The following is a 54665-nucleotide window of genomic DNA, read 5'->3' as shown; positions in this document are numbered from 1 at the left end:
GGCTACAACGCCACGATCGCCTACATCGCGGTCCTGCCCGCCCACCGCGGCAACGGCTACATCGACGACATCCTCGCCGAAGGCACCCGCGTACTCGTAGAGCAGGACGTCCCCCGCATCCGGGCGGCCACGGATCTCGGCAACACGCCGATGGCGAAGGCCTTCCACCGCGCCGGGTACGTCAACTTCCAGTGCGAGCTCAAGATGACCTGGAACTGACCAGCTTCGGCACACCGGCGAACAGGTCGTCCTCGGGGATGGTGGTGGACAGCTCGGCCCTGGCGAGGTGATAGTCCTCGGTCGGCCAGACCTCGCGCTACGCCTCCCCGGCATCCGGGTATCGCTGCGCCGCACCTACTTCGAGGACCTGGCGCAGCGCGATGCGATGCTCGGCTTCTCCAGCCGGAAGTTCGCCCGGCTGATCGCCGAGAGCCCCACCCTGCTGGCCCGGCTGCGGGAGATCCACGAGGAGCAGGAAACCGCTCTGGCGGCCGTGCTGGCGCACGAGTTCGACGAGTTCACCGCCGAGCTCACCGCCGCGCACGCCATCGCCGCGCACCGGACGTTGTTCCGCGAAGTGCAGCGGCGCACGCTCGCCGGGCAGTCCGCCGAGGAGACCGCCGCAGCGCTCGAACCCCTTGCCGCTCAGGCATTCGACGCGCTGCAGCGGTTGGTCGACGCGGGCTAGGCGGGGTCCGGCGCTGGTGCGGTGTCGAGGTGTTCGGCGATCAGGTCGAGCAGCAGATCGACCTCGTCCGGCTCGTAGCCGCCCGCTTCGACCTCGCGCAGCTCCGCGAAGCGCACATCGGTGGCAGTGATCGCATCAGCGCCGCGCAGGGTTGCCGCCACGCGGTCGAGCAGGTCGTCGACCTGGTCGACGTCGTAGCCGAGCTCCCCCTGCGGTACTTCGTTGAGCACCACGCCGCTGATCGCTTCCGCGGTCAGCTGGGGGGTGTCGCGCACCCTGCCGAAGGCTTGGGCTATCGGCATGCGCTGCGCCGGGATGACGCGGTTGCGCGGCGACAGGTGCTTGATGCTGGTCGAGACCATGACCAGGAACGCCGTCACGCTGGCCTCCTGGTATCCGGGGTGGCCCGGCTTCGGCGGGTTGAACCGGGCGGTCAGCAGGTCCTGCGCGGTCAAGGTGTCGTCTCCGCGCAAGGTCGCCGAGACGCGATCCACGAACGCGTCCACCTCGGCCTTGTCCAGCGCTGCCTGCTGCGGTCCGGCCTGGTCGAAGCCCGCGTGCGGCACCAAGTCGGTCGGCTTCGGCTCGGCCGACGCCTCGCTCCGCCGCACGACCTCGGTCTTCGGCGGTACCGGCGCGCTCCGCCGCACGACCTCGGTCTTCGGCGGTACCAACTCGGCGCGCCGCACGATCTCGGGCTCCGGTGATTCTGCGAGCTCGGTGCGGCGCGTCCGCACAGCGGTTCGCTCCGCGCGCTGGGACGCTCGGACCTCGCGCTTCATCAGCGTCAGCGCCACCTTGTCCAAGAACGCGTCGACCTGCGTCCTCTTGTAGGCGCGTCCACCGCGCTTGCGCGGGCTGAACTCGACGGTCAGCACGTCGCGCGCGGTCACCGCCCGCTTGCCGCGCAACGTCGCCACGATTCGTTTCAGGAAGGCATCGACCTCTGCTTCGTCGTAGCCACGTTCGCGTCGCCATGCCCTGGCGAAGACAACGTCGAGCACGTCGTCGGGGGTGAGCATTGGTGCGCCTCCAGGCGAGCTGGTTTCCACCGGACGCATTCCGGCCACCACGCCGGACCCCGACTCGCCCGTTCTGCGCCGCACAGCTTGCCCAAGTCGGCGCGCGAGATCAAGCCCCAATCCACCCGCAATGGGCCGAATGGCACACGTCACGCTGCATGGCGACTGACAGGACGCAAGTGGTGACGCTCCGATTCGTCATCTTGGTCCGGCGGCTCGGCCGCCCCACCGGTGCTCGCGCGCTGACCTGGCGACTCGGCAGTGCCGGGCCTCGGAGCGTTGCGGTGGTCGTGGCGCACCACGATCAGCAGCACCAACCCCGCGACCAGGAAGCCGTGCGAGAGCAGTCGCGCCGCGGGGACCGAATCGTTGAGCAGGTCCACCACGCTGAAGCCGGTCAGCACCACCAGGAAGGCCGAAAGCACTGGCAGCAGGCCCGAGGCCGTCCGCGGCCGGACCGCGCTCAACAGCAGGCCGACGCCCAGCGCCATGTTCCAGGCCGTGCTCTCGTTGAACAGGTGCGCGCTCATCGACGCGCCATGATCATCGTGGCCGAAGGCGACCAGGCCGGTCGCCTGCACCAATCCGAGCAGCAGCTGGCACACCGCCACGCATCCGAGCAGCAGCCGCGGCCAGCGCCGTCGGGTCGGCTGCGCCGCCAACACCCCACTGACCAGGTCCGGCACCGGTTCGGCCGGGCGGATGCGCAGCCGCCTGGTCAGCTCGACGGCACCACGCTGCCACTCCCGGCATTCCGCGCAGCACGCCAGGTGCTCGTCGAGCTCCGCCGCGGGGATCTGCGGCTCCTCGGCGTCCACCCGCGCTGAGATCCCCTCGCGAAAGTGCGAACAGTCCACGTCCATCCAGTCGTCGCCCGCGTTCCCGTAGTTCCCGGTCTCACCCGATTTCTTCGGACCGTCGACGGCGATCCCCCAGCAAGTCCTCCCGCGCCCGCGCGATCCTGGAGCGCACGGTACCGATCGGGCAGCCGCACACCTCGGCGGTCTCCTGGTAGGAAAGTCCCAGCACCTGGGTGAGCAGCAGCGCTTCCCGGCGTTCCGGGTCCAGGCCGTCGAGCATGACGTTGAGCTCGACGATTTCCTCGAATCTGCCCCGCTGCGGACGTTCCACCGTCGAAGCGTCGACCGGGGACACCGGCCGCGCGCGCTCGTAGCGCACCTGATCGACCGCTACCCGGCGGGCGATCGCGAGCAACCAGGTCCGCGCTGAGGAACGTCCTTCGAAGCGGGGCAGGCTGCGAAGAGCGCGCAAGTAGGTCTCCTGGGCCAGGTCGTCGGCGCTGCTGGGGGCGGCGAGGTGCGCCAGGAAGCGCCACACGTCTCGTTGCGTGGCACGCACGAACGCCTCCAGCGCGGCCCGGTCACCGCGCCCCGCTGCCAGGGCGAGATCGGTCAGTGGAGCGTCCTCGACCGCGGGGTGGCTCATGATCATGCAGGTTACCGGCGGATCATCCCAGCGAGAATGCTTGCGCAGCAGGCTTTCCTGTCCGGTAACGCACACCCGTTCGGACGCTTCGCCAAATCGCTGGGAACCGCGGTGCCCTCCGGCACGACTGCTAATCCGACGATGCCGATCAGGGCGAGGAGCAGCATGTCAGTCGAGGAGTCCACCGTCCGGGAAACGGCGGAACCACCGCAGCGAGCAGACGAGTCGTGGTGGCCCGCTCTGCGACCACTGGTGCGGCGTCTGCACTTCTACGCCGGGGTCTTCGTCGGACCGTTCCTGGTGGTGGCCGCGCTCACCGGGCTGCTCTACATCTTCACCCCGCAGCTGGAGCGGGTCATCTACGACCACGAACTGCACGTGCCACCGGGCCCGACCACGCAGTCGCTGGCAACCCAGATCGACGCCGCGCGCTACGCGCTGCCCGGCGCAGAGCTCAACGCCGTGCGCCCGGCACCGACGCCCACCGACACCACTCAGGTGATCTTCAACGACCCCGACGCGTCGTCCGATAGCGACCGGCGCACGGTGTTCGTCGACCCGCACACCGCCGAGGTTCGCGGGGTGCTGGAGACCTACGGCAACAGCCAGGCGCTGCCGGTGCGCACCTGGATCGACCAGCTGCACCGCAACCTGCACCTCGGTGACTTCGGCCGGCTCTACAGCGAGCTGGCCGCCAGCTGGCTGTGGGTGGTGGCGCTCGGTGGGCTGCTGATGTGGGTGCGGCGCAAGCGGAACAACGCCCGCTCGCTGGTCGCTCCTCGACTCCGCGGTGAAGGACGGCGGCGGGTCTTGTCCTGGCACGGTTCGGTAGGCCTGTGGGCATGCACGGGTCTGCTGTTCCTGTCCGCGACCGGTTTGACCTGGTCGCTTTTCGCAGGTGAGAACGTCAGTCAGGTGCGCTCCGCACTGTCGTGGGAGACGCCGACCGTGTCCACCGAGCTGCCGCATCCCGCCGTCGGCGATGTCGGCTTCGACCGGGTGCACGCTGCTGCGATCGAGCGGGGCGTTGCCGGGCCGGTGGAGATCACCGCGCCCAGCGATGGCGCCTACACGGTCACGCAGACCGAGCGGCACTGGCCGACGCAGCTGGACTCGGTCGCGGTGGATCCGGGAACCGGGCAGGTCGTGTCGGAGCAGCGCTTCGCCGACTTCTCGCTGATGGCCAAGCTCGCCCGGTGGGGCGTCGACGCGCACATGGGGCTGTTGTTCGGCCTGCCGAACCAGCTCGTGCTCGCCGCGCTGGCGATCGGGCTGATCAGCATGGTGGCCTGGGGTTACCGGATGTGGTGGCTGCGCAGGCCGACCCGCGGTTTCGGCTCCCCACCGGAACGCGGGGTGTGGCGACGCGTGCCCGGCCGGGTGCTGGCGCCGATCATCCTCGCCACCGCGTTCATCGCGTACGCGCTGCCGCTGCTTGGCGCTTCGCTGCTGCTGTTCCTGGCCGTCGACGTCGCACTCGGCGCCCGCCGCACGACGGGAGTCTGACCGTGGTCGAATCTCTGCTGCTCCGCTGGATCCTGACCGTCCTGTTCACCGCCTCCGCTCTCTGGGGCCTGCACCGGATCGTCCGGGCGGAACCGATCTCACCCATGTCCGGCCGGCTCACCGAGCAGGACCGGGAGATCCCTGGTGGCCCGGCAGTGCGGATCAGCACTGCCTGGCACGTCGTCATGAGCGCGGCGATGGTGGCGATGTGCTGGCCGTGGGGCATGACGATCCCCGTGGCTCCGCAACTGGTGCTGTTCGCGCTCATGGCCGTGTGGTTCCTGGCGCTGACCGCCAACATCGGCTGGTGCACCGGGCACCGCCGCTGGCAGCACGCGCACCACGCGGTGATGGCGGCAGGGATGTGCTGGATGCTGGCCGCGATGCCGTCGCTTATGTCGCACGGGGAAAGCGATTCCGGGCACGTCCACCACCACTCGATGGGCTCCGGGATCCTGGCTTCGGCACCGGATCCGACGCCGGCGAACTGGGTTGCCGTGGTGTTCCTGCTGCTCGGCGGCTACTTCGTCCTGACCGCGCTGCCATGGCTGTCCGCTGCGGTGGACATCGGCAGAAAGGCGCAGACCCGGCCGCAGCGCGAAGCCGCCTACGAAGCGACCTGCCACGCCGCGATGACCGCGGGGATGGGCGTGATGTTCCTGGCCGTGGTCTGACGATTTGTGAGTGCTCCGGGGTGCTGCTCCGAAGCACTCAAAAATCCACAGTGGACGATCAGGCTGCACGCAGGACCGCGACCGGACAGGGCGCGCGGTTGACCATCGCATGGCTCACCGAACCGAGGAGACTGCGACGGACGCGACCGCGACCGTGGCTGCCCACGACCAGCAGCGCCGCTTCCTCCGCTTCGCGCAGCAGCGCCTGCCTGGGCTTCTCCGGGGTGACCACGCGCCGGACCTTGACGTCCGGGTACTGCTCGGTCCAGCCCGCCAGCGATTCCGCGATCAGCCCTTCGGCCTCCTCGCGTACCTCCGACCACGGCAGTTCCCATTTGCCCACCCACGAGAACGGATCCAGCGGCAGATCGCTCCAAGCGTGCACGCCCACCAAATCGCAGTGGTTGCGGGAAGCGAAGTCGAAGGCGAAGCCGATCGCGGCGCGGCTGGTGGCCGAACCGTCCACGCCCACCACCACCGGCGCCGATTCCGCGAGGTCGCGGCCGTCGCGGACCACCACGACCGGGGAACCACCACGCGTGGCCAGCAGTTCCGCCGAGGTTGCACCCAAGCCGATCGCCGCTTCCAACTGCGGCCCGCCGAGCACCAGCAGCTCGGCATCGACGGCCATCGCGGCGAGCACCTGGACCGGATCGCCGAACGGCAGTTCGCTGCGCACCTCCATCCCGGGGTCGATCTCGTGGCACTTCTCGACGAGCTCGGCGAGCTCGCGCCGCAGCGCCTGCTGGAGGGGCTCCACCACGTTGCCCTCCCCCGGCACCCTGATCGCAGCGTGCTCCTCGAACGGCCAGGTCAGCACGTGGACCAGCAGCAGCGATCGGCCTCGGCCGGCGGATTCCCGGGCCGCCCACCGCACTGCCCGCCGCGACGACTCCGACAGGTCGAACCCCACCACCACAGCGCCGCTGCTGGTCACGGACATAACAAGTCCCCCTCAAGCTTGACCTCCAGATTGCGCCACCGCCGCATCCGGACGTCAGAGCACTTCGTCACCGACGGGCTGGTGACCATCGGCTCTACCTGATCCGCCGGTGTGCCGACAGGCTGGAAGAGCATCGGGGCGACGGAGGGGTCACGATGAACACGAGCATCACACCAGTGGGCAGCCTGACCGCCGACGAGGTCCGTGAGGTCCTGATCGCGGCCACCGCCGCCCCATCTCTGCACAACACCCAGCCCTGGCGGTTCCACTGCACGCCGACCGCGATCGAGCTGCACGCCGATCCCTCCCGCGCGCTGAAGGCCGCCGATCCCGAGCACCGCGAGCTCGTGCTGGCCTGCGGAGCGGCATTGCTGAACCTGAGGCTGGCGATCCGCACTCTCGGAGCAGCGCCGGACGTCCGACAGTTCCCCGAGCACGAGCGACCCACGCTGCTGGCGACCGTGCGCACGTGCGCGCAACGACCTGCGACTCCGGCGGAGCGCGAGCTCGCGGCGGCGATTCCGAAACGCCGGACCAATCGCAAGCCGTTCCACGAAGATCCGGTTCCGACCGTGCTGCAGGAGCAGCTCCGCCAGGCGGCCGAGGCCGAGCGCGGCTGGTTGGCCGTCCTAGACCACTCGCAACGGCACAAGCTGGGCGAGTTGAGCCGGCAGGCGCACCAGATACAGCTCGACGACCCGGACTTCGCCGCCGAGTGGGCGCGCTGGACCGGCCGAGCCGACGACGCGCGCGAAGGCGTTCCGGCACGCAAGAGCGGACCGACTCCGGAGCCCCAGGACGAGTTCGTGCTGCGGGACTTCAGCGGTGGCAATGCGCGCACCCGCGTGGCGGGCAAGGACTTCGAGCCCGATCCGTTGATCTGCGTCCTCGGCTCGTTCCAGGATTCGCGGCATGCGCAGTTGCAGGCGGGGATGGCCATGCAGCGGGTTCTGCTGACCGCGACGGCAAACGGGCTGGCCAGCTCGTTCCTCTCGCAGGTCGTGGAGATCCCGGACACCCGCCGGGAACTGCGCGAACTCCTCGGCCGCGGTCTGTGGCCGCAGATCGTGCTGCGCATCGGCTACGGCTCCCCCGTGCCAGCCACCCCGCGGCGTCCGCTGGAGGACGTCGTTACCGGCGAACTCGCGCCAAACCACCGCAGCTGACCCGCGCTGCCGCCATGAGTCCGAAGTGGACTTCCGGCGAGCGGCGACCGCACGAGCGGCACCTGCGTAGACGGGCGTCCGGCCATCGCTGGTAGCGTTTTAAATCAGTCAGTTGATTTAAAACGCGCCGAAGCGCTGTGGCCTGCGGCACTTCGCCACCGATGCGAGAAGGGCCAGCATGTCGATGCTCCCGCCGCAGGTCCCCGACGAACTCGACTTCGACACCGACGCCCTGCGCGAGCGGTACCGCGCGGAACGCCAGCGCCGGGATCCCCGGCATCGAGACCTTCACCGGGCATACCTTCCACACCAGCCGCTGGGACTACGGCCACACCGGGGGGACCGGACGGCGGCCTCACCGGCCTGGCCAACAAGCGGATCGCGGTGATCGGCGCCGGCGCCACGGCCGTCCAGGTCGTCCCGCACGTGGGCCGCGACGCCGAGCACCTCTACGTCTTCCAGCGCAAACCGTCCTCAGTGGACGTGCGAACAACCGGCGCACCGACCCGCAGTGGGCAGCTTCCCTGGAACCTGGCTGGCACACCCGGCGCCGGAAGAACTTCCAGGCAGCGGTCACCGGGCACGAGGTGGCCGGTGACCTGGTGGCCGACGCCTGGACCAGCAGCGGGCACGTGCTGGGCAAGATCATCGCCACCGACGCCCACGCGCACCTGCCGCGCGACGAGTGGAAGCGGATCGAGGAGGTCCTCGACTTCCAGAAGATGAACCAGCTGCGCAGCCGCGTCGACGCGATCGTCTGCGACCCGGCGACCGCCGAGCGCGCCAACGGCGAAGGCAGCGTGCTTCACCTGCGACGCCGGTCGCGCGAATAACGCCTTCTGGAGCGCATTTCGGCCAGGGCCAGTTCGTCCGTCATCGTCCGCTTTCCGCGCTGATCGTCTTCTCGCGCTGTTCGGATCTTGCACACCGGTTGTTCATCACCGAGTGGTTCGATGATCGAAACCGGAGTTCCGGGATCCGAGGAAGGCGGTCGATGATGGCCCTCGCCGAGCTTGGGCGCCGGAAGGCGTTGAGCACCGTGGTCGCGGTCGGCGCGTTACTGCTTTCGACACCAGCGGCAACAGCCACCGAATCGCTGCGCATCGAGACGCAATTGGCACCGGGTGTCACGTACCGGTCGTTCGAGATGTCCACAGTGCACGGTCCGGTCGTGACCTACCTGCTCACCGCCGATCTGCGCGTCCCGACCGTCAAACTCGATCTACTGCACCCGGATTCGGTCGCCGCGCGCGACGAAATCCCCGACATGACCAACGCCGGCGGTGCGGTCGCCGGGGTCAACGGCGACTTCTTCCACATCAGCGAGTCGCACGAAGGAATCCCGGCCACCGGATCATCGGTGGGACCGGAGATCGCCGACGGCGAGGATCTCAAGGCCGCGGTGCCCAACGGCCAGCGGTTCGGTCCCGCCCTGCCTGCCGGGACTTCCACCGAGGACGTCTTCGGGGTCGGCGTCGACCGGCGGGCGCGGGTGTCCAGCCTCGAACTCGACGGGTTGCTGCGCAGCCGCGGCCGGACCGCCGAGATCTCCGGGTTGAACCAGTACGCGCTTCCAGTGGACGGCATCGGCGTCTACAACTCGGACTGGGGCGAGGTTTCGCGCGCGAGAGCGGTGTGCGGGACCGACACCGACCGCTCGGCGCCGTGCAGCGATCAGACCGAAGAAGTCGTCGTCCGCGACGGCGTGGTCGCCTCCGCGCAGGACAAGCCCGGCGCTGGGGACATCCCGGCCGGAACGGTGGTCCTGGTGGGACGCGAGGGTGGTGCTGCCGAGCTGGAGAAGCTCGACGTCGGCGATCGCGTCGTGGTCGAGACGCACCTTTCGGCAGCCGAGGCGCCGCCGCTGGACTTCGCGGTCGGCGGTTTCCCGATCCTGCGCGACGGACATCCGCTGCCCGATCTCGACACCAAAGAACTGGCCCCGCGAACGGCGGCTGGCGTCAGTGCGGACGGCCGCACGGCTTACCTGCTGACCGTGGACGGGCGTTCGGCGGCCAGCACCGGGCTGAGCGTGCGCGAGACGGCTGAGCTCCTGCAGTCCTTCGGCGCGGTCGACGGGATGAACCTCGACGGCGGCGGTTCCTCGACCATGGCGGTGCGCGAACCGGGTCAAGACGCGGCGACGGTGCGCAACGTGCCTTCCGACGGCGTGCCACGACCGGTCGCCAACGGAGTCGGCGTCTTCTCCCACTGAAATCACATACCCTAAGGGGGTATGTGAAGCGGGACAGAGGAACCGATGCGCACACTCCTGCACCTGCAACGGACGCACGAACGGCGCCAGGTGCACACCCGGCTGGAAGCCGTCGTGCACCTGTGCTGCCACCGCCTCGTCCCCGCCATCACCGCCGAGTTGCGCCGTGGCGGCACCGTCGGCGCGCGGATCACAGCCCGTGCCGCGTCTCCCTGCTGGACGCCAGGAAACCGCTGATCGCGCTTACCGGAACGTGCGCTTGGCGAACTCGGCAACCGTCTTGCCGGCGTTGGCCTTGCGGGCGATCTTGTGGTTGGCGCCGAGCAGGAGGCGGAGCTGGTAGACGCTCTCCCAGCGGAACGCCTGCCACGGGGAAACGTGCCAAGCCCGCTGGAACAGGCGCTTGGTCGCCGCCACCGAGTCCGGGGACCGGGTCGCGAGCTGCTCGGCCAGCTCCACCGCCGCCGCGTGCGGATCGTCGCCGACCTCGGTGACCAGACCGAGCTCGTGCGCCTTGGTCCCGTCGAAGACCTCCGCGGTCATGGCCAGGCGCTTGGCGACGTCCATCGGCAGCAGCTCGCGCAGCGTCGCGGTGCCGCTCATATCCGGCACCAGCCCCCACTTCGCCTCCATCACGGAGAACTGCGCGTCGGGCGTGGCGAACCGGAAGTCTGCGCCCAGGGCGAGCTGGAGCGCGCCGCCGAAGCAGTGGCCGCGGATCACCGCCAGCACCGGGACCGGCAACCGCCGCCAGGCCCAGCACGCCTCCTGGTAGAGGTTGGTCGAGCGCCACGGGGGCCGCAGGAAGTTGAGCATCATCTGCCCTTGCTTCTTGCCCACCGAGGCGAAGTCGAGCCCGGCCGAGAACGAGCGCCCCGCGCCGCTGAGGACGACCGCCCGCACCGACCGGTCGGCGCGCACCTTCGCGGCGGCGTCGATCAGGGCGTGCAGCATGTCCAGGTCGAGCCCGTTGAGCCGGTCCTCCCGGGTCATGGTGACGCGGGCCAGTGGCCCGTCGATCTCGACCGACACGCGATCCGGCATCTGCGACTCCTCGGGTTCAACAGTGAACCACCCGATCCTACTGGTCGGTAACATCGCTGGCCAGAACCCCTCGATCATCAACCCGCGGTCACGCGACGTGTTTTGCATCGCCCTTCCGGCCCAGCGCCACCGAACTGTTGACAACGGAACGTGTTCGATTCACGCTTCGTGTTGTGAACCTGTCTGACAGCCGGACAGCTGGCCTCCAGCGGGTCAGCGCGATGGAGGCCGTGCTGGCCCACCTCCGCGACGCCATCGTGCGCGGTGAGTACGCGGTCGGCGCCAAGCTGCCGTCCGAGGCCGCGCTCGGCAGGGAGTTCGAGGTGAGCCGGTCGGTCGTGCGGGAGGCGCTGCGCGGCCTGCAGGCCCTCGGGCTCACCGTGTCGCGGACCGGCACGGGCACCTTCGTCGTCGCCGACGAACCCGTCGACAACCCCAGGTTCGGCTCGTACTCGGCGCGGGACCTGTTCGAAGTGCGCCGCCACGTGGAGATACCGGCCGCCGGTTACGCCGCCCTGCGGCACACCACCGACGACCTGGGCCTGCTCACCGACCTGCTGGAGCGGATGACCCGCGAGACCGACGACACCGCGTGGGTCGCGCTGGACTCGCTGTTCCACATCACCGTCGCCCAGGCTTCGGGCAATCCCGTGTTCGGCAAGGTCATCGAGGAGATCCGGGACGCCTTGGCCAAGCAGTCCGCCTTCCTGAACCAGCGCGGCGACCGCCGCGCGGAATCCGACGCCGAGCACCGCGAGCTCGTCGACGCCATCGCCGGCGGCCGGGAGAGCGCCGCAACCGAGGCGATGGCCCACCACCTGACGAACGTCGAGCACGCGCTCAGCGACATCGTCGGCCGCCCCTGAACGACCCGCGGCTGCGCGACCCGCAGCCGAATCCGACCACGCCCCACGAGGAGGTACCACGAATGAACCCCGCTCCCCCGACCGGGGTGCCCGCGCACGAGCCGCTGGTGCACGTCCTGCGCGACGGCCTGGTCGAAAGCGTCCACCACGGCTCGGTCGTGGTGCTGGGGCCGGACGGCTCGACGCTGTTCCAGGCCGGTGACGTCGACAGCGCCTTCTACCCGCGTTCGGCGGCCAAGCCGGTGCAGGCGGTGGCCATGACCCGGCTCGGCCTGTCGCTGCCACCGGACCTGCTCGCGCTGACCGCCGCCAGCCACTCCGGCGAGCAGTTCCACATCGACGGAGCCCGGCGCGTGCTGGCGGCCAGCGGATCCACCGAGGACGACCTCGGCAACCCGGCAGACCTGCCGTTCGACCCGGTCGAGCGGGACCGCTGGATCGCGGCGGACCGACCGGCGCGCAAACTGGCGCACAACTGCTCGGGCAAGCACGCGTCCATGCTGTGGACCGCGCAGGAGAACGGTTGGTCCACATCGGACTACCTGAATCCCGCCCACCCCCTGCAGCACGAGATCGCCGCCACCGTCGAGGAACTCACCGGGCAGCGGATCGCGCACGTGGCCGCGGATGGTTGCGGCGCGCCGTTGTTCGCCGTTTCGCTGCGCGGCCTGGCCACAGCGGCCGGGCGGATCGCCAGTGCACCGGACGGGACGCCGGAAAGCGCTGTCGCGCAGGCGATCCGGTCGCACCCCGAGATGGTCGGCGGAACTCGGCGCGATGCCACCACGCTGATGCGAACGGTGCCGGGGTTGATCGCCAAGGACGGTTTCGAGGCGGTGCAGATCGCCGCGCTTCCTGACGGCACGGCGATCGCCGTGAAAATCGCCGACGGCACCGACCGCGCACGGCTTCCGGTGACGCTGGTGGCGTTGGTGTTGGCGGGCGTCGACCCGAAGGCGCTGAAACCGTTCGCCGACCCGCGGTTCGCCGTGGTCGACGAGTTGGCGCCGGACCTGCGCGCCGCCTGATCCTTTCCACGGCTCGGAGTCGCCCGGGAGTGGCTCCGAGCCGTTGTCTTGAATCCCCTCTGGCTCCACGAACTTCGTCCACATCAGACGCTGTTCGTGATGCACCTCGCCGCGCTGTCGGTTAATTCGGTGGCGTCGCGCTGGGAAACGCGTGATCATTGGTGAGTCCCAAGAGTTCAGAGGAAGGACGATCATGCATACGGCAGTCGACGGCGCCAGGGTGCCGATCCGGATGTGGGCGGATCCGCAGTCCGTGGAGGACGCCGCGATGCGCCAACTGCACAACGTCGCCAACCTGCCGTGGGTGCACGGCCTGGCCGTGATGCCCGACGTGCACTACGGCAAGGGCGCCACCATCGGCAGCGTCATCGCCATGCGCGACGCGGTGTCCCCGGCCGCGGTGGGCGTCGACATCGGCTGTGGGATGAGCGCGGTGCGCACCTCGCTGACCGCTAGCGACCTGCCCGACGATCTCGGCGTGCTGCGGCGGCGGATCGAGTCGGCCGTGCCGGTCGGCTTCGCCATGCACCGCACCCCGGTCAACCCCGCCCGCGTGCCCGGCACCGGCGGCTGGCAGCAGTTCTGGTCCGGTTTCGGCGACCTGCACCCGGGTGTACAGGGCATTCAGGACCGGGCGCGGGCGCAGGTGGGCACGCTCGGTGGGGGAAACCACTTCATCGAGGTCTGCCTGGAGCAGGGCGGCCCGGACGCCGGCCGCGTGTGGCTGATGCTGCACTCCGGTTCCCGAGGCATCGGCAACGAGCTGGCCAAGCGGCACATCGACATCGCCCGCAAGCTCCCGCACAACGCCGACCTGCCGGACCCCGATCTCGCGGTGTTCGTGGCCGGAACCCCGCAGATGCAGGCGTACCGGCGAGACCTGTTCTGGGCCCAGGACTACGCAGCGCGCAACCGCGCGACGATGCTGTCCCTGGTGCAGCTGGCACTGGCCGACACGGTGCCCGGAACCCGCTTCGACACGCCGACCAGCTGCCACCACAACTACGTGGCGGAGGAGGTCCACGACGGGGTCGAGGTGCTGGTGACCCGCAAGGGCGCGATCCGCGCCGGCTCGGGCGACCTGGGCATCATCCCGGGGAGCATGGGAACCGGTTCGTTCATCGTGCGCGGCCTGGGCAACGCCCGGTCCTTCGAATCGGCCTCGCACGGTGCGGGGCGTCGGATGTCGCGGACGAAGGCTCGCAAGACCTTCACCGAGGCAGACCTGGCGGCGCAGACTGCAGGCGTGGAGTGCCGCAAGGACGGCGGAGTGGTCGACGAAATCCCGGCCGCCTACAAGGACATCGAGTCCGTGATCGCAGCCCAGACCGACCTCGTCGAGGTCGTCACGCACCTCAAGCAGGTCGTCTGCGTCAAGGGCTGATGAAACCTCGTAACGCGCGAATGCGCCGCGGCTCGGGCCGCGGCGCATTCGCACATCGCTCACCTCCGCGCGCGCTCGTCAGCGTCTGCGGGATCGACAGTAGCCTAATTGAAAATGATTATCGTTACTGTCTATGCTTGGGGTGGGTCCGCCGCCGCTGGGCCCGGGAAGGAATGAGCGTGAAGGTCCGAGCATCGATCAAATCCCTGAAGGACAAGGAGGGCTCTCAGGTGGTCCGCCGCAGGGGCAAGGTTTACGTCATCAACAAGCGGAATCCGCGTTGGAAGGCCCGACAGGGCTGAGCGCAGGTGGCGCGGAGACGCCTGCGTCTCCGCGCCACCTGGGACGCTGCGCTAGTTCCGGACCTTCGGGGAGTTGGCCTTGGTCAGTGCCGGGTCGTTGATCACGACAGGGTCCAGGACCTCGTCGATCTTGGCCAGCAGGTCTTCGCCGAGCTGCACGCCGGCGGCCTTGACGTTCTCGGTGACCTGTTCCGGACGGGAGGCGCCCATGATTGCCGCGGAGACGTTGGAGTTCTGCAGCACCCAGGCCACCGCCAGCTGGGCCATCGACAGCCCCGCCTGCGCGGCTAGGGGTTCGAGCTGCTGGACCCGCGTCAGGACGTCGTCGTGCAGCCAGCGGGCGACGAAGTTCGCGCCGGTCTCGTCGGTGGCCCTGCTGCCCGCGGGCGGCGGCGTTCCCGGCCGGTACTTCCCGGTCAGCACGCCCTGCGCGATCGGGGACCACACGATCTGACCGAGCCCGAGTTCCGCGCTGGTGGGCACCACTTCGTCCTCGATGATCCGCCAGAGCATCGAGTACTGCGGCTGGTTCGACACCAGCGGGATCCGCAGTTCGCGGGCGAGCCCGTGCGCGGCGCGGATCTGCTCGGCGGTCCACTCCGACACCCCGATGTAGAGCGCCTTGCCCGCCCGGACCACGTCGGCGAACGCCTCCATGGTCTCCTCCAGCGGCGTTTCCGGGTCGTAGCGGTGCGCCTGGTAGAGGTCGACGTAGTCGGTCTGCAGGCGGAGCAGCGACGCATCGATCGATTCCGCGATGTGCTTGCGCGAGAGCCCGCGGTCGTTGCGGCCCGGCCCGACCGGGAAGTACACCTTCGTGAAGATCTCCAGCCCGGCTCGGCGTTCACCCCGCAGCGCCCGGCCGAGCACCTCCTCGGCACGTCCTTCCGCATAGACGTCGGCCGTGTCGAAGGTGGTGATCCCGGCGTCCAGCGCGGCGCGAATGCACGCGACCGCGGCCTGCTCCTCGACTTGGGAGCCGTGCGTCAGCCAGTTCCCGTAGGCGATCTCGCTGATCACCAGACCGCTGCGGCCGAGGTGGCGGAATTCCATGACTTCTCCCCGCTCGTCGACTGATCAAGCCCGGAGCCGCACGGCTCCGGGGGCGAGTATGGCCCGCAACGGGAAACCCGACCGGCCCACGGCGGCGGTCAGGAACTGGAGTCGCGGGCGAAGGTGGCGACGAGGAGTTCGTTGAGCCGTTCCGCATCCGCGTACAGCGCAACGTGCGCGTTCCGTTCGGACTTCGAGTCGGGGCGCGTGTCGATGACGGTCCGCCCCACGGTGAGCGGGCTGGCGGTCTCCACCTCGACGGGGAAGTGCTGGGTGGAGATCACCTCGGGTTCGACGAGGTAGGCGGTGCACACCACGTCGTGCACCGGCGCCGCGTTCCCGGCCACCGCCATCTGCTCGTAGGCGGCGATTCGGCGCGAGATGAACCGGGCAGCGGCCGTACCTGCCTGGGTTCCCAGCCCTTCGAGCGCATCGCAGGTCTTCTGCGGGACCAGCGCCTGGTGGGTCGCGTCGAGCGTCACCAAGGTGAGCGGGTCGAAACCGGCGGACAGCACCACGTTCGCGGCTTCCGGGTCGGCCCAGATGTTGAACTCGGCGGACGCGGTCACGTTGGCGACGGCGTGGCCACCGCCCATCACGACCAGTTGTTCCACCGCGCTGGCCAGCGACGGATCGATCGTGAGCGCGGTGGCGACGTTGCTCAGCGGCCCGACGGCCACCAGCGTGATCTGCTCCGTGGTCGCGCGCAGGGTCTCCACCAGGTACTCCACCGCTCCGGTGTCCTGCGCCGTGATGCGCGGGGCCGGGATCGGCAGGGCGGTGCCGTGCGGGTCGTGGTCGTCGTCCTGCTCGAAGTGCCGGCCGCCGGGGAAGCCGCGCCGGGCGATCGGGCGCGGCACGCCCGGGTGCACCGGGATGTCCGGGCAGCCGATCCAGTCCAGCACGCGCAGCGTGTTGTCCGTGGTGTTCTCCAGCGGCACGTTGCCGTTGACCGTGGTGACGCCGAGCAGGTCGAGATCGGGGTGCAGCGCGGCGAACATGATCGCCACGGCGTCATCGGTGCCGGTGTCGACGTCGAGGATGACCTTGCGGCCCATGGGGTTCCCCTCCTCGGTATGGACGAGTCACGCGGTGTACTTGGCGACGTATCGCTTCTGCCAAGGGGTTTCGACCGCGCGGTGGTCGAAGTGGGCGCGGACGTAAGCGACCGCTTCAGCCGCTGGGACTCCGTCGATGACCGCGAGGCAGGCCAGTGCTGTGCCGGTTCTGCCCTTGCCACCAGCGCAGGCGAGCTCCACCCGCTCGTGCTCGGCCCGCCCCCAGGCTTCGCGCAGCACCTGGCGGGCATGGCTCCGGTCGGCGGGCAGCCGGAAGTCCGGCCAGCGCAGCCACCGGCTCTCCCACTCGACCAGAGGTGGCTGCTTTCCGAGCAGGTACACGGCGAAATCCGGTTGTGGCCCGGCGGGAAGCGGCTTGCTCAGAGCGCGTCCTCGAACCGAACGACCGGATGGCAGTTGAAGCACGCCGCCCCCGGTCGGCTCCCACAACTCGATCACGCCGCCAGCCTACGCGCGCCGCGATGGCGGTGGAACCCGGTTCAGCGGCGTCGAACGGCCGTGCGGCACCCTGGTGTCCGACTCCTACGACGAAGGGACGGCGGCATGAACCAGGTGCCGGGTGCGGATGGCCTCGCGGGCAAGGTCGCGCTGGTGACCGGCGCGAGCGGGGGCATCGGCAGCGGGATCGCGCGCCGGTTCGCGCAGGCCGGAGCTCGGGTGGTGGTCCAGTACCACCGCGACGAAGCGGGCGCGGGCGAGGTCGTTCGCGACGTCGAATCGATCGGTGGCAGCGCCGTCGCGGTTCAGGCCGACCTCCGCTCCCCCGACGGTGCCGACCGTGTCGTGCAGGTCGCGCTCGACGGCTTCGGGAGCCTCGACGCCGCGGTGCTCAACGCCGGCATCCAACCGCTCCAGCCGCTGGCCGAGATGTCGCTCGCCGACTTCCGCGCGGTGCAGGAATCCAATGTGGACGCCACGTTCCTGGTGCTGCAAGCCGCCCACCGCGCGATGTCCGCGCAGGCCGAAGGTGGCGCCGTGGTCGCCATCGGGTCGATCGTCGGTTCCCAGCCCAAGCCTGGATCGGCGCACTACGCGGTGTCCAAGGCGGCCGTCGACATGCTGGTGCGCTCGGCTGCGCTGGAGTACGCGCGCGACGGGGTCCGCATCAACCTGGTCTCCCCCGGCCTGATGGACCGCCCGGCCATCCGGACGGACTGGCCGGAGGGTGTGGCGCAGTGGGAGGCCGGCAACCCCATCGGCCGGCTCGGGCAGCCGGCCGACATCGCTGATGCGTGCCTGTTCCTGTGCGGCCCGGGCAGCAGCTGGGTGACCGGGCAGGAGCTGGTCGTCGACGGTGGCGCCTCGGTGCGCCCCACCTGGTGAGCAGGAGGAACAGCATGCACATCGGTCTGCCCGGTGGGGACGATCCGGCTGTCGGCCAGGCTCTGATCGAGCGGCTCGGCTTGGAGCCGCTCGAAGGCGAAGGCGGTCACGTTCGCAAGATGTACGCCGACGAGAACATGTCGTCGGCGATCTACCTGATGATCGCGCCGGACTTCTCCGCCCTGCACAAGCTGGACTCGCCTGAGGTCTACCACTGGCAGGGTGGCGCGCCGGTCCGGATGCTGGTGCTGGATCCCGACGGCACCAGCCGCCGGGTGACGCTCGGCCCGGACCTCGATGCCGGTCAGGTGTTGCAGATCGTCATCCCGGCCGGTGCCTGGCAGGGCTCTCGCCCGGACGGCGCGTGGTCGATGGTGGGGCTCACGCTCGCCCCGCCGTTCCGGTTCGAAGGATTCGCCCTGGGTGACAGCGCCGACCTCAGCCAGGGATGGCCGGAGGCCGCTGACGAGATCGACGCCCTGACCCGCTGACCAGTCACAACTCGGCTTCGCCCTGGATGCAGGTGATCGCGGCTCCTCCGACCCAAATGGTGCCGAGTTCGTCGCGGTCGATCGAAATCCGGCCGTCGGCGCCGACCGCAGTGCCCTGGTGCGCGGTGTAGTGCTCGGGGGCTCGTCCGGTTCCGATGAGCCACTGCGCGATGCCTGCGTTGAGGCTGCCGGTGACCGGGTCTTCGACCACCTGGTTGCCCTCCGGGAAGAACGCGCGCACCTCGAACTGGTGCGCCGCGCCCGGCGGGTGCGGGCCCACCACGCCCAGCGGCGGAAGCGTCGCCGGTGGGGCGGGCACGCGCAGCACCTCGTCCGCGCTGTCGAGCAGGATTCCCACCCAGCCCGGCCCGTTGTCCACCCACTGGGCGTCTCGAAGCTGCCCCAGCCAGTTCGAGAGCTCGTCGTGCAGCTGGTCGTCGACCGGTCCCTGGCGAATCAGCGGCGGCGCGGCGAAGGCGTATCGACCGTTGTCGCCGCGCAACTCGATCAGACCTGCGGTGCACTCCTGGACGATCCGCTCCCCGACCGGGTTCGGTTGCTGGGAAAGCCAGGCGTGGCAGCTCCCGAGCGTGGGGTGCCCCGCGAACGGCAGCTCACCGGACGGGGTGAAGATCCTGACCCGGTAGTCGGCTTCCGGTGTGGTCGGCGGCAGCAGGAAAGTCGTCTCGGAGAGGTTCGTCCAGCGCGCGAACCGCTGCATCGCCTCATCGGACAGCCCGTCGGCGTCGAGCACCACGGCAAGCGCGTTGCCGGTGCAGGGAGCCGCGCCGAACACGTCGACCTGGGCGAAGGGACGGCGAATACCATCAGATGAAGTCACCGCACCATGCTCTCAAGCACCCCCGGCCACCGAGCAAGGTCCAATCGCGACTCACCTGGATCGGTACGTCCAGGCCGGGTACGGGACCGACCACAGTGGACACCCGGGCGGCCCTGCGTTTGGTGATCAGTGTTGCGGGCCAACCACGTGCTGTGGGTGATTCCGGCGCGAGCGGGGTTCCCCGCAGTCTGCGCGTCGCGGCTGCGGTGGGTTGGCGGTTGCTCGTGCTGGTCGCCGTGGTGTGGGTGCTGTGGAAGGTCTTCGACGCGCTCTACGGCGAGGTCATGTCGGTCGCGGTGGCCGGCCTGCTCGCCGCGCTGATGGCCCCCGTGGTGAACTGGCTGGTGCGCAGAGGGGTGCACCGCACGCTGGCCGCCTTGCTCGTGCTCGTCGGTGGGCTCTGCGCGCTCGGCGCGGTGCTGGCGGTAGTGATCAACACGCTCGTGGCCGGGCTGGCCGGGCTGAGCGAGCAGCTGGTCGCCAGCTTCGAGCAGATCCGCAGCTGGCTCATCCGCGGCCCGCTGAGCCTGAACCAGCAGCAGCTCAACGAGGTGTTCCAGCAGCTCACGCAGGCGCTGCGGATCGACCAGGGCGGGTTGCCGACAACGGCGCTGGCCACCACCGGCACACTGCTGCGGTTCCTGGCCGGGATGCTGCTCGGGCTGTTCACTCTGTTCTTCTTCCTCCGCGACGGCGGCCGGATCTGGTCGTTCGTCGTGCAGGTGACGGTGCCGCGAACAGTCCGCGAGCACGTGCACGTCGCCGGGAAGCGCGGCTTCGCGACACTCGTGGCCTACGTTCGCGCGACGGCGGCGGTGGCGTTCATCGACGCGGCGTTGATCGGCATCGGAGCCGCTGTGCTCGGGGTTCCGCTGCCGTTCGTGCTGGCCGTGGTGATCTTCCTCGGCGCCTTCGTGCCCTACGTCGGCGCAGTGGTCACCGGCGGGCTGGCCGTGCTCGTCGCGCTGGCCGCCAACGGGTTCGTCACGGCGTTGATCCTGCTGGCCGTGGTGGTGTGCGTGATGCAGCTGGAAGGCCACGTGCTGCAGCCGTTCCTGCTGGGGCACGCCGTGCGGCTGCACCCGTTGGCGGTGGTGCTCAGCGTGACCTCGGGCTTCACCATCGCCGGAGTGGGCGGGGCCGTCCTGGCCGTACCGCTGGTCGCGACCGCGAACACAGTCGTGCGATCACTGGTGACCGATTCGCACGCCTCCCCTGGCCCCAGCTCCAACGGACAGGGCCCTTGACGACTCAAAACCCAGCTCTTCGCAGGCACACCCGCAGTTCAGGCTGGCGCTGAGGTTCCGCCACCCGCACCGATGAGCAAGATGGACCTGGTTCAGGCCCGGAAGTGCGCCAGGCGGTGCTCCAGCTCGTCACCGGCGTTCGGCATGCGGAACGCCGGCGGTAGCACCAGGCCGGGACTGCGGCCGCGGACCGCGTCGCCGAGGAACTTCCGCACCGCGCTCGGGTGCGGAAGGATGTCACCGCCCAGGAACTGCAGTGCGGTCGTGTCCCCCGTGCCGTCGGTCTCCACGCGCAGCGCCCAGCCACTGACCTCGTCCCAGGTCAGCAGCAGCGGGTAGTCCAGCAGCGTCGGCACGCGCGAGCACACCAGGATGATCGCGGTGGCCAGGCCGTCATCGAAGTCGACGTCTACCTCCGCCACATCGTCCCCCAGCACGTCCGCCACGGACCGGATGTAGTCGACCAGACCGCTGGCCGCCGGGCTCCTCGTGTCCATCGCCGTCCCCCCTCGGTTCTCGGACATCGCTCCCCACGGGTATCCACGCCGAACGCAGCGCAGACGTACCGATGGCGTGAACCGTCCGCTGTGGACCTTTCGGTGCACGCAGCACCCCACACGCAACACAAGAATCCCAGTCGCAACACCAGCACCGGCGGACCTCACCCGCCACCACCCCGACCAGCCGGGAATGCACCGAGCGAACCGCGGGTAGTCGTGGGGTCACCGTTCGGAGGAAGGAGTACCACCATGGGGATCCTCAGCTGGATACTGTTCGGGCTGATCGCCGGGGCGATCGCCAAGTTCATCCTTCCCGGCCGCGATCCCGGCGGGATCATCGTGACCATCCTGATCGGCATCGTCGGCGGGTTCCTCGGCGGCTGGATCGGCTCCCACCTCACCGGCAGCGGCGGGGTCACCGGCTTCAACCTGATGAGCTTCGTGTGGGCAGTGATCGGCTCGCTGCTCCTGCTGGTGATCTACCGCCTGATCTTCCACCGAAGTCACGCTTGACCAGCACCCACCGGGCGAACCGCCGAGCGGGTCGTTAACCCTTTAGCGGGAAGCGAAAACCTGCACCGCTGCCCGGGGTCTGCCAGTGTTGGGCACCGCGATCAGTCCTCCGGTCGCGACCCGGCCGGAGCGATGCGCGATGCTCACTACCGTGTCGCTCCAGCCAGGTCAATGCTTCCCGGAGGCTCTCATGGCATTGCCGTCCCCCATCTCCGACTCCCGACGGCGCGTGCACCTGGTCGGCTCGTTGCCTCCCGACATCGCCCCGGATGCCGTTTCGGGCATGCGCTGGGTGCTCGAGCACACCGGAAACGCCGAGCTCACCGCACTGCCCTGCGATGTGGACCCGAACTGGATCATCGACTACCTGGTGGCGCGCGCCGAAGTTCCCGGGCTCGAGACCGCGAAGTCCGGTGATGGAAGCAGCTACGCCACGATGCCGGTCTACCGGGTTCGCTCCGGACACCGGCTGACCCCCGACGACATCGCGCTGGGCCGCCCGTCCGAGGTGGCCGCAGCGGTCGCCGCACGCCGTCAGCTCGGCGCCGCACCACCCGTCCAGGTCAGCGTTCCGTCCTCTTTGGACCTATCGATCTTCACCCTGGGCGTGGGTCAGATACCGCGGTTCCACGCTGTTTTCGAACAGATGATCATCTCGGAGGTCACCCGGATCGCGCAATCCCACGGCACCGAAGTGACGTTCCAACTGGAATCACCGGCAGTCCTCTACGTCATGCACCGAGCGCCGGCTGCGGCCCGCCGTGCGGCCGCACGACTGCTCACCCGCCAGCTGGCCAGGCTGATCACCTCCGTCCCGCGATCCGCGCGGTGGACGCTGCACCTGTGCTACGGGGACCTCGGGCACCGCGCGCTGTTCCGACCGGCAGGCCTGCGGTCCGCCGTGCAGGTGATCAACTCGTTGGCGACACGACTGCGGCACGTCGGACATCCGCTGCCCGCCATGCACATCCCCCTGGCCCACGGCGACCAACCGCCGCCCAGCTCCGCCTCGACCTACGCGCCGCTGCGCGACCTCACCCGAGGCGTCGAGGTGATCGCGGGCTGCGTCGACGAACACCACCCGGAGCTGTCCGCAAGCGCGCTCCGGCACACCGAAGCCGCCCTGGGACAACCCGTCGCCGCTGTCGCTGCCGCCTGCGGGCACGGCCGTCGGACGCCGGACGAAGCGCGGCTCAACCTCGAACTCGCCGAACAACTCGCGCAGTCGGTTCCTGCCCGACGACCTGTTGGAATCACGTGATCTCGTCGAGCAAGGCCGCGGCGATCGAGACGTCGTCGGACAACGGGCGGTCCTGCGTCTCCGGGTCGAGTTGACAGCACGCCTGTTCGTAGAGCTCCCGGACGGGCGTGCCGAGCCTCGAGTCGAGCATCCGGTGCGCGCGCACTGCGGCGACGAGCTCGCACGCCAGCACCAGTCGGTATGCGTCGGCCACCTGCTTGGTCTGCCGCGCCGCCTGGGAGGCGAAGCCCGCGTGGTCTTCAGTTCCCCTGGACAGCACCGCGTGCCCGAAGGTCACCGGGAAGGCAGCGGCGCGCAGTTCGGCCAACGCCGATCCCGCGCTGTATTCGAGCAGCATGATTCCCGAGCTTCCCGGCGGACCGGCGGTGAGGAACGGCCGAAGTCCGGTGAGGTCCGGTTCCGTGAGCATCGAGAGCCTGGCGGTCGACAGCTGAGCGGTGGCCAGCACGGCCAGGCGCAGTCGGTCCAGTGCGAGGGCCAGCTGTGCGGTGTGGGAACCACCGTGGTGGATGGCTCCGGCGGATGTGATCAGCGGGTTTTCCGCAGCCGCGTTGATCTCTACGGACAGCACCGACTCGGCGTCGGCCACTGCCTCCAGCGCAGGTCCGTGCACTTGCGGGAAGCAGCGCAGTCCGAACGGGTCTTGGATGCGCTGACCCGGGGTTACCGCGCCACCCAGCTGCGCGAGCACGTCGACGGCCACCCGCTTCGCTCCAGCGTGTGGACGGTTGCGGTGCACTTCCAGCGCGAATGGTTCGGTCGAACCACCGACCGCGCACAGCGTCAACGCGGTGACTCGCGTTGCGGCGTGCAAGAGCGTTCGAATCGTCGCGACGGCCAAGGCTGCTTGGCCGATCGTGAGCGCGTTGCTGCTGATCAAGGCCAGGGCGTCGCCCGCCTGGAAGGTCACCTGCCTCGGCGGCTGCCCGCTCCACCGGCCGTCACCGGCGAGCGCCAGGCCGAGTTCGGCGAGGGGTCCGAGGTCGCCGGTGCCGACCGAGCCGTGCTCGTGCACCTGCGGGTGGGTTCCGCTGTTGAGCGCGGTTACGATCGCCTCGGCGATGGCCGGTTGCAGCCCCGCACCGCCGCGCAACACCTGGTTCACCCGCACCGCCAGCATCGCCCGAACCTCACGCTCCGGCACTGGATCCCCGATCGCGCTCGCATGACTGCGCAACAGCCGCATCCCGTGTTCGGCGGGGTCGGACACGACCTCACCGCAGTTGCCGCCGACACCGGTAGTTCTGCCGTACACCGGTTGCGTCAGCTCCCGAGCCACGAGCCAGCTCCGCCGCAGGCGTTCCGCCCCGCTGGCCGCAATCGCAACCCGTGCCGCGCCCTCCGCTATCCGCCGGAGGTCCGCAATGGACAGTTCGATGCCGTCGAGGACCACGACGCCCGAAGCCATCGCTCCTCCCGAAACAACTCAGTGCGAGGAGTTCGCGAAGTCACCGACCGGGCGCAGTTCGTCGGCATAGGAGACCGCGATGCGCCGGAGCACGCCGTCGACCAGCGCGTACTGCCCCATCCGCCACAGCGGTGGCGAGTAGGCGTGGATGGAGACGCTCTCGTGCGCCTTTCCGGTCAGCCGGTGGATGTGCTCCGGACCGGATCCGTAGACGTGCCCAGCAGTGACCTCGGTCCGCAGGCTGCGCCCGCCCAAGGTCGGGTTGTGCTCGACCAGCGCACCCCGAACCACTGCGACGGCGAACGAGGAAACGTCGTGGTCGTGCCAGCCGGTGTCGTTCGTCGGAGTCCAGCACAGCAGCCACACGTCGACGTGATCGTCGCGGTGCAGCGAGGCGTAGTGCCGCTTCTCATCGCTGAACGCGACGTGCCGCTCCCACAACTCCGGTCGACGCACCAGGTCCGCGACCAAACCGCGCAGCTCACCCAAGTCCAGGAAGCGGCCGGGCAGAACACCCAGCGTCCGCACTTGGTCGACGGGGAGCGCGCGCCGCGCGGGCACCGCGACAGATTCACCGAACACCCGCTGCCTCCTCCCGGAGCGACGGCCGAACCGGCACACCGCACGAAGGCCGTCGCCCTTGTGAAGCGTTTCAGTGAATGGTTTCAGTGAAGCGCATCACCTAACCCCTGGTCAAGCTGTTCGACCGGCCGGAGTCGGCTTGCGCGCTAGGCTTTTCGGGTGCCACGCCGCAAGCGCCCCACGATCAAGGACATCGCCGCGGAAACGGGCCTTTCCCCGGCGGCTGTCTCCTACGCGCTGCGCGGTCTGCAGGTGCCCCCGGAAACCCAGCAGCGCGTGCGGGAGGCCGCCGACCGCCTCGGCTACGAGGCCGACCCGGTCGCCCGCGCGCTGGCCAGCGGACGCACCGGCATGATCGGCGTCCTGTGCAGTTCGCTGGAAGACCTGTGGCAGCAGAAGTTCGCCACCACCCTCGGTCGCAGTTTCCTCGCCGCGGACCGGAACACGCTGTTCATGGACTCCGCCGCCGATCCGGAGCGCGAAGCCCTGCTGGCCAAGAACCTGCTGGACCAGCGGGTCGACGCACTGGTCACCATCCCGGTCGACCCGACGTCCCAGTATTGGGCGCAGGCCGCCGAGCGGACCATGCTCGTGGCGATCGGCGACCCGCTGCCCGGCGCCCCCACCGCCGCCGAGGTCGTGTTCGACAACGCCCTGGGCGTCACCCACGCGCTGAACACGCTCAGCGAGGCGGGCCACCGCGACGTCCTGGTGCTGACACCCAGTCCTCGACTGCTGCGGCAGCGGCCCGCAGAGAAGATCGTCCAAGATGTCGCACACGACCTCGGTATGGACCAGCGCGTGGTGGCGTGCCCGAACGATTTGACCGAAGCAGCCGAAACGGCACGCGCCGCGCTGGCCGATGCGCCTCGGCCGACCGCGGTCTTCTGCCTGACCGACTCGATGGCTTACGGCGTCTACGAAGCCGCGCGCGATCTCGGCCTGAACATCCCGGCCGACCTCTCGGTGCTCGGCTACGACGACCATCCGGTATCCCGCCTGCTGACCCCGGCCCTGTCCACCTACCGCTGGGACGTCCAAGCCGTGGTGGACGCGGTGGTGCAGCGCGTGATCAAGGCGGTCGACGAGAACCGCCGCAGCCGCCGAAAACTGATCGCCCCCGAACCGAAGCCGCGAGACTCGGTAGCCCGCCCGGTCAACCCCGCAAGCCGGACAGGTCCTCGTCACTGAGCCTGAGATCGTTCGCCGCGAGGTTCTCCTCCAGGTGGTCGAGTGACCCGGTGCCCGGAATCGCCAGCAGCGACGGCGAATTCGCCAACAGCGAGGCGAAGTGCACCTGCGTGGCGGTCGCGCCTAAGCGAGCTGCAACCTCATCCAGCCGTTTCGGCGCCAACGGGACTGACACCACCGCCGAGCGGGAAGTACGGCACGTACGCGATGTCCACTTCCTCGCATTCCGCCAGCAGTCCCATATCACCTGCGTACCGGTTCTGCACCGCTGCGACGGGCGCGATCTCCCGGGCCTCTGCGAGCTGCACGGCATCGACGTTGCTGACGCCCAGGTGCCGGATCAGCCCCTCCGCGCGGAGTTCCGCCAGCACGGCGAAGCGTTCGCCGATCGACTCGCCGCCTGGCTCAGTCATCCCGCCCGCAGGTAGACCAGGTCGAGCCGGTCCAGTCCGAGGGAGCGCAGATCCGCCTCGACCAGACCGCCGCGCACTCTCCGGGCTTCGTCCCCCGCAAGCTGTTCAGCCCAGTCGCGCTCGCTGACGAAGAGGCCCGCACGCATCTGCGGCTGGTGCAGAACCAGGGGGCTCTCGTCCGGATCAGCGGCTCGCGGCTGCCGCACGAGACCATCATCATCGACAGGCGGGTGATGATCCTCGCTGGCGCGGAGACGCCTATCGGCCGCGAATACACCGTGACGACATCGCAGATCCTGGTCGATGGCGTCCACTCGCTGTTCGAGGCCATCTGGGACACCGCCGTCGACCTGGACACCTATCTGCGGAAGAACATCCCCAATCTCGACGCTGACGGCCGTGTGATCCTCAACGCTCTCGGTTCTGGACTCACCGACGAATCAGCGGCCAAGCAGATCGGTCTTTCGCTGCGCACCTACCGGCGGCGCGTGGCCGAACTGATGGTCAAGCTCGAGGCCAACTCCCGCTTCCAAGCCGGGCTGCGGGCGGGCGAGCTGGGGCTGCCTCGCTGAGGCACCCCTCGAATCACGCTGCCAGATCACGCGACTGCTTCGCGCTGCTCCTTCTCGGAGCGCGCTCCGATGCCGATCAACGGGGGGATCAGCGCTGCGACCACCATCGACGAGTCCATCATGACAAACGAGGCCGCCGTCGAGCCGGTGGTGTCGTTGAGCCAGCCGACCAGGTAAGTCCCGAAGAAGCCGCCGATCGAGCCGGCCGTGTTGACGCAGCCCACGCCCGCTCCGGCGAAGTTGCGCGGCAGGATCTCCGAGACGTGCGCGAAGTACGGACCGTAGGGCGCGTACATGGCGCCTCCGGCCACGATCAGCAGCGCGAACGCCCACCAGAAGTGGTCCGGTCCGACCAGGCAGGACAGCGGGAACCCGATGCCGCCGAACTGGAGCTGCCGTTGTTCGGGCTCAAGTCGATCATCGACCGGGACCAGTTGGCGCGCGAGATCGAGAGGGTCCGCCAGCAGGGTTAGGCGACCGCCGACGAGGAGCACTAAGCCGGCATCCTCGCCATCGGCGTCCCCGTGCTCAACCCGGCCGGGGGCGCGGTCGCGACGCTGACCGTCCGGTGTGGACTGGCGAGTTCGAGTCGAGCAGTGGCCCGGAGCGGGTTCGGTGCGGTCGAATGTGTTCTTCGCACCAACCGCACCAAGGAGGGCTCACGTGCGTCCACCGGTCCGCCGCAGCATCGCGTGCACGATTGCCTCAGCAACCCTGGCGCTGCTCGCACCTGTCGCTTCGCAGGCCGCACCCGACTGCTCCGACCCGTCACGTCCGCTGACCGTCGAGGAGCAACGACTCCCCCGACCCGAACCGCAGGAAGTGCTGGCTCGCAGCGGGTTCGACGACATCGGCCCGAAGTTCGCGGCGGCGTTGTGCCGTGCTGGTGACCTCGCCGCCGCCGAGCGGCTGATCGGCACCAGCGGCGATCGGGTCTGGGACCGGGCCACGGCTCGCGCCCAGGGCCGCGGCAGCGGTGACCTGCCGACCGTCGACGACCGCCCGCTGTACTGGGCGCGGTTGAGCATGACCAAGGCGCTGCGCCAGTGGACGCCGTCGTTCTCGCTCGACGACTCCGAGCGCGATCAGCTGTTGTGGAGCTTGGAGCGCCATTCGCGCGGGCAGACTTCGGTGGACTTCCCACACGAGAAGGGCATCAAGCGGGTGCTGATCAGCGGTTTCGACCCGTTCCAGCTGGATGGCGACATCCGCCGCAGCAACCCGTCCGGTGCGTCCGCGCTCGCTCTCGACGGGAAGGTGCTGAACACCGAATCTGGGCCGGTCCGCGTCGAGGCCGCGATGTTCCCGGTGTTGTGGAAGCCCTTCGAGCAGGGCATGGTCGAGCAGACCTTCCTACCGCACCTGCAGCCCGGCGTGGACCAGGTCGACCTGTTCGCCACTGTCAGCCAGGGCCGCCCCGAGCAGTTCGACATCGAGCACTGGAACGGGCGCTGGCACACCGGGATGGACAACAACAACGAGCAGCGCGACGGCGTCGCCGAGATCCCGCCGGGCATCCCGACCGTCGAGCCGCCGCAGGAGTTCGTGCCGACGACGCAGCCCTACGCCGACATCGTGCGCGCCAACACCGGCCGCTACCCGGTGTTCCACAACACCGAGGTCACCGAGATCCCGGCCGGGGAGACCGAACCCGTGGTCCGGCCGGACGGCCCGACGCCCGGTTCAGCCGCACGTGCGGGTGGTGGCGGCAGCTACCTGTCCAACGAGATCGCCTACCGGACGACGCTGCTGCGCGACGCCGTCGGCGCGGATCTGCGCGGCGGGCACGTCCACACCCCGGTGCTCACCTTCGCTCCGGGCAACGAGGACGCGATCGTCGATCCGGTCTTCGCCCAGAACCTGCAGGACATCGTCGCGCAGGTCGGCGCGATCGTCGAAGTCGCTGCCACGGCACGCGGCGACGAAACCACCGCTGACGTGGCGAAGACGCCGCGCGACCGGACTGGACTCGTTCCCGCACCGTCCATGTGATTCCCGGGAGGGGTGGTGATCTCCCACCACCCCTCCTTTCGACCGGAGCCGATCAGCAGATAGCCGTTGGTCCGTTCGGATGTTCCGGGTTCCCCGTTCAAACTTCCTACTGGTTCCCGTGTTTCGCGTTCACCAGCGCAGAACACGTGTCCTCGCGGCGGGTTCCCGAATGCAGAACCTGATCTCGCTGGAGTACGAGCGCGACGGGAACCCGGACTCCCACCGCTGCGGCGGCGCACTGATCAACCCCAAGTGGATCGTGACGGCGGCGCACTGCATCGCCGACGACAGCCCCGACGGCACACCCGTCCTGGACGACCCGGCGATGTTCCACGCGCGGATCGGCTCCACCGACCGCACCACCGGCGGCAGCATTTCCAAGATCAAGGAAATCGTGTTGCACCCGGACTACAAGGCGTTCCCCGAGCGCGCCGAGGGCAGCGACGTCGCGCTGCTGCACCTGGACGCGCCGAGCGACCAGGCGCCCGCGCCGATGGCCGACGAGCTGACCGAGCCCGGCACCGCAGTCCGCCAGATCGGTTGGGGTTACGTCTCCAACGACGACAAGGGCGACCCGAACAAGCTCCCGACGCAGCTCCAGCAGCTGGACACCACGATCATCCCGCCCACCACGCCGAAGTGCGTGGCGGACGCGGGCGACATCTCGTGGGGCATCCGCGAGGGCGACGTCTGCACCGACAACCCCGACGGCGTCCGCGGCCCGTGCGGCGGTGACTCGGGTTCGCCGCTGCGGGCCCGCGAGGGCGACGGCTGGCAGGTCATCGGCGTGGACAGCCGTGGTGTCGGATCCGTTTGCGGTGAGTCCCCCGACATCTACACCAGCGTCGGGAACTACCGCGGCTGGATCGACAGCGTGATCTCCTGATCCAGGGGTGGGCCCTGTCCACGATTCTTCGCGGGCGGGGCCCTGCTGTCCCCGATCCAGCGGATTCGTACCATTTGTGTCCTTTTTGGACACCGTGTGCCCTGCTCAGATCACAGAAACACTTCCGCCAATCCACCGAAATGGCTCGACCGGTTGCCCTAGGCTCCGAAGTCTCACGATCGGGGGTTTCTGGTGGTTTTTTTCGGCAGGGACGAATCGCTGCGGCAGCTTCGCCAGGCTGCGGTAGCAGCGCAGGACGGGCGCGGCAGCCTGTTCGTGGTGCGCGCGAATCCCGGCCTCGGCCTGTCCACCCTGCTCGACGCCCACCTCTACGAGATGCGGTCCGCAGGTGTGCCGACGCAGCGGATCGTGGTGTTGGCCCCGCACGGCAGAACTGCATTGTCCGATGGTGCGCCCGAATGGCCGGAGCGCGGCGTGGTCGTCATCGACGACCTGCACCGCGCCGACGATGCGACGCTGCTCGCCCTGCACGATCTCGCTGACGAGTTGAGCGAGAGGTCGTTGCTGGTGGTCGCCGGTAGACATCCCACTGCCGTTCCTGCGCGATTCGCCCATCTCGACCGGATCGCCATAGTGCACGACCTGGCCCCGCTGGACGACGGCGCTGCACACGCCCTCCTGACCGAGCTGACAGGATTGGAACCGACGCAGTCCTCGCTGCAGCTCGCCGCAGGCAACCCGTGGCTCTTGTCCCAGCTCAGCGCTGACGACCGAGCCGCCAAGGTGACCACGTGGGCAACCGAACTGGCGGGGGCGGATACCGCGCTGTTGCGCTACGCCGCGATCCTGGCCGAGCCCGCGTCCATCGAAGACCTGGCCGCTGTGCTCGATTCCAACCCGGTGGACGTGCTGGCCGGTGCCGAGCGGCTGACGGGGCTCGGCTTGGTCGACGCGGTGAATGGCGGGGTACGGCTTCGCCACCCGGTGGTGCGCCACGACCTGGCCTTGACTTCAGCAGGGCTGCGCAGCACCGCGGCGAAGGCATTGATCAACCGAAACGCCCCAGCGGCAACAATCGCCGAGCACCTCGTCCGCGCCCCCGTGTGCGCCTGGACCACAGCTTGGCTGAGCGAGCACGCCGATCAGCTCTCTCCTGAACCGACGCCGGCCGTGGTGGATCTGCTCGAACGCACTGTCTCCAGCCTCGTACCGGGCGACCCGGACCTGCTCCCGCTGCAAGCGGCGATGGCCGAGGCCCAGCTGTGGTCGGGCCGGGCCGAACAGGCCCGCCGCACCGCCACCACGATCTTGGCGGCTCGGCCGGAACCACCGGTCAGACAGCGGCTGCGGGCGACGCTCGCCCTGGTCCACATCGTCGAGATGGATCCCGAAAAAGCAGCACAGGCCCTGGACCCGGAACGCGAACACGGCGAGCTACCACCGCGTTTGGCCGTGCTCGACGCCACCGCCCGGCTGCTCGCCGGGGACCTGACCGGGGTGGAGCGCGCGCTGGAGATCGCCGAGCCGCACGCCGCGCACGATCCGGTCGTTGCGCTGTACCTGCTCAACATCCACGCCACCGGCCGGCTCGTGTTCCGCGACCTGAGCGGGGCCCTGGAGCTGCTGGACCAGGCGGACGCGCTGCTGGATGTCGCAGCCGCCGACCGCGGGCAGTGGATGATGACCCGTCTGCTGCGCGCAGCGGTCCAGGACCTGCGCCAGGATGGGGCGGCGCTGGAAACCCTCGAGCAGGTACGGCCCGTCGCCAGCGAACTCGGCGCGGGAATGCGGGTCTGGCTGCACACCAGCACGGCGCTCGCCCTGTTCAACAACGGCCGCTGGGACGAGTCCCTCGCCGAGATCGAAGCCGCCACCGCACTGCCCGACCTGCACAGCTTCGACGGTCCGCTGCACGGCATCGCCGTCACGATCCTGCTGTACCGCGGTGATCTCCCTGCTGCCCGCGCGCACGCCGAGCTCGCCGAGCGCGCGAAACCCCGTGGCATCGCCATCTTCTACGAGCAGATCACCGCAGTGGCCCACGCCCTGATCGCCGACTTGGAAGGCGATTCGCAGCGAGCGCTGGAGATCGTGCGCACCCTCGTCGACGGCCAAGTGGGCGTCCACGACGGGCACGCCGTCGCCACCATCAGCCCCCTGATCGTGCGCATCGCCGTCGACGGCGGCGACCGCGGGCTGGCGGAACAGCTGGTGGCGCAGTTGCAGGAGCTCATCTCCGGTGACTCGGTCGGCGAACGCGTCGCCCTCATGTACTGCCGAGGCCTGCTCGACGGCGACGTTGAGGTGCTGCTCGACGCCGCCCAGCAGTTCGCCGCGAACGGCTCAGCGGTCGCAGCCGCCCGAGCTACGGAGGACGCGGCGAAGGCGCTAGCCGCATCCGGCGCGTCCGCGGATGCCCGAACCGCGTACCTCACCGCGGTCGAACGCTACACAGCCCTGACCGCCACCGGCGAGATCCAGCGCGCCGACGCCGAACTGCGCGTCTTCGGCGTCCGGCGCGGGGCGACGGGACCGCGTCGCAGGCCCAAGCACGGCTGGGACAGCCTCACCACGGCCGAGCTCCGCGTCGCCGAGCTCGTGGCGCAGGGCCTGACCAACCGGGAAACGGCCGAGAGGCTGATCGTGTCGGTCCGAACGGTCGACTCCCACGTCTCGCGGATCCTCGCCAAGCTCGGTTACTCCTCCCGGGTCGAGATCGTCCTCGGCTTCGACCGCCGCACCTGACCGCAGTACCGATCTGTCGGTTTTCGGTACTGACCTGCGGACACCGACTTCCACCAGTGCTCCGCCGAATTTCGCCGCAGCACGGGGGTTTCGCCGCAGGTCAGCCTGCCACTTGCCGAACATCAGCAATGTTGCGGATGTTTTTCCGGTGCGGTTCTGGTGACCTTGAGCAGGTGCCCGCGGCTGGGGGTGGTGGGCACCGGTCGCACCTTCGGGCTCACAAGCCCGCGCCCCCGTCGAAACTCGTTGGCCGTGATCGGCGCACCTCAGCGGTGTGCCGTTCTGGGAGGCGGAGAACCGGAGATGAGCGAGGAACCCGCAGCGAACCTCATCGATGCGGCATCGGCAGGTGTGCAGGACTTGGCCGCTGCTGCCACTTCCGCGCTGGGACAGGCGGGGCCTGCCGGGGAGCTGTTGACGCCCGTGGTGGACTCCCTGCGCAATGTGTGGGAGGGGTACTTCGGGGCGCCGATCCCACCCGACGGCACCAACTGGAACGCCTACAGCCACGAAGAGCTCTTCCAGATGCTGTGGCAGAACGCCGACGTTGGCGACGTCAGCTCGATGGCCGCCGAGTGGGGTCAGCACCGCACCGAGCTGGCCGACCACGCGGAATCCCTGCGCCAGGAGCGCACCGCCATGCAGGCGAACTGGAACAGTGAATCCGCCGGGTTGGCGACGGACCGGCTCGGCCAGCTCGGCGACCGCACGTCCGGGATCAGCGACCGCGCGGGCACCGTGCAGGACGCGACCCAGGATGCGGGTGACGCGCTCGCGGTCGCGCGCAACACGATGCCACCGCCGCCAGGAGACCCGACCGGATCCGCGCTCGCCAGTGCCGTGGCCGGTGCTGGTGCCGGGGCGGTCGTCGGTGGCATCGTCGGCGCAGGTGCTGGCGGTATCGGTGCGGCCCCTGGTGCGGCGATAGGTGCCGCCGTCGGTGCGGTCGCCGCAGGCGGGGGCAGCTTGTTCATGTCCCACGTCGCGGCCGCGCAGAAGAAGGCCGAGGCGGTGCACGTCATGCAGCAGTACGAGGCGAACCTGCGCAACAGCAGCGAGGCGATCGCGTCTCCTGGGTCCACCGAGGCCGCCGAGTTCAACTCGCCTGCGTCGACCGTCGCCGCTGGCTTCGGTGGAGGTGCGACCGCCGGTGGTGTTGGCGGCGGCGGAGTGCCTTGGAACCGCCTGGTCGGCGCTGACCAACTCGGTGCGGGAGCGCGCAGCGGCATTGGCGCGCTGGATGCCGCGTTGGCCCGTGCCGGTGGGATGTCCGGGCTTTCCGGTCGTGCCGGGAGCAACGGCGCGATGTCGCCCGGCGGTGGTGCGCGGCGCGGCCAGGAGGACGACGAGCAGGTGCACGAGAACCGGATGCCCACCATCGACCAGAAGCTCTTCGAGGACGACCGGCCCGCCAGTGCGCCGGTCATCGGCTGAGCGCAGGAGTGAAACGTTGACTTCCGAAGCAGGATCGGGGCGCGGCTACGAGGTCGCGCCGCAGGGACTTTCCGCGCAGGTCGAGGCGCTTTCCGGGCTCCGCGAACGCACCACCGGCCTGGCCGGGGCGGCCAGCAGGCTGGCCGGTCGGCTGCCGCAGCTCGGCACCGCACCACCGGCGCTGCACCTGGCGATGCGGTTGCGCGAAGCCGGCGGGCAGGCCGGGCTCAGCGGTGAGATCAGCGCGGCCGACACCGAGCTGAACAACTTCCGCACCGCGCTGGGCAAGACCGTCACCGGCTACCTGAGCACCGACGACGACGCCGCGCAGGCGTTGCGCAACACCCGCGGTGACCAGGCATGACCTCCGCGACCGCGCGACACGCGCCCATCGAGTTCGGGCAGGTCGAACTGGACCTGCTGGCCACGCACGCCGGGGTGCCGCTGCCGTTCCCGCTGCGCGTGCCGTCCTTCGGCCGCATCGCCGGTGAGCGGGAGGTCCTGCTCGCCACCGCGGGACGCGCTCTCGAGGTGCGCGGGTTCGCCGACGAATCCGGGCCGGTAGGCGCAGCAGCCGAGCTGGTCACCGCGCTGCACCAGCACCGCGGGACCGTGGATCTCGTGCTGGTCGACGAGTCGGGCGCAACGGCGGTCGTCGCCATCGTCTACCGATCGTGGGCGCTGATCTGCGTGCAGCCGCTGGACGGCGATCCGGCGCAACTCGTGCGGATGCAGCGGGTTCCGGCGGATTCGCTCACCGATGCGCTGCTCGAGCTGATTCCCGACGTGGCACCGGCCCGGACGATGCCGATCACGCTGCCCGAGCGCGCGGTAGCGACGGCAACCCAGCTGATCAGCGAGATCGAAGAAGACCGGGAGAAGGAGCTGCGGCTGCGCGAGCTCGTCCGCGACTGCGGCGGGGATCCCGATGCGTTGGACCAGCTCGCCGGACTGCTGCCCGCGCTGACCTGTCGCGGGCAGGTCGGCGCGACGCGGCGCGATGCGAGCGGCAGTTCCCGGGCCGGTGCCGACCTGTCCTGGTTGGACGGTCCGCGCGGACGGGTCCGGGTGGCCCCGGCCAAGCACGGCTGGGTGAGCGTCAACCCGATGCGGCACAACGATTTGCGGTTCGCGGTCGAAGACCTGGCCAGGATCGCGCGCGAGCCGCGGTGAAAGCGGCGCGGAGCCAGGGAGGGAACACGGTGGAACAAGCAGCGCAATGGCTGGCGGGCTACGACGAGCGGCTCGCCCGAGCTGCGGCGAACGCCAAGGCCGCGAACGAGAGCCTGCGCCAGATGAGCGGAACCGCGACGTCACCGCGCGGTGAGGTCGCGGTCCAGGTCGGGCCCAGCGGCGCGATGGAGGACATCCGGCTCACGCCCGCGGCGCGGGCGCTGGAGGCCGAGCAGCTGGCGCAGCTCATCCTGACGACCGCGCAGCAGGCGCAGCGCACCGTCGGGGCGCAGGTCGTGGAGATCATGACCGAGTACGTCGGCGACGGGCCCGCTTTGGAGTTCGTCAAGGAGAACATGCCGCCCGCCGCCGGTGTCGAGGCCGGTCAGCGCCGGGCCGACGACGACAACGACGACGACTTCTTCGCCAACCCGGTGGTGATCGTCTGATGAGCCTGCAGGTCGCCCCGGAGCAGATCCGGGCGCACGCCAACACCGTCAGCGGCCTGGCCAGCGGGCTGTCCGACGCCGCGGGGGCGTTGCCGGAAGGCCCGGCGGAGAACTCGCTCGGCACGTTCCTCCAGTTCCTCACCGCCGGGCTGGGTTCGGCCATGTCCCAGACCGGGCAGGCCATCGCCCAGGCGGGTTCGGCGGTGGACGCGGTCAGCTCGGCGCTGGTGCGCACCGCCGAGGACTACGAGCGCGCCGACGACGACAACGCGGTGCGGCTGCTGCGGGAGGACTCGCGATGACGGTGCAGATCACGATCGGTGCGACGAAGCCCGAAGAGCTCGAGCAGCTGAAGTCGACCATCGCCGCGGTCCGCGACCGCAATTGGCTCTCCGGCGACCTGAGCGGCTCGAACCCCGGTGTGGATTCCCTCGGTTCGACGAGCAGTCCGCTGTCGGCGCTGTCGGACTCCGGGTTCGGCTTCCTCACCGGACCGGTGTCGTTCCTCGAGGAACCGCTGCAGCAGCTGGCGGGCGATCCGAGCACGATCTCCTCCGGTTCGCAGGGATTCCAGGACTCCGGGCGCAACGTCTCCTCCGTCGCCGACTCCTACCAGCAGTCGATCGGCCCGGAGACCAGCGGCTGGTCCGGCGAAGCCGCGGCGGGCTACATCAAGACCGGAGCCGAGCTGGTGGACGGCATCGCCGGGCTCGGCGACGCGAGCGTGGCACTGGCCGAAGCCGCGACCGGCGCAGGCGAAGCCGCCGCGAAGGCGCTGCAGGAGGTCACCACCCTCATCACCGAGGCCACCGGCAAGATCATCATGATCATGCAGCAGGCGCTGGCGGCGGCGCAGGCCACCTTCGGCGCCAGCGTGGCGGCGGCGATCCCGCAGGCCGTGCAGATCGCTGCCGAGTACGGCGGCCGGATCGTGGCGGTCATGCAGCAACTTCTCTCCAGTGCGCAGGGCCTGATGAAGCACGTGGCGACGACGGCGAAGGCCGTCAGCACCCTCACCGACGCGATCTCCGCGATCAGCGAGCTCTGCCAGCAGTCGACCGGGTCTTCGAGCAGCACGTCGACATCGCAGATGCGGCCTGACGAGCGGCAGGTTCCCTCGACCTACAGCTGATCCGGCCCTCACCCCAGCGGTGGGACGACCTTGCGCGTGCCGGGTGAATCCCGCCTCCGCCGGGGTGCTGATCCACTACCGTGGGTGCGGTGAGTTCGTGGTCGATGGGGCGAACATTGGCTGGCAGGACGAAGAACGCCGGAGAACCGCTGACCGACGCCGAGCGCCGGCTCGACGAGCTGCTCGCACCAGGAAGAGCATCGCGTTCAACCGCCGACCGGACCGAGGAGCCCGAGGCCGAGCCGGTCTCCACCGACGAGCAGGAGATCCGCGGGGAGTACCTCTCGTCCCGGCTGATCGAGTCCCTGGAGGACGGCGGGTGGCGGCTGTTCGCCCGACGCGGCTCGCAACCGCTGGTCATCGCGGTGGAGAACGTCACCATCACCGGGCAGCTCGACCTGCGCAACGCCGATCTGCCGTACCTGCTGGAGTTCGTGGGCTGCCGGTTCGAGACCGCGCCGGACCTGCGGCAGGCCAGGCTGGCCGGGCTGGTGCTGTGGCACTGCCGGTTCCCGGGCCTGCACGCGCGCAACCTCGCGGTCGGCAACGACGTGGTACTGCGCAACTGCGCCAGCGTCGGCGGCATGCTCGACCTGGCCGATGCCGACCTCGGCGGGTCACTGCTGCTCAACGACAGCGAGTTGCGCAATCCCGGGCAGCGCTGCGTCTACGCCGACCGGTTGTCGGTTTCCGGTGCGCTGCTCGGGATCCGGTTGCAGACCGCTGGTGAGATCCGCATCCCGGGCGCGAAGATCGGCGGCAACCTGACGCTGTCCGGCGCGGCCCTGCGCAACCGCGGTCAGAACGCGCTCAACGCCACCGGCATCCGCATCGGCGGATCGCTGCGGCTGGACGTCGACCCGCTGACTGGCCGGTCGTTCACCTCCGCCGGAACGCTGCGCCTGCCCAGCGCGCACATCGCCGGGGACCTGCGGTTGCGCGATGCCGTGCTGGAACCCGGTGCGCGACCGCCGCGACGCGGCGACTCGAACTACGACGATCCGACCGCATCGCTGATCGCCGACCGCTGCGAGATCCGCGGCGAGGTGCAGCTCGACCAGGAATTCCGCAGCGGCGGCACGTTACGCCTGGTCAGCGCCATCGTGGGCGGAAACCTGCGGATGACCGGAGCGACCATCGACGTGGGTTGGCTGCGGTCCCCCACCGACTCGGTGGTGCACCCACTGCGCGCGATCAACCTGGACGGAACCCGGGTGTCGGGCAACCTCGATGCGCGCCACACCGCTGTGCACGGGCAGTGGCGGATGACCGACGTCAAAGTCGGCGGCAACGTCCAGCTCAACAACGCGCGGCTGACCGGGCCCCGCACCGACGTCCTGGTGGGCAGCAGGCTTTCCGCGGGCAGCAACCTGGAATGCCGGGACGCCGAGATCGTCGGCTCGCTGCAGCTGCCGAGCGTGCAGATCGGCGCGAACGTCGACCTGCGCGGAACGCAGCTGACCAAACCCGCCTGGCACCAGCACCGCAACAACTACAAGCCGTCGCTGGACCTGCGCGCGGCCCGCATCGAGCGCGACCTGGTCTGCGCGGAGGGCGAGCAGGTGTTCCTGGCCGAGGGCACGGTGCAGCTGCGGTGGGCGCAGATCGGGCGGCACGTCAACTTCTGGGGCTGCGAACTCGGCGACGGTGCGTCGAAGACAGCGTTCAACGCCTCCGGCGTGCAGACCCAGGAGCTCACGCTGCTGCCGCGCACGCCACCGCGCGGGCGGATCACGTTGCGGCAGGCGCAGTGCGAACTGCTCGCCGACAACTCCGCGGTGTGGGAGTCCACGCGCGGGGTGGACTGCGAGGACTTCTCCTACCAGAACTTCGCGGAGTCCTTCGAGCTCGACGACCAGGAGCGGGTGCGCCAACGCCTGGGCTGGCTGCGCGCCACCTCCGACGGCGCCTACCAGCCGGGCCCTTACGACCAGCTGGCCGCGGTCTTCCGCAGCAACGGCCTGGAGGAGCATGCGGTTTCGGTGCTCATCGAGAAGCAGCGCCACCGCTACGCAGCGATCTCCCGCACCGCGCGTCCCGGACTGCGCTGGCCGGTGCAGGTGTGGAGCTGGCTGCAAAGAGCCACCGTCGGGTACGGGTACCGGCCAATGCGGGCGCTGGTGTGGCTGGCGGCGTTCGCGGTGGTGGGCACCGCGTGGTTCAGCTTCCATCAGCTGGTTCCGATCAACGAGCAGGACCACCCGGTCTGGAACCCGCTCCTGTACACATTGGACCAAATGCTCCCGGTGGTGAGCCTCGGCCACGACGACATGTGGCAAGCCCGCGGCGCCTCCCAATGGGTCACGGTAGCCCTGGTGGCCGCCGGCTGGACCCTGGCCACCACCGTGGCAGCAGGCATCAGCAGAGGCCTGCACCGCGAACGCTGACACCCCACCAACACCACACCACCTCCACCAAGATCATTTCAGCGGTGTTGCACCGACCCCTTGAGACCAGGCGCGAAATTGGCAGCGTCTCGGGTGACGGGTTTAGGTGAGGAGGCGGCGGATGGTTAGGGCAATGCTGGCGCAGGCGCAGGCCGCTGCGAGGGTGAAGGCTGCTGAGGTTGAGATCAGGTCCACGAGGGTTCCGGCTGCTGCTGAGCCCAGGGCGTTTCCGACGCCGAAGGATGTGATCATCCAGGCGTGCGCTTCGGTCAGCGTGCCCTCCGGTGCCATCCGGGCGATGAGGGCGAAGGCCGACGCCAGCACTGCGGGTAGGGCGCATCCGCTGAGGAGCGCGAACACCGCCATCGTCGGCAGGTTCAGGACCAGCACCAACGGTAGGTAGCCGACGGCGAGCAGGGACAACAGCACCAGCAGCCGGCGGTCCTCGCGGTGTGCGACGGGCACTGCGGTGTAGACGATTCCACCGACCAGTGCACCGGCGGCGTTGAGCGCGATCAGCCAGCCGGCCGCGGACGGACTCCCCGCCACCTCTGCGTATCCCGTGATGCCCACGGTGAATGCGCCGATCGTGGCACCAACGCAGACCAGCGCCGCGAACAACCGGAGCACGCCCGCGCCGCGCAGCGGACCCGCCCAGTGCCGCTCCACGTGCGTACCGCGCCACAACCGCGCCGGGTGCGCGGTGGCGAACCACGTGGCGCCGAGCAGGCCCACCACCGCTGCCATGAGCAGTCCTGCGGACGGCCCACCGAAGGCGGTCACGCCGAGGACCACCAGCGGCCCGCACACGAAGATCAGTTCCTGCGTGGCCGCGTCCAGCGAGAACGCGGCGCGGACGTTGTGCTCCCCAACCACGACGTGCTCCCACAGCACGCGAAGGCACGGTTCCAGCTGCGGTGTGGCAGCACCCGCGACCATCGCGGCAACGGCGCTGATCGCCACCGACCGCACCGGGTCGACCAAGCCCAGCACCAGAAACGCCGCAGTCGAGATCGCCGCGCTGGCCAGCAGCACCGGCGCCTGGCGCGTCCGGTCGATCAACCGCCCGAGCACCGGACCGCACACAGCAGCGCTTCCCGCGTACAACGCGGCGAGCAGACCTGCCAAGCGGTAGTCGCCACCGTGCTCGCGGACGGTCAGCAGGATCGCCAGCGGCGCCATGCCAGTAGGCAACCGCCCGATCAGCGAGGCCGACAGAAGCCTTGGTACGTAACGGGATCGCAGCACCTCCACGACCGATCCAGTGCTGCTCCCCACCGTCGCGTCGGTGCTCACCGCGTCTCCCCCGCTGCGAACTCGATCGCCGCGCGCAACGACGTCACGACCGGAACTCCCTGCTCGGACAGCACTTCGGTGGCGTGCAACCCGCTGGCGTAGAGCACGCACCGCGCCCCGACCGCCTTGGCCGCGACCGCATCGTCGACGCTGTCCCCGATCAGCAGCACGTCACCGCTGACCAACCCCTGCCGTTCCAGGTGCTTGGCCAGGTGCGTGCGCTTGAAACCGCTGTCCGGGCCGCGCTGGCCGTCGATGCGGGCGAAGTGCGCGGCGATGCCGAAGCGGTCGATCAGCGAGGTGAGGCGGTCGTGCGGATGCATCGAGAGCAGTGACTGCGACAGTCCCCGCGACGTGATCGCGCCCAGCACTTCGCGGGCGTCCACCGCCAACGTCAGGGATGGCCGGCGCCGCGAGTAGGCCTCGTGGAACGCCGCGTGCAGTGCGCTCCGCAAGTCAGGTGGCACCGGTGCGCCGAAGAGCCGGTCGTAGAACGCGTCGATCGGCTGGGTGTGCTGCATGCGGTACTGATCGACGGTGATCGGTGGTGATCCGGTCGCCTCGAACGCCTCGATCGTGGACTGGATCAACGCATCGGCGTCGTCGAACAGAGTTCCGTTCCAGTCCCACACGACGTGCGCGACCGCTGACTGCGCTTCGGTCTTGCTGACCGCCACGGTCTCCCTCCTCGGTATTCGGTTGCCGGGAAGTCAACCGGACACCAGTGAGAGAGGACCAGGGCAAAAACCGGGCATGCGGATCAGCCGTGCGGGTCGAACGGGATGCCCTCCGGCTTGGCCTTGGCGAGGTTGTCCTCGAAGGCGCCGTCCTTGATCCCCAGACTGGCCTTGCCGAAGTCGGCGGAGGTCAGCACGTCGCGGATGCCCTCCGGATAGTTCTCCCAGCCCACCAGCGGCGGGTACTGCCAGGTCCCGTGGTGGTTCTCCGGCTCCTCGTCGGCGTTGGCCAGGCGGAACGCGTGCGTGCTGGCGCCGTCCTTGTGGTAGACGATCTTCGGATGGGTGTCCTCCCAGGACACCTCGTCGGCCGGGTACGTCGAGTAACCGCCGTGCGCGGAGGTGGAGACGTATTCCGCCCGGTCGTTGTGCACCCACACCACGACGTGCTCGATGTCGTGGCGGTGCCCGAAGATGTCGTCCACGCCGTCGAGCGCCTGGTCCTTCTCGAAGTACAGGTCGTAGAGGTAGGCGCACCAGCCGCTCGGATCGCACTTCGCGCGGGAGTAGGAGTTGGTGTTGTCCAGGTCCGACTCGTCGTGGCAGTTGCCGTTGAGCGCGCCGGAGGGCTTGAGCCCTTCCGCCACCGTGCCGTCCGGCCCGATCGCCGGGGTCGGGTAGCAACCGTCCCCGTCGTAGTCGAACGCGGGCTGCCACTTGCTGTCGGCCTCCGGGGCCGAGCCCGGTAGTGCTTCCGGCGGTTCCGCGAACGCCGCGCCCGGCGGCAGCACGAACACCAGTGCCGAGGCACCGATGAGCGCTCGCGCGGCGAACCGGCTGGTCGGTTTCCGGCGCACAGCACCCATGTCGACAGCACCTTCCGATCGGCCCGCGAAGATCAGCACGACCCTACTCGCGACGCCGGAAGTGCCGGAACACCACTGGCGACTTCTCGCCGCACCAGCCCGTTCCCTGGCTCAGCCCACGTTCACGTACCCGAAGGCCGCCGCTCGCTCGCTCGAACCTGCTGTGCTGGCAGAATGACTCGAAATGAGCTCCGTCGAACTGCTGTCCCAGCAACGAGAACTCCAGACCTAAGCCGACGGCGTGCACGCCGATCTCCGCCTCGGTGAACTGCTGACAGCGCTGGGCGAACCTGTGCGGGTCGGTAGCGCCGCGCTGGGGTTGATGGTGCGCCGGGACCTCGACATCACGGTGATCTGCCCGCTTCTCGACGCGGCCGTGAAATCGGCCGTGGCCGGGATCGGCGCCGAACTCGCCGTCCACGACCGCGTTCGCCAGGTCCGCTTCCGCGACGACACCGGGCACTGGAACACCGTCGAACAGTTCGACGACCTGCACGCACCGTAACAATCCACAGTGGACTCTAAGCCGAGATAGTTTGATGAATTCTTTGCTCGTCAGGGAAATTCGCCCACCTGATGCTCGGCTGCACCGGAGTTATCCTGCACGTGCGACGGGTCCGCGCGACGGGGGAGGTGTCGGGTGGTCGGTCCGAGATGTCACGCGTCCAGGCCGGCGTTCCCGTCCCCAACCTCATCCGCCCTGGTCACACGATGCGGGCGCGACCGCGTGGACAAGCAGGACCACCCGCGGACCCACTGGGTCGCGGGACTAGGAGATGAGGCCGATGCCGACCGCAGAAGACTTGTCGGCGCTGGTGAGCGAGATCGGACTGGACAAGCAGAACGGAGCTGTACTCGGCCGGATGGCCGCCCACTGCGGCCTCGGGTACGCCGAGGAAGACTCCGACGGCCGCCTGCGCGCCCGCATCCGGATCGTGCCGGACGAGCTGATCTGGGATCCCTCGATCCTGGTCATGCCGCACGGCGGCGACCTCGAGCTGGAGATCGTCAACGACGACCAGAACACGCACTGCGCGCTGCTGCCCAGCAACGGCGACAGCCAGTTCATCTGGCTGCCGGTCCAGTCGCGGGGAACCGCCTCGCTGAACCTCGACGGTCCCGGCTGCTACTGGTACAGCTCCCCCATCGGCAACGACGAAGGCCGCGGCCTGGTGGGAGCGATCGTGGTGCTCGGCGACGTCCCGGAGCAGGCCCGCCTGGACCGACCGGACCAACCTCGCCCGTAGGAAGGAGCAGGCCATGACGCAATACGTGGATGCCGGGCGTGCCGTCGGGTACGCCTCCCTGAGCGGCCTGGCGGGCAACGCGCCACCGGTGGTCCAGGACGTGACCTACGAACGCATCCGCAACGCCCGTGCGGAACCGCAGAACTGGCTCACCTACTACGGCGCCTACGACGCGTCGCGTTACAGCCCGCTGGACGAGATCAACACCGAGAACGTCGGCAAGCTGAAGCCCGCCTGGGTGTTCCAGTCCGGATCGAGCGGACTGCACGCGGGCGCGTCGACCTATTCGTTCGAGGCCGCCCCGATCGTCGTGGACGGGGTCATGTTCGTCTCCGGCTGGGACGGCTACGTGTGGGCCATCGACGGCAAGACCGGGCAGGTGCTGTGGCGCTACAAGCACGCCATCCCCTACGACACGTCGCTGTGCTGCGGAAACGTCAACCGCGGAGTCGCGGTGGCGAAGGGGAAGGTCTTCGTCGTCACGCTCAACGCGCACCTCATCGCACTCGACGCCGTCGACGGGCACCTGCTCTGGGACGCCGCGTACGGCGACGTGCGGGCCGGGGAGAGCGCCACGGTCGCTCCCCTGGTGGTCAAGGACCTGGTCGTGGTCGGCAGCTCCGGCGGCGAGTTCGGCGTGCGCGGCCACCTCGACGCCTTCGAACTGGACAGCGGGCGCCACGTCTGGCGCACCTACACGGTGCCCAAGCCCGGTGAGCCGGGATCGGACACGTGGCCGGACGGTCCGGCCTGGACGCGCGGCGGTGGAAACCCGTGGATCACCGGCAGCTTCGACCCGGAGCTGAACCTCATGTACTGGGGAACCGGCAACCCGGCGCCGGACTTCGACGGGGCGGTGCGCCCGGGCGACAACCTGCACACCGACAGCGTCATCGCCGTCGACCCGGACAACGGCGAGATCCGCTGGCACTACCAGTACAACCCGCACGACCTGTGGGACTACGACAGCACGATGGAGCACATCCTGTTCGACTCCGACGGCCGGAAGCTGTTGGCGCACTTCGACAAGAACGGCTACTTCTTCGTCCTCGACCGCACCAACGGCGAACTCGTCCGGGTCGCGCCGTTCGTCGACCGCATCACCTGGGGCGAGATCGATCCGAGCGGGAAGGTCACGCCGAAGGTGTTCCCGGACGCCGAAGGCGAGGAGGTCCACTTCTGGCCTGGACCTGCCGGCGCCAAGGAATGGACGCACGCCGCCTACAGCCCGCGCACGCAGCTCTGCTACGTGCCGGTGCAGGACGTCGGCGCGAAGGTCACGCGCCGCCGCCGGGAGTTCAAGGAAAGCATCCCCTACTGGGGCGCCAGCGTGACGGTCGACGGCACGGACATGCGCGGTTCGGTGTCGGCGTTCGACCCGGCCACCGGCAAGGAGGCGTGGCGTTGGGACAACGACGTCCCGATGTGCGCATCGGTGCTGGCCACCGGCGGTGATCTGGTGTTCGCCGGGGAACCCACCGGGGAGTTCAACGCCTACAACGCGCGCACCGGCGAGCTGCTGTGGCAGTTCCAAACCGGGTGCGGGCACCACAGCAACCCGACCACCTACAGCATCGACGGCAAGCAGTACATCGCTGTGCCCGTCGGGTGGGGAGCCTGGGTCGAGGGCTTCTTGCCCGCGATGCTCGGGTCACCCCACGGGGACGCCCTGTTCGCCTTCGCGCTTCCCGACTGAGCTGGCTCGTCGGAGAACTTCAAGAGGAAGGACAGATGATGGAATCCGTTGGTGCACAACCGGAACTCGCCACTTGGGAAACACCGAACTTCCAAGAGGTCGGCTGCGCGGCCGAGGTGACGATGTACGTCGCGCAGATGGAGGACTAGCCCGCCCGGCCTTCCAGCGAAGGGACTCGAAATGTGGTTGCGGGTGCTCGGATCGGCTGCCGGAGGCGGGTTTCCGCAGTGGAACTGCGGTTGTCCGAACTGCCGCGCGGTGCGCGAGGGTTCTCGTCCCGGCTGCCCCCGGACCCAGTCGTCGATCGCGGTGAGCACCGACCACCAGCGGTGGTTCCTGTTCAACGCATCACCGGACATCCGCACCCAGATCGAGTCGTTCCACGCGCTGCAGCCAGGCGCAGGACGTGCCACGCCGTTGCAGGCCATCCTGCTCAGCGACGCCGAGCTGGACCACACCCTCGGCCTTCTCCTGCTACGCGAGGCGAAGTCCATCGAACTGCACGCCACCGCCGCGGTGCGGGAAACCCTTTGCCGCGCAACGGCGATCCTGCGCACGCTCGAGGCCTACTGCACGGTGACGTGGCGGGAAGTCGTGCCTGGCGAGGAAACTCCACTCGGCGGCGGGTTGTCCTACCGGGCCTTCGACGTGCCGACCAACAAGCGCAACCGCTTCGGTCCTGGCCGGGAGCACGGTCGCGTCGTCGGCTACCGGCTGACCGATGAAACCAGCGGTCGCACCGCGGTGTACCTGCCGGTCGTGCAGGAGTTGACCTCGGAGGTGCTGGCGGAGCTGTCCGACTGCGACTGCCTGCTCATCGACGGAACGTGCTGGCACGACGACGAGATGATCCGGCTCGGCCTGGCCAGCAAGACCTCGCGCGACATGGGACATCTACCCATCGCCGGCCCGGACGGCAGCCTGCGACGAGTCGCCGAGCTGCCCGCCGAGCGCAAGATCTACGTGCACCTCAACAACACCAACCCGGTTCTGATCAACGACGCACCCGAGCGGCGCAACGTCGAGCAGCACGGGATCGAAATCGCCTCGGATGGATTGGAGGTGCGGTTGACGCCTTGACGACCACCGACAGCTTCACCGATGCGTTGCGGGCCCAGTCGCAGCGCTACCACCACCAGCACCCGTTCCACCTCAAGATGAACGCGGGCGAGCTCGACCCCGGGCAGATCCGCGGCTGGGTGGCCAACCGCTTCTACTACCAGGAGAACATCCCCCGCAAGGACGCCGCGATCCTGGCCAACTGCCCGGACCGGGAGATCCGCCGGAGGTGGATCCAGCGCATCCTCGACCACGACGGAACGGCGGACTCGGAAGGCGGCATCGAGGCTTGGCTGCGGCTGTCCGAAGCGGTCGGCCTGACCCGCGCAGAGGTCCTCGACGAGCGGCACGTCGTGCCCGGGGTCCGCTTCGCCGTCGACGCCTACGTGAACTTCGCCCGCACCCGGCCGTGGGTCGAGGCGGTGGCGTCGTCCTTGACCGAGTTGTTCGCGCCTGACCTGATGGCCGAGCGCCTCGCGGCCTTCGAACGCCACTACCCGTGGATCGACCGCGACGGCCTGGCCTACTTCCGGTCCCGCCTCACCCAGGCTCCGCGCGACGCCGAGCACGCGCTGGAGGTGGTGACCGAGCACTGCCGCACGACGGAGCAGCAAGCCGGGGCGGTGGCGGCGCTGTCGTTCAAGTGCGACGTGCTCTGGAGCGTCCTCGACGGCATCGACCGGGCGTATCCCGACTCGACCGGACCGGCGTGATGCCGGTGGTGCACCCGTCCAGCCGACCGGAACTGACCTCGCACGTGCGCCTGACCTTCGACCGGGTGCGCGAGCAGCACCTGCTGCTGACCCCGGAAGCGATGTCGGTGCTGAACCCGACCGGCGCGGCCGTCCTCGAACTCTGCGACGGGCGGCGCAGCGTCGCCGAGATCGTCCAGGAGCTGCCGCCAACGCGGACCGGCCCGTCGAAGCAGCCCTGATCCCCCGCCCGCATCCGTCACGACTCGACCGGAGCTGACCCGAACGCCACGAAGCTCACGACCCAGTAAGCGACGTAGAGCCCGAGCAGCACGCAACCGTGCCAGCGCCGCAACCTCCCGCGGTAGAGGAACAACGCGGCGAGGGCGGTCATCCCCACGAGCACCGGCAGGTGCCACCTGAGCACGTCCGGCCCGACCTCGATGCTGCCGCCGGAGAGCAGGACGACGGCCAGCTTGCCGGTGACCGAGAAGACCAAGCTGCCGATGACGTTGCCGATCCCGATCGCCGGCACCCCGCGCCGGAACGGTTCCACCGTCAGGAAGACGTCCTCGAGGGTCAGGGCGACGGTGACGATCGTGGCGCCGAACGCGGTGCCGCCGATCCCGTAGGTGTGCAGGATGCCTTGCGTGCCGATGCTCGTGGCGGCGGCGCCGATGACGAGACCAGCCAGCGCGACGACCGCCAGCCCCAGATCGACCCAGCCCGGCAGCTTGCGCTGAGCGGTGAACGGCAGTCGGTCGTCGGTCTTCTCCGCCTCCTCGTAGACCTCCATGTTGCGGAACGTCGGCGCCTTGCGGCGGAGTTCGCGCACCGCGACGTAGGCCATGAACAGCGCGAAGAGACCGAGCAGCAGCACGCCGTCGAGGACGGTGAACGAAGAGGCGGTGAGCAGGAAAGCACCCATCACCAGCGGGGCGATGGCGAAGATCGCCAGGTAGTCGCGGGGAATCCGCACGGTCGTCGGCGCGATGATCGCAGCGAGCGCGAGCACGATCCCGGTGTAGGAGATCGCGGTGCCCATGACCAGTCCGAGCGCGACGTCGTCGAGGTCTTCGAGGTTGAGCGCGACGCCGAGCACGACGTCGTCGAACTCGATCCCGGTGAAGACGATCGCGAGGAAGAACACCGAGATCTTCAGCCCGCTCGCCGCCCCGACGAGATAGCCGATCAGCTTCTCGGCGCTGTAGATCAGCAGCGCCGCCCCCGAGACGAAGACGAACAACGAACCCATGCCGCAATCCCCCCACCGAACGCGGTCCCCGCCCAGCATCGATGCGCGTCCCGGCCACCGCACCCGGACGCTGCTCGCCTGCCACACCAGCCCCTTCCGGAACCGCCGCGCAGATCCGCATCGCCGCGTGGCGTCGGGTGTGGTACCAGGAAGCAGTCAGCTCGGACCGGCTTGCTCCGGGAGGACGTCGTGATCGCTAAGAGGCTTGTGGCGCAAGTGGTTCCGCTGCTCGGCGTCGTCGTTCTGACGGCCGCCGGGTCCGCTTCGGCGGCGCCGGACTGGGCGGCCGCATCGACCGCTGCCGTTCATCCGGGGGTGCAGACCGTGACCGGAAAAGCCCAGTGCACTTCGAACTTCATCTTCGAGAGCGGGTCGAAGGTCTACGTCGGGCAGGCCGCGCACTGCGCGACCACCGGGGCCGAGGACCAGATCAACGGCTGCACGACCCCGTCGCTGCCCATCGGCACCAAGGTCCGGGTTACCGGCGCGAGCAAGGAGGGCGTGCTGGTCTACAGCTCGTGGCTGACCATGCAGGCGATCCGGGAGGCCGATGCCAACGCCTGCGCGCACAACGACCTCGCGCTGGTCGAACTGGACCCGGCGGACGTCGCGAAGGTCAACCCGAGCCTGCCGACCTGGGGCGGCCCCACCGGGCTGAACACCGCGGGGCTCCGGAAGGACGACGAGGTCGTGACCTACGGCAGCGCTCAGCTCGGCGGCGAGGCCATCGACCCGAACGCCAAGCAGGGCACGTCGCTCGGCGACAGCGACGGCGGCTGGAACCACACGATCCGGACCACAACACCGGGCCTCCCCGGCGACTCCGGCAGCGCCGTCCTGGATGCCACGGGCCGCGCGGTCGGCGTTCTGTCCACTTTGAACATCTCGCCCGATTTTGGCAGCAACGGCGTCGGCGATCTCGCGCACGAACTGAACTACCTGCGCGCCCACTCGTCGCTGCGCGACGTCCACTTGGTGACCGGCACCCAGAGCTTCCGAACCCACGGGTGACGAGCGGAAAGTCCAGCCCACCCGCATCCGCGGTCACGACGTGTCGCGGCACACCTAGACCGGAGCCGATCCGCACGGGTAATTTCTCCCGTCGTTGACCCCCGGTCAGCGCGGCGGAAGCGGACACGAGGAGCGGCTGGGCGTCGATGGCGAGCAACAACCGGTACGTCCAGCTCGGGCTCATCGCCGCCATGCAGGTGCTGGCGATGGCGATGTGGTTCTCCGCCTCCGCGGTGGTGCCCAGCTTGCGCGAGTCCTGGCACATCAGCGACCTGCAGGCCGTCTGGCTCACCGCGTCGGTGCAGGTCGGTTTCGTGCTGGGCGCGGTCACCTCGGCCGCGTTCAACCTGCCCGACCGGTTCCCACCGCAACGAGTCGCCGCGGTCTCCGCACTCGGCGCGGCTGCGGCGACGGCAGCAGTGCCGCTGTTCGCCGACGGGTTCTGGCCAGCGGTGCTCTGCCGGTTGTGCGCGGGCTTCTTCCTGGCCGGGGTGTACCCGGTGGGCATGAAGCTGATGGCGTCCTGGTTCGGCGCTGCCGGGCGCGGCATGGCGCTCGGCGTCCTCATCGGTGCGCTCACCGTCGGTTCAGCGCTCCCCCAGCTGATCAAGGGACTCGGCACGCTCGTCTGGCAGAACGTGCTCTTCACCTCCGCAAGCATCGGCGTCGTGGCCGCAGTGCTGGCGGCAACCCTGGTTCGGCCGGGCCCGCACCTGTCGGGCGGAACCGCGCAGCACCGGCCTAGGTACGCGCTCGCGATGTTCCGCGAACGTGGCCCGAGGCTGGCCAACCTCGGCTACTTCGGGCACATGTGGGAGCTCTACGCCTTGTGGACCTGGCTTCCTGCGTTCGTGACCGCGAGCACCGGCGCCGCCGAAACGACCGTCGGGCTGCTGTCCTTCGCCGCCATCGGCATCGCCGGCGTGGTCGGCTGCCTGATCGGCGGCTGGGGAGCCGACCGCTTCGGCCGGGCGCCCGCCGCGGGGGTCGCGCTCGTAGTCAGCGGCGTGTGCTGCCTGTTCTCGCCCCTGGCGTTCGGCGCCGCCCAGCCGGTGCTGGTGGTGCTGCTCCTGATCTGGGGCGCGGCGGTGATCGCCGATTCCGGGGTGTTCTCCACCGCGCTGAGCGAAGTGGCCGACTCCCGCTACATCGGCACCGCGCTGACCGCGCAGACCGCGATCGGCTTCCTGATCACGGTGGTCACGATCAACATGGTGCCGGTGATCGCCGCGGTCACCGGCTGGCAGTACGCCTTCCTCGTGCTGGCTCCGGGCCCACTCCTCGGCGCCATCGCCATGCGCGCGCTGGGCGCCCGGTCGACGGACGCCACACGTCGCTGAGCCGTCCACAGTGCGCGATCGTCATTTCCCGAGAAATTGATCGATCGACAATTCCCGAGATCGAATTCAAATAGTTCGATCATTCTTCCGAAGCCTTGATCGCAATTCTCCAAAGAATTCGATCAGCACACCTCTGATCGAATTCTTCACTCCCGTGACCACAATGGGGGGTTGCCGTGCAATTCGATCTGCCCAAGTGGACGATTCGCCAGATCAACCAAAACATCACTGTCACGATCCGTAGTCGTGTCACCCGATCTGGATTGCCTGACATCAACAGGCAACACGATCGATCTCACGTTTCGACCTTGTTTTCACGATCAGTGATGTTGAATCCCGATTGGACATATCAGATACACCTCGATCGTATGATCATGCATTCCTGCCGCTGCCGACCGGGAAATACGTGCTTACCGTACGAAACAGCCTCCTTATCAAATCACGCGAGGCGATCGAAAAATGATTTTGAGCGAGCAATTCTACTCAACTGATCAAAGGAGGTTCAGGTGTCCGCCAAGCTAGTACGCGTCAGCGGCATCGCCGCCTTCGTGCTGGGCACGTCATTCGCCCTGACCCCATTGGCCGCCGCGGTGGAACCGGGCCCGGAACCGCCGTCACCGCCCGGGGTCAACCGCTGCGACCAGGAATTCGGCGACTGCGCCAAGCCACCGGAGCACTGCAAGCTGGGCGAGTGCGAGAAGTTCCCACCTCCCCCGGTCTGCAAGCCGGGCGAGTGCGAGGAAGTCCCGCCTCCGCCTCCGCCTCCGCTGGCTCCGGCCGCGCCTCCACCGGAGGTCGCACCGGCACCGGCCGCTCCTCCGGGGCAGGCACCGGGGCAGGCACCGCAGCAGCAGAAGCCGCAGGTGAGCCCGACCCAGCAGAAGCCGACCCACGTTCCTACTACCAAGCCGCAGGTGCCCAAGCCCGCTCAGCAAGTGCCGCAGGTCGAGCACAAGCCGATGGGTGGTGTCCAGGCCGGTGGTGGCGCCACGGCGCAGGAGAACACCGACAACTCCGGTCCGCTGCTGGCCGTGAGCGGACTTGCGCTCACCGCCCTGGCGGCCGGCGGTGCTCACCTGTACCGACGCCGCAGCGCTGACCAGCGCAGCTGATCCGAGCGGGTTGGCGGTGCGGACCCGAGGGGGTGCCGCACCGCCAACCCGTTCGGCCGTCCGAGAACCTGTTTTTGAACTCGTTTTGCGTGGCGGTGCAGGTAGCGGAACCTCAGCGGTGCCAGCGCCGAGGGCGGGCTATGCGCCTACGGCGCATCAAAAGCAAAGGATCAAAAACAAGCTCTGACCGAACTCGAACGGGTGGAGGTCCGTCGTGCGAAACGCGATTCTCCTGATCTGGTCCGCCGTGCTGCTGACCATCGTGGTGTCGGCGAACCCCTACCCGGTCGACGCACGCCCCACCCCGCTGCCTGCGGCAACCCACGCCGCGACCGCCGGTCCGGTCCCCGGTGATTCGCACCCGCGCGCCATCAGCATCCGCAGCATCGACGCCACCTCCAGCCTGGTGCCGCTGGGACTCAACCACGACGGCTCGGCCGAGGTTCCGCCGCTCGACAAGCCCGAGCAGGCCGGCTGGTACAAGCTCGGGCCGGGCGCGGGCGACGTCGGCCCCTTCGTCGTGCTGGGCCACGTCGACTCCTACACCGAGGCGGGGGTGTTCTACCGGCTGCGCGACCTGCGCGCCGGCGATCCGATCAACATCGACCGCGCGGACGGATCGAAGGTCACCTACGTGGTGGATCGCGTGGAGACGGCCGCCAAGGACCGATTCCCGACCGACGCCGTCTACGGCGATGTACCGCGCCCAGAGATCCGCCTGATCACCTGCGGCGGAGCCTTCGACACATCGGAACGCAGCTACGAGGACAACGTGATCGTCTTCGGCCACCTCCGGTAATCCTCTGTGGACTCCCAGAACCTGCCCGCCGGGCGGACCCTTGCGCGGCCCGTGGCCCAGGGGTCAGGATGTCGGAGCGAATTGCAGACCGTGCGAGGTCCGTAAATCGAGCTCCTGGGAGGCAGGATGACCGGCTCGGCCGCCCGCCGCCCGGTGATCGCCGGACTCGGCATCACCGAGATGGGCAAGGTCTACGGCCGCAGCGCGGCCCAGTTCGCCGCCGACGCGGTGCGGCTCGCGGTGGCCGACGCCGGACTCGAATTGTCCGATGTGGACGGGCTGCTCACCAACACCGGCACGCCCGGTGCGGTCGGCGTCGACCTCCAGTCCCAGTTGCAGCTCCAGGACCTGCGCCTGCTCTCCGAGATCCAGTCCTTCGGCGCCTCCGCCGGCGCGATGGTCTCCCACGCGTCGATGGCCGTCCAAGCCGGGATGGCGGACGTGGTGGTGTGCGTGTTCGCCGACGCGCCGCTGCGCGAGGGCAAGGGCAGCGCCGCCGCCTACACCGGCCGAGGGCTCCCGACCGGCTTCGCCGGGCTGGTCCCGGCGGCCGGGCTGACCAGTGTCAACGCCGTGTACGCGCTGGCCGCGCGGCGGCACATGGAGACCTACGGCACCACATCCGAGCAGCTCGGCGCGATCGCGGTCGCGCAGCGGGCCTGGGCCGCGATGAACCCGCTGGCTCAGATGCGCGAACCGATCACCATCCACGACCACCAGGCGTCCCGCTGGATCGCCGAACCGCTGCACCTTCTCGACTGCTGCTTGGTCAGCAATGGCGGGATCGCCGTCGTGGTCACCTCCGCCGACCGCGCGGCCCAGCTCCGCCAGCCGCCGGTGCACGTGCTCGGCTTCGCGCAGAGCCACATCGGCTACCCGGATGCCCGCGACGGGCGGTTCGGCCTGGTCAGCGGCGCCGCGCAGGCCGGTCCCGCGGCGCTGAAGATGGCCGGGCTCGACGTCTCCGACGTGGACGTGGCCGAGCTGTACGACTGCTACACCTACACCGCGCTGCTGACGCTCGAGGACTACGGGTTCTGTGCCAAGGGAGAAGGCGGCCCATTCGTCGCCAGCGGTGCGCTCGGCCCCGGTGGCTCGCTCCCGGTCAACACCGGCGGCGGCCAGTTGTCGTCCTACTACATGTGGGGCATGACCCCGCTGTCCGAAGCGGTCATCCAGGCGCGCGGGCACGGCGGGCCGCGGCAGGCACCACGCAACGACGTCGTCCTGGTCAGCGGAAACGGCGGGCTGCTGTCGCACCACGCCACGCTCGTGCTCAGCCCTCACCCGCACAGCTGACCCCTCGAACGAAAAGGACAGCCGCATGCCGATCGTCCCGGTCACCCGCGACGCCGCGTCAGCTCCTTTCTTCGACGGCACCGCCCGCGAGGAACTGCTGCTGCGGCGATGCGAGGACTGCTCGTCGATCAGCGCCCCGAACGTGGAGTGCTGCTCGGTCTGCGGTTCCACGCAGCTGTCCTGGACTCCCGCGCGCGGCACGGCGAAGGTGGTCACCTGGACGGTGGTGCACGGCCGCTCCCCCGTCGACGGCGAGCCCGCGCGCATCGTCGCCGGGCTGGTGGAGCTGGACGAGGGGCCGTGGCTGTACGCCCAGATCGTCGACATCGCCCCTGAAGACGTGACTTCGGAGCTCGCGCTCGTCGTCGGCTTCGACCACGCCGAAGGCAGCGAAACCGTGCCCGTCTTCCGCCCGGCCTGACCTCCAGGAGCACCGCATGTCCGAACCGGACAACCCGATCCTCGCCGATCTGCGCGCTGAGAACGCGGAGCTCGACGCGGTCGTGGCAAAGCTGGACGCCGATCAGTGGGCCACCCCGACGCCCGCCGAGGGGTGGACGATCGCGCACCAGATCGCCCACCTGACGTGGACCGATGCCAAGGCACACCGCGCGGTGAGCAACCCCGACGCGTTCCGCGAGGACATCCGCACCGCCACGATCCCGCTCGGGGACGCGGTCGACGCAGGCGCCGCTGAGGGAGCCCGGCGAGCTCCGCAGGAGTTGCTGGAGCGCTGGCGCACCGGGCGCGCGGACTTGCAGCACGCTTTGACCTCAGCACCGGCCGACCTTCGCGTTCCCTGGTACGGCCCGCCGATGAAGGTTCCGTCGATGGCCACCGCGCGGATCATGGAGATCTGGGCGCACGGTCAAGACGTGTTCGATGCGCTCGGTCTGCACCGCGAGCCGACCGCCAGGTTGCGGAACGTCGCGCACCTCGGCGTGCGGACGCTGGGTTTCGCGTTCGCCCTGCACGACCTCCCGGTTCCTACCGAGCCGGTGCGGGTGGAACTGACCGCGCCGGGCGGTGAGCTGTGGGCGTGGGGACCGCCAGACGCGCCGAACCGGGTTACCGGGCCTGCGTTGGACTTCTGCCTGCTGGTCACCCAACGACGTCATCGCGACGATCTGTCGATCACCGCCACTGGGACTACCGCCGAGCAGTGGTTGCCCATCGCCCAAGCCTTCGCGGGCGACCCCGGGGCCGGACGTCCCAGCAAGGCGTCTTGAAAGCAGTTGGGGCGCTGGCCCACCGCATGTGCGGCGGAGCAACGCCCCAACGGATTTCCGTGCTAATGCACGTGGGTGGTGTCGCGGACGGTGCCGACGTATTCCTCGACGAGGTCTTCCATCGCCACGACACCCACCGGACTGCCGGCGGCGTCGACCGCGGTGGCCAG

At 69.3% G+C, this 54665-nt stretch carries 63 protein-coding genes and 1 pseudogene (1 of these 64 running past the window's edge); 43 read left to right on the top strand and 21 right to left on the bottom strand.

Annotated features, from left to right (window positions below; genetic code table 11):
• On the top strand, nucleotides 1-219 hold the 3' portion of the coding sequence (locus tag ACWCO2_RS27445; protein ID WP_450130659.1) for a GNAT family N-acetyltransferase. The gene continues 720 nt to the left of window position 1, outside the view; only the last 219 of its 939 coding nucleotides appear in the window; its start codon lies beyond the left edge, outside the window; it ends in the stop codon at nucleotides 217-219.
• On the opposite strand, the pseudogene ACWCO2_RS27440 reads toward ACWCO2_RS27445, so the two are convergent.
• Nucleotides 200-316 (bottom strand): annotated as a pseudogene (locus ACWCO2_RS27440) (mycothiol conjugate amidase Mca); the annotation flags it as partial. The gene ACWCO2_RS27445 and the pseudogene ACWCO2_RS27440 overlap by 20 nt on opposite strands.
• Between ACWCO2_RS27440 and ACWCO2_RS27435 the strand changes: the two are divergent.
• Entirely contained in the window at nucleotides 287-688 is a 402-nt protein-coding gene (locus tag ACWCO2_RS27435) for a hypothetical protein (RefSeq protein ID WP_450130658.1), read from the top strand. The pseudogene ACWCO2_RS27440 and the gene ACWCO2_RS27435 overlap by 30 nt on opposite strands.
• Here the strand turns inward: ACWCO2_RS27435 and ACWCO2_RS27430 are convergent.
• From ACWCO2_RS27430 to ACWCO2_RS27420, 3 genes are all read right to left on the bottom strand, one after another.
• A complete protein-coding gene (locus ACWCO2_RS27430; RefSeq protein ID WP_450130657.1) occupies nucleotides 685-1710 on the bottom strand; it encodes a DivIVA domain-containing protein in 1026 nt (341 codons plus the stop codon). The genes ACWCO2_RS27435 and ACWCO2_RS27430 overlap by 4 nt on opposite strands.
• Nucleotides 1711-1859: 149 nt before the next feature.
• Entirely contained in the window at nucleotides 1860-2528 is a 669-nt protein-coding gene (locus ACWCO2_RS27425) for a zf-HC2 domain-containing protein (protein WP_450130656.1), read from the bottom strand.
• Between the two features lie 79 nt (nucleotides 2529-2607).
• Entirely contained in the window at nucleotides 2608-3156 is a 549-nt protein-coding gene (locus ACWCO2_RS27420; protein WP_450130655.1) for a sigma-70 family RNA polymerase sigma factor, read from the bottom strand.
• A gap of 165 nt (nucleotides 3157-3321) precedes the next feature.
• On the opposite strand from ACWCO2_RS27420, the gene ACWCO2_RS27415 reads away from it, so the two are divergent.
• Entirely contained in the window at nucleotides 3322-4662 is a 1341-nt protein-coding gene (locus tag ACWCO2_RS27415; RefSeq protein ID WP_450130654.1) for a PepSY-associated TM helix domain-containing protein, read from the top strand.
• Between the two features lie 2 nt (nucleotides 4663-4664).
• Nucleotides 4665-5336 (top strand): DUF5134 domain-containing protein, encoded by a 672-nt coding sequence (locus ACWCO2_RS27410; protein WP_450130653.1) that lies wholly within the window; start codon nucleotides 4665-4667, stop codon nucleotides 5334-5336.
• 58 nt (nucleotides 5337-5394) lie between these two features.
• Here ACWCO2_RS27410 and ACWCO2_RS27405 read toward each other — a convergent pair whose 3' ends face one another.
• Nucleotides 5395-6279, bottom strand: coding sequence for a universal stress protein (locus tag ACWCO2_RS27405; protein ID WP_450130652.1), 885 nt, complete (start codon nucleotides 6277-6279; stop codon nucleotides 5395-5397).
• 155 nt (nucleotides 6280-6434) lie between these two features.
• On the opposite strand from ACWCO2_RS27405, the gene ACWCO2_RS27400 reads away from it, so the two are divergent.
• The 4 genes from ACWCO2_RS27400 (at nucleotide 6435) to ACWCO2_RS27385 (ending at nucleotide 9897) form a co-directional block, all read left to right on the top strand.
• Nucleotides 6435-7445, top strand: a complete 1011-nt coding sequence (locus tag ACWCO2_RS27400) for an Acg family FMN-binding oxidoreductase (RefSeq protein WP_450130651.1) — start codon at nucleotides 6435-6437, stop codon at nucleotides 7443-7445.
• A 587-nt stretch (nucleotides 7446-8032) separates the two neighbouring features.
• Complete coding sequence (locus ACWCO2_RS27395) at nucleotides 8033-8278, top strand: hypothetical protein (RefSeq protein WP_450130650.1); 246 nt, start codon at nucleotides 8033-8035, stop codon at nucleotides 8276-8278.
• A gap of 161 nt (nucleotides 8279-8439) precedes the next feature.
• The gene (locus tag ACWCO2_RS27390) at nucleotides 8440-9660 is read left to right on the top strand and encodes a phosphodiester glycosidase family protein (RefSeq protein ID WP_450130649.1); all 1221 of its coding nucleotides are present in this window, start codon (nucleotides 8440-8442) and stop codon (nucleotides 9658-9660) included.
• Between the two features lie 45 nt (nucleotides 9661-9705).
• Entirely contained in the window at nucleotides 9706-9897 is a 192-nt protein-coding gene (locus ACWCO2_RS27385; protein WP_450130648.1) for a hypothetical protein, read from the top strand.
• Nucleotides 9898-9903: 6 nt separating this feature from the next.
• Here the strand turns inward: ACWCO2_RS27385 and ACWCO2_RS27380 are convergent, their stop codons facing one another.
• Complete coding sequence (locus ACWCO2_RS27380; protein WP_450130647.1) at nucleotides 9904-10704, bottom strand: crotonase/enoyl-CoA hydratase family protein; 801 nt, start codon at nucleotides 10702-10704, stop codon at nucleotides 9904-9906.
• Between the two features lie 221 nt (nucleotides 10705-10925).
• On the opposite strand from ACWCO2_RS27380, the gene ACWCO2_RS27375 reads away from it, so the two are divergent.
• The 4 genes from ACWCO2_RS27375 (at nucleotide 10926) to ykgO (ending at nucleotide 14284) form a co-directional block, all read left to right on the top strand.
• Nucleotides 10926-11570, top strand: a complete 645-nt coding sequence (locus ACWCO2_RS27375) for a FadR/GntR family transcriptional regulator (protein WP_450130663.1) — start codon at nucleotides 10926-10928, stop codon at nucleotides 11568-11570.
• A gap of 62 nt (nucleotides 11571-11632) precedes the next feature.
• Complete coding sequence (locus ACWCO2_RS27370) at nucleotides 11633-12598, top strand: asparaginase (RefSeq protein ID WP_450130646.1); 966 nt, start codon at nucleotides 11633-11635, stop codon at nucleotides 12596-12598.
• Nucleotides 12599-12791: 193 nt separating this feature from the next.
• Nucleotides 12792-13982, top strand: coding sequence for an RtcB family protein (locus tag ACWCO2_RS27365; RefSeq protein WP_450130645.1), 1191 nt, complete (start codon nucleotides 12792-12794; stop codon nucleotides 13980-13982).
• Nucleotides 13983-14161: 179 nt separating this feature from the next.
• Nucleotides 14162-14284, top strand: a complete 123-nt coding sequence (gene ykgO / locus ACWCO2_RS27360) for a type B 50S ribosomal protein L36 (protein WP_450130644.1) — start codon at nucleotides 14162-14164, stop codon at nucleotides 14282-14284.
• A gap of 51 nt (nucleotides 14285-14335) precedes the next feature.
• On the opposite strand, the gene ACWCO2_RS27355 is transcribed toward ykgO, so the two are convergent.
• The 3 genes from ACWCO2_RS27355 to ACWCO2_RS27345 all read right to left on the bottom strand — a co-directional run bounded on the left by ACWCO2_RS27355 (nucleotide 14336) and on the right by ACWCO2_RS27345 (nucleotide 16854).
• On the bottom strand, nucleotides 14336-15337 hold the full coding sequence (locus ACWCO2_RS27355; protein WP_450130643.1) for an aldo/keto reductase family protein: 1002 nt from the start codon (nucleotides 15335-15337) through the stop codon (nucleotides 14336-14338).
• A 98-nt stretch (nucleotides 15338-15435) separates the two neighbouring features.
• Complete coding sequence (locus tag ACWCO2_RS27350; protein ID WP_450130642.1) at nucleotides 15436-16395, bottom strand: nucleoside hydrolase; 960 nt, start codon at nucleotides 16393-16395, stop codon at nucleotides 15436-15438.
• A 27-nt stretch (nucleotides 16396-16422) separates the two neighbouring features.
• Complete coding sequence (locus ACWCO2_RS27345) at nucleotides 16423-16854, bottom strand: protein-tyrosine phosphatase family protein (RefSeq protein WP_450130641.1); 432 nt, start codon at nucleotides 16852-16854, stop codon at nucleotides 16423-16425.
• A gap of 105 nt (nucleotides 16855-16959) precedes the next feature.
• Here ACWCO2_RS27345 and ACWCO2_RS27340 point away from each other — a divergent pair, with 105 nt between their 5' ends.
• Nucleotides 16960-17739: an SDR family NAD(P)-dependent oxidoreductase gene (locus ACWCO2_RS27340; protein WP_450130640.1), complete on the top strand. Its 780-nt coding sequence runs from the start codon at nucleotides 16960-16962 to the stop codon at nucleotides 17737-17739.
• A 14-nt stretch (nucleotides 17740-17753) separates the two neighbouring features.
• Nucleotides 17754-18230 (top strand): cupin domain-containing protein, encoded by a 477-nt coding sequence (locus ACWCO2_RS27335; RefSeq protein ID WP_450130639.1) that lies wholly within the window; start codon nucleotides 17754-17756, stop codon nucleotides 18228-18230.
• 4 nt (nucleotides 18231-18234) lie between these two features.
• On the opposite strand, the gene ACWCO2_RS27330 is transcribed toward ACWCO2_RS27335, so the two are convergent.
• Complete coding sequence (locus ACWCO2_RS27330; protein WP_450130638.1) at nucleotides 18235-19071, bottom strand: PhzF family phenazine biosynthesis protein; 837 nt, start codon at nucleotides 19069-19071, stop codon at nucleotides 18235-18237.
• A 152-nt stretch (nucleotides 19072-19223) separates the two neighbouring features.
• On the opposite strand from ACWCO2_RS27330, the gene ACWCO2_RS27325 reads away from it, so the two are divergent.
• The gene (locus ACWCO2_RS27325; protein WP_450130637.1) at nucleotides 19224-20318 is read left to right on the top strand and encodes an AI-2E family transporter; all 1095 of its coding nucleotides are present in this window, start codon (nucleotides 19224-19226) and stop codon (nucleotides 20316-20318) included.
• A gap of 92 nt (nucleotides 20319-20410) precedes the next feature.
• Here the strand turns inward: ACWCO2_RS27325 and ACWCO2_RS27320 are convergent, their stop codons facing one another.
• The gene (locus ACWCO2_RS27320; protein WP_450130636.1) at nucleotides 20411-20815 is read right to left on the bottom strand and encodes a DUF6292 family protein; all 405 of its coding nucleotides are present in this window, start codon (nucleotides 20813-20815) and stop codon (nucleotides 20411-20413) included.
• A gap of 252 nt (nucleotides 20816-21067) precedes the next feature.
• On the opposite strand from ACWCO2_RS27320, the gene ACWCO2_RS27315 reads away from it, so the two are divergent.
• Nucleotides 21068-21331, top strand: a complete 264-nt coding sequence (locus ACWCO2_RS27315) for a GlsB/YeaQ/YmgE family stress response membrane protein (RefSeq protein WP_450130635.1) — start codon at nucleotides 21068-21070, stop codon at nucleotides 21329-21331.
• 190 nt (nucleotides 21332-21521) lie between these two features.
• Nucleotides 21522-22592 (top strand): hypothetical protein, encoded by a 1071-nt coding sequence (locus ACWCO2_RS27310; protein WP_450130634.1) that lies wholly within the window; start codon nucleotides 21522-21524, stop codon nucleotides 22590-22592.
• On the opposite strand, the gene ACWCO2_RS27305 is transcribed toward ACWCO2_RS27310, so the two are convergent.
• Nucleotides 22585-24000, bottom strand: a complete 1416-nt coding sequence (locus ACWCO2_RS27305) for an aromatic amino acid ammonia-lyase (protein ID WP_450130633.1) — start codon at nucleotides 23998-24000, stop codon at nucleotides 22585-22587. The genes ACWCO2_RS27310 and ACWCO2_RS27305 overlap by 8 nt on opposite strands.
• Nucleotides 24001-24018: 18 nt before the next feature.
• On the bottom strand, nucleotides 24019-24582 hold the full coding sequence (locus tag ACWCO2_RS27300) for a cysteine dioxygenase (RefSeq protein ID WP_450130632.1): 564 nt from the start codon (nucleotides 24580-24582) through the stop codon (nucleotides 24019-24021).
• Between the two features lie 159 nt (nucleotides 24583-24741).
• On the opposite strand from ACWCO2_RS27300, the gene ACWCO2_RS27295 reads away from it, so the two are divergent.
• The gene (locus ACWCO2_RS27295) at nucleotides 24742-25773 is read left to right on the top strand and encodes a LacI family DNA-binding transcriptional regulator (protein WP_450130631.1); all 1032 of its coding nucleotides are present in this window, start codon (nucleotides 24742-24744) and stop codon (nucleotides 25771-25773) included.
• Here the strand turns inward: ACWCO2_RS27295 and ACWCO2_RS27290 are convergent.
• Genes ACWCO2_RS27290 through ACWCO2_RS27280 form a run of 3 tightly spaced genes read right to left on the bottom strand, consistent with a single transcriptional unit; the run spans nucleotide 25739 to nucleotide 26332 of the window.
• Complete coding sequence (locus tag ACWCO2_RS27290) at nucleotides 25739-25879, bottom strand: hypothetical protein (protein WP_450130662.1); 141 nt, start codon at nucleotides 25877-25879, stop codon at nucleotides 25739-25741. The two genes, ACWCO2_RS27295 and ACWCO2_RS27290, sit on opposite strands and share 35 nt — an antisense overlap.
• Before the next feature lie 34 nt (nucleotides 25880-25913).
• Nucleotides 25914-26186: an aldo/keto reductase gene (locus ACWCO2_RS27285; protein ID WP_450130630.1), complete on the bottom strand. Its 273-nt coding sequence runs from the start codon at nucleotides 26184-26186 to the stop codon at nucleotides 25914-25916.
• Nucleotides 26183-26332, bottom strand: a complete 150-nt coding sequence (locus ACWCO2_RS27280; RefSeq protein ID WP_450130629.1) for a hypothetical protein — start codon at nucleotides 26330-26332, stop codon at nucleotides 26183-26185. Before ACWCO2_RS27280 ends, ACWCO2_RS27285 begins: the two co-directional genes overlap by 4 nt.
• 9 nt (nucleotides 26333-26341) lie before the next feature.
• Here ACWCO2_RS27280 and ACWCO2_RS27275 point away from each other — a divergent pair, with 9 nt between their 5' ends.
• Nucleotides 26342-26758 carry a hypothetical protein gene (locus tag ACWCO2_RS27275; protein WP_450130628.1) on the top strand — a complete coding sequence of 139 codons (417 nt, stop codon included), beginning with the start codon at nucleotides 26342-26344 and terminating at the stop codon, nucleotides 26756-26758.
• 26 nt (nucleotides 26759-26784) lie between these two features.
• On the opposite strand, the gene ACWCO2_RS27270 is transcribed toward ACWCO2_RS27275, so the two are convergent.
• A complete protein-coding gene (locus ACWCO2_RS27270) occupies nucleotides 26785-27252 on the bottom strand; it encodes an MFS transporter (protein ID WP_450130627.1) in 468 nt (155 codons plus the stop codon).
• A 169-nt stretch (nucleotides 27253-27421) separates the two neighbouring features.
• Here ACWCO2_RS27270 and ACWCO2_RS27265 point away from each other — a divergent pair, with 169 nt between their 5' ends.
• The 10 genes from ACWCO2_RS27265 (at nucleotide 27422) to ACWCO2_RS27220 (ending at nucleotide 38917) form a co-directional block, all read left to right on the top strand.
• Nucleotides 27422-28750, top strand: a complete 1329-nt coding sequence (locus ACWCO2_RS27265; RefSeq protein WP_450130626.1) for a pyroglutamyl peptidase — start codon at nucleotides 27422-27424, stop codon at nucleotides 28748-28750.
• A gap of 169 nt (nucleotides 28751-28919) precedes the next feature.
• Complete coding sequence (locus tag ACWCO2_RS27260; protein ID WP_450130625.1) at nucleotides 28920-29636, top strand: S1 family peptidase; 717 nt, start codon at nucleotides 28920-28922, stop codon at nucleotides 29634-29636.
• 192 nt (nucleotides 29637-29828) lie between these two features.
• Nucleotides 29829-32342 carry a LuxR C-terminal-related transcriptional regulator gene (locus ACWCO2_RS27255; protein WP_450130624.1) on the top strand — a complete coding sequence of 838 codons (2514 nt, stop codon included), beginning with the start codon at nucleotides 29829-29831 and terminating at the stop codon, nucleotides 32340-32342.
• Nucleotides 32343-32645: 303 nt separating this feature from the next.
• Nucleotides 32646-33776 carry a WXG100 family type VII secretion target gene (locus ACWCO2_RS27250; protein WP_450130623.1) on the top strand — a complete coding sequence of 377 codons (1131 nt, stop codon included), beginning with the start codon at nucleotides 32646-32648 and terminating at the stop codon, nucleotides 33774-33776.
• Nucleotides 33777-33792: 16 nt separating this feature from the next.
• Complete coding sequence (locus tag ACWCO2_RS27245; protein WP_450130622.1) at nucleotides 33793-34140, top strand: hypothetical protein; 348 nt, start codon at nucleotides 33793-33795, stop codon at nucleotides 34138-34140.
• Entirely contained in the window at nucleotides 34137-34949 is an 813-nt protein-coding gene (locus ACWCO2_RS27240) for an ESX secretion-associated protein EspG (RefSeq protein ID WP_450130621.1), read from the top strand. The genes ACWCO2_RS27245 and ACWCO2_RS27240 overlap by 4 nt, the downstream gene beginning before the upstream one ends.
• A gap of 29 nt (nucleotides 34950-34978) precedes the next feature.
• Complete coding sequence (locus ACWCO2_RS27235; protein ID WP_450130620.1) at nucleotides 34979-35398, top strand: YbaB/EbfC family nucleoid-associated protein; 420 nt, start codon at nucleotides 34979-34981, stop codon at nucleotides 35396-35398.
• Nucleotides 35398-35700, top strand: coding sequence for a type VII secretion target (locus ACWCO2_RS27230; protein ID WP_450130619.1), 303 nt, complete (start codon nucleotides 35398-35400; stop codon nucleotides 35698-35700). The genes ACWCO2_RS27235 and ACWCO2_RS27230 overlap by 1 nt, the downstream gene beginning before the upstream one ends.
• Nucleotides 35697-36530, top strand: coding sequence for a hypothetical protein (locus ACWCO2_RS27225; protein WP_450130618.1), 834 nt, complete (start codon nucleotides 35697-35699; stop codon nucleotides 36528-36530). Before ACWCO2_RS27230 ends, ACWCO2_RS27225 begins: the two co-directional genes overlap by 4 nt.
• Before the next feature lie 89 nt (nucleotides 36531-36619).
• Nucleotides 36620-38917 carry an oxidoreductase gene (locus tag ACWCO2_RS27220; protein ID WP_450130617.1) on the top strand — a complete coding sequence of 766 codons (2298 nt, stop codon included), beginning with the start codon at nucleotides 36620-36622 and terminating at the stop codon, nucleotides 38915-38917.
• Between the two features lie 102 nt (nucleotides 38918-39019).
• Here ACWCO2_RS27220 and ACWCO2_RS27215 read toward each other — a convergent pair whose 3' ends face one another.
• The 3 genes from ACWCO2_RS27215 to ACWCO2_RS27205 form a co-directional block, all read right to left on the bottom strand.
• On the bottom strand, nucleotides 39020-40213 hold the full coding sequence (locus ACWCO2_RS27215; protein ID WP_450130616.1) for an MFS transporter: 1194 nt from the start codon (nucleotides 40211-40213) through the stop codon (nucleotides 39020-39022).
• Nucleotides 40210-40890, bottom strand: coding sequence for an HAD family hydrolase (locus tag ACWCO2_RS27210; RefSeq protein WP_450130615.1), 681 nt, complete (start codon nucleotides 40888-40890; stop codon nucleotides 40210-40212). The genes ACWCO2_RS27215 and ACWCO2_RS27210 overlap by 4 nt, the downstream gene beginning before the upstream one ends.
• 83 nt (nucleotides 40891-40973) lie before the next feature.
• Nucleotides 40974-41756 (bottom strand): NPP1 family protein, encoded by a 783-nt coding sequence (locus ACWCO2_RS27205; RefSeq protein WP_450130614.1) that lies wholly within the window; start codon nucleotides 41754-41756, stop codon nucleotides 40974-40976.
• A 241-nt stretch (nucleotides 41757-41997) separates the two neighbouring features.
• On the opposite strand from ACWCO2_RS27205, the gene ACWCO2_RS27200 reads away from it, so the two are divergent.
• The 7 genes from ACWCO2_RS27200 (at nucleotide 41998) to pqqD (ending at nucleotide 46692) form a co-directional block, all read left to right on the top strand.
• Nucleotides 41998-42261: a hypothetical protein gene (locus ACWCO2_RS27200; protein WP_450130613.1), complete on the top strand. Its 264-nt coding sequence runs from the start codon at nucleotides 41998-42000 to the stop codon at nucleotides 42259-42261.
• A 280-nt stretch (nucleotides 42262-42541) separates the two neighbouring features.
• Nucleotides 42542-43003, top strand: coding sequence for an MSMEG_3727 family PQQ-associated protein (locus tag ACWCO2_RS27195; RefSeq protein ID WP_450130612.1), 462 nt, complete (start codon nucleotides 42542-42544; stop codon nucleotides 43001-43003).
• Nucleotides 43004-43016: 13 nt separating this feature from the next.
• Nucleotides 43017-44699: a PQQ-dependent dehydrogenase, methanol/ethanol family gene (locus tag ACWCO2_RS27190; RefSeq protein ID WP_450130611.1), complete on the top strand. Its 1683-nt coding sequence runs from the start codon at nucleotides 43017-43019 to the stop codon at nucleotides 44697-44699.
• A 35-nt stretch (nucleotides 44700-44734) separates the two neighbouring features.
• Nucleotides 44735-44848 (top strand): pyrroloquinoline quinone precursor peptide PqqA, encoded by a 114-nt coding sequence (gene pqqA / locus ACWCO2_RS27185; protein WP_450130610.1) that lies wholly within the window; start codon nucleotides 44735-44737, stop codon nucleotides 44846-44848.
• A 31-nt stretch (nucleotides 44849-44879) separates the two neighbouring features.
• Nucleotides 44880-45779, top strand: coding sequence for a pyrroloquinoline quinone biosynthesis protein PqqB (gene pqqB, locus ACWCO2_RS27180; protein WP_450130609.1), 900 nt, complete (start codon nucleotides 44880-44882; stop codon nucleotides 45777-45779).
• A complete protein-coding gene (gene pqqC / locus ACWCO2_RS27175) occupies nucleotides 45776-46471 on the top strand; it encodes a pyrroloquinoline-quinone synthase PqqC (RefSeq protein ID WP_450130608.1) in 696 nt (231 codons plus the stop codon). Before pqqB ends, pqqC begins: the two co-directional genes overlap by 4 nt.
• Nucleotides 46471-46692: a pyrroloquinoline quinone biosynthesis peptide chaperone PqqD gene (gene pqqD / locus ACWCO2_RS27170; RefSeq protein WP_450130607.1), complete on the top strand. Its 222-nt coding sequence runs from the start codon at nucleotides 46471-46473 to the stop codon at nucleotides 46690-46692. Before pqqC ends, pqqD begins: the two co-directional genes overlap by 1 nt.
• Nucleotides 46693-46709: 17 nt before the next feature.
• On the opposite strand, the gene ACWCO2_RS27165 is transcribed toward pqqD, so the two are convergent.
• Nucleotides 46710-47705, bottom strand: coding sequence for a sodium:calcium antiporter (locus tag ACWCO2_RS27165; RefSeq protein WP_450130606.1), 996 nt, complete (start codon nucleotides 47703-47705; stop codon nucleotides 46710-46712).
• 189 nt (nucleotides 47706-47894) lie between these two features.
• Here ACWCO2_RS27165 and ACWCO2_RS27160 point away from each other — a divergent pair, with 189 nt between their 5' ends.
• The 7 genes from ACWCO2_RS27160 (at nucleotide 47895) to ACWCO2_RS27130 (ending at nucleotide 54495) form a co-directional block, all read left to right on the top strand.
• Nucleotides 47895-48716, top strand: a complete 822-nt coding sequence (locus tag ACWCO2_RS27160; protein ID WP_450130605.1) for a trypsin-like peptidase domain-containing protein — start codon at nucleotides 47895-47897, stop codon at nucleotides 48714-48716.
• 146 nt (nucleotides 48717-48862) lie between these two features.
• A complete protein-coding gene (locus tag ACWCO2_RS27155; protein WP_450130604.1) occupies nucleotides 48863-50056 on the top strand; it encodes an MFS transporter in 1194 nt (397 codons plus the stop codon).
• A gap of 506 nt (nucleotides 50057-50562) precedes the next feature.
• The gene (locus ACWCO2_RS27150; RefSeq protein WP_450130603.1) at nucleotides 50563-51168 is read left to right on the top strand and encodes a hypothetical protein; all 606 of its coding nucleotides are present in this window, start codon (nucleotides 50563-50565) and stop codon (nucleotides 51166-51168) included.
• Nucleotides 51169-51382: 214 nt separating this feature from the next.
• Nucleotides 51383-51967, top strand: coding sequence for a class F sortase (locus ACWCO2_RS27145; protein ID WP_450130602.1), 585 nt, complete (start codon nucleotides 51383-51385; stop codon nucleotides 51965-51967).
• 126 nt (nucleotides 51968-52093) lie between these two features.
• Complete coding sequence (locus ACWCO2_RS27140; protein ID WP_450130601.1) at nucleotides 52094-53266, top strand: thiolase family protein; 1173 nt, start codon at nucleotides 52094-52096, stop codon at nucleotides 53264-53266.
• 25 nt (nucleotides 53267-53291) lie between these two features.
• Nucleotides 53292-53687 carry a Zn-ribbon domain-containing OB-fold protein gene (locus ACWCO2_RS27135; RefSeq protein ID WP_450130600.1) on the top strand — a complete coding sequence of 132 codons (396 nt, stop codon included), beginning with the start codon at nucleotides 53292-53294 and terminating at the stop codon, nucleotides 53685-53687.
• 16 nt (nucleotides 53688-53703) lie between these two features.
• Nucleotides 53704-54495 carry a TIGR03084 family metal-binding protein gene (locus tag ACWCO2_RS27130; RefSeq protein WP_450130599.1) on the top strand — a complete coding sequence of 264 codons (792 nt, stop codon included), beginning with the start codon at nucleotides 53704-53706 and terminating at the stop codon, nucleotides 54493-54495.
• Nucleotides 54496-54665 lie beyond the last annotated feature (170 nt).

It is taken from the genome of Saccharopolyspora sp. NPDC002376 (assembly GCF_053593195.1).
Note: the sequence above shows the minus strand (reverse complement) of the source record. Positions and strands in the feature narration are given on the sequence as shown.

Excerpts from the sequence above, each read along its gene's own strand:
- ACWCO2_RS27430 (WP_450130657.1), bottom strand. The coding sequence starts at position 1,710 with ATGCTCACCCCCGACGACGTGCTCGACGTTGTCTTCGCCAGGGCATGG.
- ACWCO2_RS27420 (WP_450130655.1), bottom strand. The coding sequence starts at position 3,156 with ATGAGCCACCCCGCGGTCGAGGACGCTCCACTGACCGATCTCGCCCTG.
- ACWCO2_RS27415 (WP_450130654.1), top strand. The coding sequence starts at position 3,322 with ATGTCAGTCGAGGAGTCCACCGTCCGGGAAACGGCGGAACCACCGCAG.
- ACWCO2_RS27405 (WP_450130652.1), bottom strand. The coding sequence starts at position 6,279 with ATGTCCGTGACCAGCAGCGGCGCTGTGGTGGTGGGGTTCGACCTGTCG.
- ACWCO2_RS27400 (WP_450130651.1), top strand. The coding sequence starts at position 6,435 with ATGAACACGAGCATCACACCAGTGGGCAGCCTGACCGCCGACGAGGTC.
- ACWCO2_RS27390 (WP_450130649.1), top strand. The coding sequence starts at position 8,440 with ATGATGGCCCTCGCCGAGCTTGGGCGCCGGAAGGCGTTGAGCACCGTG.
- ACWCO2_RS27385 (WP_450130648.1), top strand. The coding sequence starts at position 9,706 with ATGCGCACACTCCTGCACCTGCAACGGACGCACGAACGGCGCCAGGTG.
- ACWCO2_RS27380 (WP_450130647.1), bottom strand. The coding sequence starts at position 10,704 with ATGCCGGATCGCGTGTCGGTCGAGATCGACGGGCCACTGGCCCGCGTC.
- ACWCO2_RS27375 (WP_450130663.1), top strand. The coding sequence starts at position 10,926 with ATGGAGGCCGTGCTGGCCCACCTCCGCGACGCCATCGTGCGCGGTGAG.
- ACWCO2_RS27370 (WP_450130646.1), top strand. The coding sequence starts at position 11,633 with ATGAACCCCGCTCCCCCGACCGGGGTGCCCGCGCACGAGCCGCTGGTG.
- ACWCO2_RS27365 (WP_450130645.1), top strand. The coding sequence starts at position 12,792 with ATGCATACGGCAGTCGACGGCGCCAGGGTGCCGATCCGGATGTGGGCG.
- ACWCO2_RS27355 (WP_450130643.1), bottom strand. The coding sequence starts at position 15,337 with ATGGAATTCCGCCACCTCGGCCGCAGCGGTCTGGTGATCAGCGAGATC.
- ACWCO2_RS27350 (WP_450130642.1), bottom strand. The coding sequence starts at position 16,395 with ATGGGCCGCAAGGTCATCCTCGACGTCGACACCGGCACCGATGACGCC.
- ACWCO2_RS27340 (WP_450130640.1), top strand. The coding sequence starts at position 16,960 with ATGAACCAGGTGCCGGGTGCGGATGGCCTCGCGGGCAAGGTCGCGCTG.
- ACWCO2_RS27335 (WP_450130639.1), top strand. The coding sequence starts at position 17,754 with ATGCACATCGGTCTGCCCGGTGGGGACGATCCGGCTGTCGGCCAGGCT.
- ACWCO2_RS27320 (WP_450130636.1), bottom strand. The coding sequence starts at position 20,815 with ATGGACACGAGGAGCCCGGCGGCCAGCGGTCTGGTCGACTACATCCGG.
- ACWCO2_RS27315 (WP_450130635.1), top strand. The coding sequence starts at position 21,068 with ATGGGGATCCTCAGCTGGATACTGTTCGGGCTGATCGCCGGGGCGATC.
- ACWCO2_RS27310 (WP_450130634.1), top strand. The coding sequence starts at position 21,522 with ATGGCATTGCCGTCCCCCATCTCCGACTCCCGACGGCGCGTGCACCTG.
- ACWCO2_RS27305 (WP_450130633.1), bottom strand. The coding sequence starts at position 24,000 with ATGGCTTCGGGCGTCGTGGTCCTCGACGGCATCGAACTGTCCATTGCG.
- ACWCO2_RS27285 (WP_450130630.1), bottom strand. The coding sequence starts at position 26,186 with ATGACTGAGCCAGGCGGCGAGTCGATCGGCGAACGCTTCGCCGTGCTG.
- ACWCO2_RS27280 (WP_450130629.1), bottom strand. The coding sequence starts at position 26,332 with ATGCGTGCGGGCCTCTTCGTCAGCGAGCGCGACTGGGCTGAACAGCTT.
- ACWCO2_RS27260 (WP_450130625.1), top strand. The coding sequence starts at position 28,920 with ATGCAGAACCTGATCTCGCTGGAGTACGAGCGCGACGGGAACCCGGAC.
- ACWCO2_RS27250 (WP_450130623.1), top strand. The coding sequence starts at position 32,646 with ATGAGCGAGGAACCCGCAGCGAACCTCATCGATGCGGCATCGGCAGGT.
- ACWCO2_RS27240 (WP_450130621.1), top strand. The coding sequence starts at position 34,137 with ATGACCTCCGCGACCGCGCGACACGCGCCCATCGAGTTCGGGCAGGTC.
- ACWCO2_RS27230 (WP_450130619.1), top strand. The coding sequence starts at position 35,398 with ATGAGCCTGCAGGTCGCCCCGGAGCAGATCCGGGCGCACGCCAACACC.
- ACWCO2_RS27225 (WP_450130618.1), top strand. The coding sequence starts at position 35,697 with ATGACGGTGCAGATCACGATCGGTGCGACGAAGCCCGAAGAGCTCGAG.
- ACWCO2_RS27205 (WP_450130614.1), bottom strand. The coding sequence starts at position 41,756 with ATGGGTGCTGTGCGCCGGAAACCGACCAGCCGGTTCGCCGCGCGAGCG.
- ACWCO2_RS27195 (WP_450130612.1), top strand. The coding sequence starts at position 42,542 with ATGCCGACCGCAGAAGACTTGTCGGCGCTGGTGAGCGAGATCGGACTG.
- ACWCO2_RS27190 (WP_450130611.1), top strand. The coding sequence starts at position 43,017 with ATGACGCAATACGTGGATGCCGGGCGTGCCGTCGGGTACGCCTCCCTG.
- pqqA (WP_450130610.1), top strand. The coding sequence starts at position 44,735 with ATGATGGAATCCGTTGGTGCACAACCGGAACTCGCCACTTGGGAAACA.
- pqqB (WP_450130609.1), top strand. The coding sequence starts at position 44,880 with ATGTGGTTGCGGGTGCTCGGATCGGCTGCCGGAGGCGGGTTTCCGCAG.
- pqqD (WP_450130607.1), top strand. The coding sequence starts at position 46,471 with ATGCCGGTGGTGCACCCGTCCAGCCGACCGGAACTGACCTCGCACGTG.
- ACWCO2_RS27165 (WP_450130606.1), bottom strand. The coding sequence starts at position 47,705 with ATGGGTTCGTTGTTCGTCTTCGTCTCGGGGGCGGCGCTGCTGATCTAC.
- ACWCO2_RS27155 (WP_450130604.1), top strand. The coding sequence starts at position 48,863 with ATGGCGAGCAACAACCGGTACGTCCAGCTCGGGCTCATCGCCGCCATG.
- ACWCO2_RS27140 (WP_450130601.1), top strand. The coding sequence starts at position 52,094 with ATGACCGGCTCGGCCGCCCGCCGCCCGGTGATCGCCGGACTCGGCATC.
- ACWCO2_RS27135 (WP_450130600.1), top strand. The coding sequence starts at position 53,292 with ATGCCGATCGTCCCGGTCACCCGCGACGCCGCGTCAGCTCCTTTCTTC.
- ACWCO2_RS27130 (WP_450130599.1), top strand. The coding sequence starts at position 53,704 with ATGTCCGAACCGGACAACCCGATCCTCGCCGATCTGCGCGCTGAGAAC.